General features: G+C 61.6%; 49 protein-coding genes and 1 tRNA gene (1 of these 50 only partly in view). 38 read left to right on the forward strand and 12 right to left on the reverse strand.

The annotated features are described in order from the left end of the window. Positions 1-5 precede the first annotated feature (5 nt). The 8 genes from exbB to exoR all read left to right on the forward strand — a co-directional run bounded on the left by exbB (position 6) and on the right by exoR (position 11,071). A complete protein-coding gene (gene exbB / locus BLU35_RS06195; RefSeq protein ID WP_058320609.1) occupies positions 6-1,079 on the forward strand; it encodes a tonB-system energizer ExbB in 1,074 nt (357 codons plus the stop codon). Between the two features lie 3 nt (positions 1,080-1,082). Next, the gene (exbD, locus tag BLU35_RS06200) at positions 1,083-1,508 is read left to right on the forward strand and encodes a TonB system transport protein ExbD (RefSeq protein ID WP_057255784.1); all 426 of its coding nucleotides are present in this window, start codon (positions 1,083-1,085) and stop codon (positions 1,506-1,508) included. 237 nt (positions 1,509-1,745) lie between these two features. Then, the gene (locus BLU35_RS06205) at positions 1,746-2,411 is read left to right on the forward strand and encodes a protein-L-isoaspartate O-methyltransferase family protein (RefSeq protein ID WP_057255786.1); all 666 of its coding nucleotides are present in this window, start codon (positions 1,746-1,748) and stop codon (positions 2,409-2,411) included. Positions 2,412-2,697: 286 nt separating this feature from the next. After that, the gene (locus tag BLU35_RS06210) at positions 2,698-4,068 is read left to right on the forward strand and encodes a TolC family outer membrane protein (protein WP_057255789.1); all 1,371 of its coding nucleotides are present in this window, start codon (positions 2,698-2,700) and stop codon (positions 4,066-4,068) included. 180 nt (positions 4,069-4,248) lie between these two features. Continuing rightward, the gene (locus BLU35_RS06215) at positions 4,249-5,058 is read left to right on the forward strand and encodes a PopZ family protein (protein ID WP_093232414.1); all 810 of its coding nucleotides are present in this window, start codon (positions 4,249-4,251) and stop codon (positions 5,056-5,058) included. Between the two features lie 122 nt (positions 5,059-5,180). Continuing rightward, positions 5,181-8,021, forward strand: a complete 2,841-nt coding sequence (locus tag BLU35_RS06220) for a valine--tRNA ligase (RefSeq protein ID WP_093232415.1) — start codon at positions 5,181-5,183, stop codon at positions 8,019-8,021. Between the two features lie 488 nt (positions 8,022-8,509). After that, positions 8,510-9,790, forward strand: coding sequence for an OmpP1/FadL family transporter (locus BLU35_RS06225; RefSeq protein WP_058320612.1), 1,281 nt, complete (start codon positions 8,510-8,512; stop codon positions 9,788-9,790). 474 nt (positions 9,791-10,264) lie between these two features. After that, complete coding sequence (gene exoR / locus BLU35_RS06230; protein ID WP_058320613.1) at positions 10,265-11,071, forward strand: exopolysaccharide production regulator ExoR; 807 nt, start codon at positions 10,265-10,267, stop codon at positions 11,069-11,071. Between the two features lie 58 nt (positions 11,072-11,129). On the opposite strand, the gene xth is transcribed toward exoR, so the two are convergent. Beyond that, positions 11,130-11,921 (reverse strand): exodeoxyribonuclease III, encoded by a 792-nt coding sequence (gene xth / locus BLU35_RS06235; protein WP_057255799.1) that lies wholly within the window; start codon positions 11,919-11,921, stop codon positions 11,130-11,132. A gap of 206 nt (positions 11,922-12,127) precedes the next feature. Here xth and BLU35_RS06240 point away from each other — a divergent pair, with 206 nt between their 5' ends. Beyond that, a complete protein-coding gene (locus BLU35_RS06240) occupies positions 12,128-13,591 on the forward strand; it encodes a phospholipase D-like domain-containing protein (RefSeq protein WP_058320614.1) in 1,464 nt (487 codons plus the stop codon). A gap of 33 nt (positions 13,592-13,624) precedes the next feature. Here the strand turns inward: BLU35_RS06240 and erpA are convergent, their stop codons facing one another. Beyond that, positions 13,625-13,957, reverse strand: a complete 333-nt coding sequence (gene erpA / locus BLU35_RS06245) for an iron-sulfur cluster insertion protein ErpA (protein WP_057255803.1) — start codon at positions 13,955-13,957, stop codon at positions 13,625-13,627. A 213-nt stretch (positions 13,958-14,170) separates the two neighbouring features. Between erpA and BLU35_RS06250 the strand changes: the two genes are divergently transcribed. The 15 genes from BLU35_RS06250 to BLU35_RS06320 all read left to right on the forward strand — a co-directional run bounded on the left by BLU35_RS06250 (position 14,171) and on the right by BLU35_RS06320 (position 31,477). Further along, positions 14,171-15,388 (forward strand): deoxyguanosinetriphosphate triphosphohydrolase, encoded by a 1,218-nt coding sequence (locus BLU35_RS06250; protein ID WP_093232416.1) that lies wholly within the window; start codon positions 14,171-14,173, stop codon positions 15,386-15,388. 96 nt (positions 15,389-15,484) lie between these two features. After that, a complete protein-coding gene (gene argS, locus BLU35_RS06255) occupies positions 15,485-17,245 on the forward strand; it encodes an arginine--tRNA ligase (RefSeq protein WP_093232417.1) in 1,761 nt (586 codons plus the stop codon). 63 nt (positions 17,246-17,308) lie between these two features. Continuing rightward, positions 17,309-20,221, forward strand: a complete 2,913-nt coding sequence (locus BLU35_RS06260) for an SPOR domain-containing protein (RefSeq protein ID WP_093232418.1) — start codon at positions 17,309-17,311, stop codon at positions 20,219-20,221. Positions 20,222-20,375: 154 nt separating this feature from the next. After that, a complete protein-coding gene (nagZ, locus tag BLU35_RS06265; protein ID WP_057255810.1) occupies positions 20,376-21,392 on the forward strand; it encodes a beta-N-acetylhexosaminidase in 1,017 nt (338 codons plus the stop codon). Positions 21,393-21,428: 36 nt separating this feature from the next. Further along, on the forward strand, positions 21,429-22,295 hold the full coding sequence (locus BLU35_RS06270) for a segregation and condensation protein A (RefSeq protein WP_373419810.1): 867 nt from the start codon (positions 21,429-21,431) through the stop codon (positions 22,293-22,295). After that, positions 22,288-23,019, forward strand: a complete 732-nt coding sequence (gene scpB / locus BLU35_RS06275; RefSeq protein ID WP_093232419.1) for an SMC-Scp complex subunit ScpB — start codon at positions 22,288-22,290, stop codon at positions 23,017-23,019. The genes BLU35_RS06270 and scpB overlap by 8 nt, the downstream gene beginning before the upstream one ends. Positions 23,020-23,095: 76 nt before the next feature. Then, complete coding sequence (locus BLU35_RS06280) at positions 23,096-24,208, forward strand: ABC transporter ATP-binding protein (protein WP_093232420.1); 1,113 nt, start codon at positions 23,096-23,098, stop codon at positions 24,206-24,208. A 93-nt stretch (positions 24,209-24,301) separates the two neighbouring features. Continuing rightward, the gene (locus BLU35_RS06285; protein ID WP_057255816.1) at positions 24,302-24,508 is read left to right on the forward strand and encodes a twin-arginine translocase TatA/TatE family subunit; all 207 of its coding nucleotides are present in this window, start codon (positions 24,302-24,304) and stop codon (positions 24,506-24,508) included. A gap of 74 nt (positions 24,509-24,582) precedes the next feature. Continuing rightward, positions 24,583-25,260: a Sec-independent protein translocase protein TatB gene (gene tatB / locus BLU35_RS06290; RefSeq protein WP_093232421.1), complete on the forward strand. Its 678-nt coding sequence runs from the start codon at positions 24,583-24,585 to the stop codon at positions 25,258-25,260. Then, positions 25,257-26,099, forward strand: a complete 843-nt coding sequence (gene tatC / locus BLU35_RS06295; protein ID WP_057255820.1) for a twin-arginine translocase subunit TatC — start codon at positions 25,257-25,259, stop codon at positions 26,097-26,099. Before tatB ends, tatC begins: the two co-directional genes overlap by 4 nt. Positions 26,100-26,145: 46 nt before the next feature. Beyond that, positions 26,146-27,429 (forward strand): serine--tRNA ligase, encoded by a 1,284-nt coding sequence (serS, locus tag BLU35_RS06300; protein WP_093232422.1) that lies wholly within the window; start codon positions 26,146-26,148, stop codon positions 27,427-27,429. 27 nt (positions 27,430-27,456) lie between these two features. Beyond that, complete coding sequence (gene surE / locus BLU35_RS06305) at positions 27,457-28,224, forward strand: 5'/3'-nucleotidase SurE (protein WP_057255825.1); 768 nt, start codon at positions 27,457-27,459, stop codon at positions 28,222-28,224. Next, positions 28,225-28,878, forward strand: a complete 654-nt coding sequence (locus tag BLU35_RS06310) for a protein-L-isoaspartate(D-aspartate) O-methyltransferase (RefSeq protein ID WP_093232423.1) — start codon at positions 28,225-28,227, stop codon at positions 28,876-28,878. A gap of 181 nt (positions 28,879-29,059) precedes the next feature. Further along, positions 29,060-29,704 carry a biotin biosynthesis protein BioC gene (locus BLU35_RS06315; RefSeq protein WP_093232424.1) on the forward strand — a complete coding sequence of 215 codons (645 nt, stop codon included), beginning with the start codon at positions 29,060-29,062 and terminating at the stop codon, positions 29,702-29,704. A gap of 219 nt (positions 29,705-29,923) precedes the next feature. Further along, the gene (locus tag BLU35_RS06320; protein ID WP_093232425.1) at positions 29,924-31,477 is read left to right on the forward strand and encodes a peptidoglycan DD-metalloendopeptidase family protein; all 1,554 of its coding nucleotides are present in this window, start codon (positions 29,924-29,926) and stop codon (positions 31,475-31,477) included. A gap of 227 nt (positions 31,478-31,704) precedes the next feature. Here BLU35_RS06320 and BLU35_RS06325 read toward each other — a convergent pair whose 3' ends face one another. Then, positions 31,705-32,574, reverse strand: coding sequence for an ATP-binding protein (locus tag BLU35_RS06325; RefSeq protein ID WP_093232426.1), 870 nt, complete (start codon positions 32,572-32,574; stop codon positions 31,705-31,707). A 302-nt stretch (positions 32,575-32,876) separates the two neighbouring features. On the opposite strand from BLU35_RS06325, the gene yajC reads away from it, so the two are divergent. The 5 genes from yajC to BLU35_RS06350 all read left to right on the forward strand — a co-directional run bounded on the left by yajC (position 32,877) and on the right by BLU35_RS06350 (position 37,707). Further along, positions 32,877-33,212 (forward strand): preprotein translocase subunit YajC, encoded by a 336-nt coding sequence (gene yajC / locus BLU35_RS06330; protein WP_093232427.1) that lies wholly within the window; start codon positions 32,877-32,879, stop codon positions 33,210-33,212. 47 nt (positions 33,213-33,259) lie between these two features. Next, positions 33,260-35,830 (forward strand): protein translocase subunit SecDF, encoded by a 2,571-nt coding sequence (gene secDF, locus BLU35_RS06335; protein ID WP_093232428.1) that lies wholly within the window; start codon positions 33,260-33,262, stop codon positions 35,828-35,830. A 1-nt stretch (position 35,831) separates the two neighbouring features. Further along, positions 35,832-36,218, forward strand: coding sequence for an Mth938-like domain-containing protein (locus BLU35_RS06340; RefSeq protein WP_093232429.1), 387 nt, complete (start codon positions 35,832-35,834; stop codon positions 36,216-36,218). Between the two features lie 22 nt (positions 36,219-36,240). Further along, complete coding sequence (locus BLU35_RS06345) at positions 36,241-37,083, forward strand: phytoene/squalene synthase family protein (RefSeq protein WP_093232430.1); 843 nt, start codon at positions 36,241-36,243, stop codon at positions 37,081-37,083. Positions 37,084-37,239: 156 nt separating this feature from the next. Then, positions 37,240-37,707, forward strand: a complete 468-nt coding sequence (locus BLU35_RS06350; protein WP_058326614.1) for a hypothetical protein — start codon at positions 37,240-37,242, stop codon at positions 37,705-37,707. 87 nt (positions 37,708-37,794) lie between these two features. Here the strand turns inward: BLU35_RS06350 and trmFO are convergent, their stop codons facing one another. From trmFO to BLU35_RS06365, 3 genes are all read right to left on the reverse strand, one after another. Next, on the reverse strand, positions 37,795-39,213 hold the full coding sequence (trmFO, locus tag BLU35_RS06355; protein WP_093232431.1) for a methylenetetrahydrofolate--tRNA-(uracil(54)-C(5))-methyltransferase (FADH(2)-oxidizing) TrmFO: 1,419 nt from the start codon (positions 39,211-39,213) through the stop codon (positions 37,795-37,797). A 98-nt stretch (positions 39,214-39,311) separates the two neighbouring features. Continuing rightward, positions 39,312-39,455, reverse strand: a complete 144-nt coding sequence (locus tag BLU35_RS36615) for a DUF1127 domain-containing protein (protein ID WP_082616298.1) — start codon at positions 39,453-39,455, stop codon at positions 39,312-39,314. A gap of 420 nt (positions 39,456-39,875) precedes the next feature. Next, positions 39,876-40,019, reverse strand: coding sequence for a DUF1127 domain-containing protein (locus BLU35_RS06365; RefSeq protein ID WP_065376908.1), 144 nt, complete (start codon positions 40,017-40,019; stop codon positions 39,876-39,878). A gap of 939 nt (positions 40,020-40,958) precedes the next feature. Between BLU35_RS06365 and BLU35_RS06370 the strand changes: the two genes are divergently transcribed. From BLU35_RS06370 to tig, 4 genes are all read left to right on the forward strand, one after another. Beyond that, complete coding sequence (locus BLU35_RS06370) at positions 40,959-42,068, forward strand: DUF2157 domain-containing protein (RefSeq protein WP_057255845.1); 1,110 nt, start codon at positions 40,959-40,961, stop codon at positions 42,066-42,068. Continuing rightward, positions 42,065-42,652 (forward strand): GDYXXLXY domain-containing protein, encoded by a 588-nt coding sequence (locus BLU35_RS06375; protein ID WP_093232432.1) that lies wholly within the window; start codon positions 42,065-42,067, stop codon positions 42,650-42,652. Before BLU35_RS06370 ends, BLU35_RS06375 begins: the two co-directional genes overlap by 4 nt. Before the next feature lie 183 nt (positions 42,653-42,835). Next, a tRNA-Leu gene (locus BLU35_RS06380) sits at positions 42,836-42,920 on the forward strand. A 178-nt stretch (positions 42,921-43,098) separates the two neighbouring features. Next, a complete protein-coding gene (gene tig, locus BLU35_RS06385) occupies positions 43,099-44,577 on the forward strand; it encodes a trigger factor (protein ID WP_057255849.1) in 1,479 nt (492 codons plus the stop codon). An 85-nt stretch (positions 44,578-44,662) separates the two neighbouring features. Here the strand turns inward: tig and BLU35_RS06390 are convergent, their stop codons facing one another. Both BLU35_RS06390 and sthA read right to left on the reverse strand, forming a co-directional pair. Then, positions 44,663-45,487 carry an endonuclease/exonuclease/phosphatase family protein gene (locus tag BLU35_RS06390; RefSeq protein WP_093232482.1) on the reverse strand — a complete coding sequence of 275 codons (825 nt, stop codon included), beginning with the start codon at positions 45,485-45,487 and terminating at the stop codon, positions 44,663-44,665. Between the two features lie 187 nt (positions 45,488-45,674). Next, the gene (gene sthA, locus BLU35_RS06395; RefSeq protein ID WP_093232433.1) at positions 45,675-47,090 is read right to left on the reverse strand and encodes a Si-specific NAD(P)(+) transhydrogenase; all 1,416 of its coding nucleotides are present in this window, start codon (positions 47,088-47,090) and stop codon (positions 45,675-45,677) included. Between the two features lie 213 nt (positions 47,091-47,303). Between sthA and BLU35_RS06400 the strand changes: the two genes are divergently transcribed. After that, positions 47,304-48,335, forward strand: a complete 1,032-nt coding sequence (locus BLU35_RS06400) for a magnesium and cobalt transport protein CorA (RefSeq protein WP_286161446.1) — start codon at positions 47,304-47,306, stop codon at positions 48,333-48,335. 14 nt (positions 48,336-48,349) lie between these two features. Here the strand turns inward: BLU35_RS06400 and radC are convergent, their stop codons facing one another. Genes radC through phaC form a run of 4 tightly spaced genes read right to left on the reverse strand, consistent with a single transcriptional unit; the run spans position 48,350 to position 52,595 of the window. Beyond that, entirely contained in the window at positions 48,350-49,138 is a 789-nt protein-coding gene (radC, locus tag BLU35_RS06405) for a RadC family protein (RefSeq protein WP_093232435.1), read from the reverse strand. After that, a complete protein-coding gene (gene map / locus BLU35_RS06410) occupies positions 49,135-49,974 on the reverse strand; it encodes a type I methionyl aminopeptidase (protein ID WP_093232436.1) in 840 nt (279 codons plus the stop codon). Before map ends, radC begins: the two co-directional genes overlap by 4 nt. A 31-nt stretch (positions 49,975-50,005) precedes the next feature. Continuing rightward, positions 50,006-50,725 (reverse strand): DNA/RNA nuclease SfsA, encoded by a 720-nt coding sequence (gene sfsA, locus BLU35_RS06415; protein ID WP_093232437.1) that lies wholly within the window; start codon positions 50,723-50,725, stop codon positions 50,006-50,008. A 19-nt stretch (positions 50,726-50,744) separates the two neighbouring features. Beyond that, positions 50,745-52,595 (reverse strand): poly(3-hydroxyalkanoate) polymerase subunit PhaC, encoded by a 1,851-nt coding sequence (gene phaC, locus BLU35_RS06420; RefSeq protein ID WP_093232438.1) that lies wholly within the window; start codon positions 52,593-52,595, stop codon positions 50,745-50,747. Positions 52,596-52,703: 108 nt separating this feature from the next. Between phaC and BLU35_RS06425 the strand changes: the two genes are divergently transcribed. The 4 genes from BLU35_RS06425 to recJ form a co-directional block, all read left to right on the forward strand. Then, entirely contained in the window at positions 52,704-53,012 is a 309-nt protein-coding gene (locus tag BLU35_RS06425; RefSeq protein ID WP_058329923.1) for a hypothetical protein, read from the forward strand. A 125-nt stretch (positions 53,013-53,137) separates the two neighbouring features. Continuing rightward, positions 53,138-54,355 (forward strand): LL-diaminopimelate aminotransferase, encoded by a 1,218-nt coding sequence (locus BLU35_RS06430; RefSeq protein ID WP_089044643.1) that lies wholly within the window; start codon positions 53,138-53,140, stop codon positions 54,353-54,355. A gap of 89 nt (positions 54,356-54,444) precedes the next feature. Further along, entirely contained in the window at positions 54,445-55,767 is a 1,323-nt protein-coding gene (locus tag BLU35_RS06435) for a homoserine dehydrogenase (RefSeq protein ID WP_058329925.1), read from the forward strand. A gap of 237 nt (positions 55,768-56,004) precedes the next feature. After that, positions 56,005-57,671: the 5' portion of a single-stranded-DNA-specific exonuclease RecJ gene (gene recJ / locus BLU35_RS06440; RefSeq protein ID WP_093232439.1), read on the forward strand. It continues 136 nt past the right edge of the window; only the first 1,667 of its 1,803 coding nucleotides appear in the window; it begins with the start codon at positions 56,005-56,007; its stop codon lies beyond the right edge, outside the window.

A 57,671-nucleotide genomic window follows, 5' to 3' on the forward strand; every position in this document is an offset into this window, starting at 1 on the left:
ACAAGATGCCGAACCGAGCCCGATCGACGATCAATCTGCTGGCAGCCGCAATGCTGGGTCTGTCATCGGCTGCTATGCCCGTGGTTGCGTTCGCTCAGTCAGCGAGTGAAGGGGCATCGTCAGCCCCGGCTACGAACGGCACTCAGGGCACTGTCGCACAATCTCCCACGCCGACGCCGGTCGTAGAGGGCCAGACGGCAACCGGCAGCGCACCGGTAAACCAGGCGACGCCGATCACTCAGGTGCAGCCCGCACCACAAGCCGCGTCGCCGGAGACTGCCCCCCTTGCTGTCGAGGGCACTGCCGTTGCGACCGAAGGTGCGGCGAACCCGGTGCTGCCGCACGATCTGTCGCCGATCGGTATGTTCATGGCGGCGGACCTTGTCGTCAAAAGCGTTATGGTCGGCCTGGCAGTGGCGTCCATTGCCACCTGGGCGATCTTCCTGGTCAAGGCACTCGAGCTTTTCAGCGCCAAGGCGCGCCTCAAGCGGGCGGTGCGTCTCCTGTCAGCCGCTAACGGTCTGGCTGATGTCAATACTGCATTCGACGGGAAGTCGGGCCCAGCACCTGAGATGGTGGCTGCGGCGATCGACGAGATGGTGCGTTCGGAAGCGGTTGTCGACCATGCGCCTGCGAGCGGTATCAAGGAACGCGTCTCTTCGCTGCTGACCCGCATCGAGGTTCGCGCCGGCAAGCGCATGACGAGCGGCACCGGTATTCTGGCCTCGATCGGCTCGGTCGGACCGTTCGTAGGCCTCTTCGGCACGGTTTGGGGGATCATGAATTCCTTCATCGGCATCAGCAAGGCGCAGACGACCAATCTCGCGATCGTCGCACCCGGCATTGCCGAAGCGCTGCTCGCCACTGCTATCGGCCTTGTTGCGGCAATTCCAGCGGTGGTGATCTACAACTATTTCGCACGTGCAGTGGGTGGCTACAAGGTGATCCTTGCCGATGCTGCGGCCGCCGTTGAACGGCTCGTCAGCCGCGACCTCGACCACCGCATGGTCCGCAAGGCGCAGCCCCGCCGGCAGGAAGGCTTCGTCCATGCCGAAACGACCATCGCACGGATCGGGTGACCCATGGCCGGAAAAGTAAGCCAGGACGGCGGCGATCTGGACGAGAACAGCGAAATCAACGTCACGCCCTTCATCGACGTCATGCTCGTGCTGCTGATCATCTTCATGGTGGCGGCGCCGCTTGCCACGGTGGATATGAAGGTGGATCTGCCTCAATCGGCGGCAAAGCCAGCGCCGCGCGACGACAAGCCGGTCTTCGTGACCTTGAAGGCCGATCTGGCGCTGGCCATCGGCAACGAGGAAACGGCGCGTGAGACCTTCGCCGACGAGCTGAAGCGCCTGACGGAGGGCAACACCGAGACGCGTGTCCTGCTCCGGGCCGACAAGGCCGTGGACTACGGCGAGCTGATGACGGTCATGAACCTCATCCAGAACGCCGGCTACACCAAGATCGCCCTCGTGGGCCTGGAAGGCGCACCCGGGCGCTGAGTTTGCCCGCGGTCCACGTGCCAGCAATGCGTCGCGCCCATGTCCGCGCGTCGCCGCCATGATCGATCAGGGCTCTTCTTCCCCGTTTTTCCGGCGCAATTCGCCGCTGTCGCTTGAATCCCGCGGGGCGGCGATTTAAGAGCTTACGTCAAAGGCTTTCCGTTGAGAGCCACAAGACGATCGCGCGGGCTTCTCCGAAAAGCGGCGCCGCGCCTATCCGGATACGAGGGCACCAGCATGAATTTCGAAGCAGCGCGCACCAAGATGGTGGACAACCAGATCCGGACCACGGATGTGACGTCTCACTCGGTCTTGTCCGCCTTCCTCACCGTGCCGCGCGAGGAGTTCGTGCCCGCGAAGATGAAGGAGCTCGCGTATATCGACACCGACATCGCGCTTGACGCCGCCAACGGCGGAGGGCCGCGCTTCCTGATGGAGCCGTCGCCGCTTGCCAAGCTTCTGCAGCTCGCCGAGATCGCCAAGTCCGACGTCGTGCTCGAGATCGGTTGCGGTACCGGCTATGCCTCGGCACTGCTTTCCCTGATTGCTGGTTCCGTCGTCGCGCTCGAAAGCGATCAGGGTCTTGCCGCCACCGCGACCGAAACGCTGGCACGTCTCGGCTATGACAATATCGCCGTCGTCACCGGCGAACTCGAGAAGGGCTACGCTGCCGAAGCGCCTTACGATGTCATCTTCGTTCACGGTGCGGTGGAAGTGTTGCCTGCGGCTCTGTTCGAGCAGTTGCGTGATGGCGGCCGACTCGTGGTGGTCGAAGGATTTGGCAACGCTTCGCGCGCTAAACTCTATGTGCACGAGCACGGAAAAACCTCCGAGCGTGCCGACTTCAACACTGCGGTGAAGCCGCTTCCCGGCTTCCGCCGCGAGCAGGAATTTGTTTTTTGAGGTCCCGCTTATTGAGGGATATCAACATTTGAATGTACTGCTAAAATAACAATGTTGCCAATTCGCAACGCGGTACTTGTTTCTTTTTGAAATGCCTGCGCAGAGTAGGGCTGCGCAGTTGTCGGAATTTGGAATCCGGGTTTCAAAGAGTGCAGTGGTAGTGATTTGCTCACCAGTGGGCGGTGTGAGCGCTCATCGCCGTGTCTAGACAGCGCCGTTTTGTAACGAGGACAGCGCTGCGGGAAATGAGGGCAGGCTTTGCCGCCCCCGATCGGAGAGAGAAGTAATGGTGTCGATTGTCCGCAAAGCGGCCCTGTGGGCCGCCGTCTCGACGAGTGTGCTGCTTGCCCCGCACGCAGTACTGGCCGAGACGATCTTCGGCGCAATGGCCAAAGCCTACGCAAACAACCCGGATCTGAACGCTGCGCGGGCGGGGCTGCGCGCCACCGACGAGAGCGTACCGATCGCCAAGTCCGGCTTTCGCCCCCAGGTGGCTGGTTTCGCCAGCGGGACGCTTTCGACCATCGACAGGGAGAGTTCCGGAACTCAGGACGTTCACCAGGGGCAGGTCGGCATCTCCATAACGCAGATGGTCTTTGATGGCTTTCAGACGCTGAACAATGTTCGCGCGGCCGAATCGAATGTGTTTGCCACCCGCGAATCGCTGCTCGCCAACGAGATGCAGATCCTGCTTTCGGCGGCGACCATCTATTCCAATATCGCCCGCGATCAGCAGCTTGTGTCGATCCGCAAGCAGAACATCGCGTTCCTTCAGGAACAGGTGAACGCCGCGAAGGCGCGGCTTGATGTGGGTGAGGGCACCCGTACGGACGTGAGCCTGGCAGAGGCTTCGCTCGCCAACGCGCAGTCGCAGCTTATCGTCGCTGTTGCGCAGCTGAAGCAGAGCGAAGCGACCTATGTGCGGATCGTCGGCGACTTGCCGAAGAACATCAAGCAGGCGTCTCCCGCATCGAAGAGCCTGCCGCGCTCGCTCGACCAGGCGGTCGCAAGCGGCCTGCGCGACCACCCGACCATTCTGGCGGCGCAGTACTCGGTTGATTCGGCCGGTTACCAGGTGAAGTCGGCTGAGGGCACGATGCTGCCCGGCGTGACGCTTCAGGGACAGGTCGGCCGCACCACTGGCAATGTCGGTGATGGCATCGACAGCAACACATCGAGCATCACTGCTCGCCTCGAAGTCCCGATCTATCAGGGCGGCCTCGAATACGGCCAGATCCGGCAGGCGAAGGAACGCCTGGGGCAGCAGCGCATTCTGGTTGATTCGGCGCGAGCATCGATTCAGGAAACGATTGTTTCGGCCTACGCGCAGCTCGAAGCGGCGATCGCGCGTATTTCCGCCAACAAGGCGCAGATCTCTGCCGCCAAGCTGGCACTGGATGGCGTCATTGAAGAGCGCAAAGTCGGCCAGCGCACGACCCTCGACGTTCTCGATTCGCAGCAGGACGTGCTGCAGGCGCAGGAACTCCTGGCGCTTGCGCAGCGCGATGCGGTCGTCGCGAGCTATACCTTGCTTGCAGCCTCCGCGAGGCTGACCGTGAAGAGCCAGGGTCTGCAGGTGGCCGAATATCGCGCCGAAGAACATTACGAGGCGGTCAAGGATAAATGGTTCGGTCTTCGAACCGTCGACGGTCGCTAAAGAAAACGCCCCGGTCTCCCCGGGGCGTTTCTATTTTTCCCCCTGAAAACAAATCTGTGCAAGGATCTGAGTGGCTGATTCGCGGCGTATGTTTCGTCCGCGAACTCACATAAGGTTTGTCGGAAATCGGCGCATGTCCTGTTTTGAAACACATGCCGGCCGCGTCAAACGGGGATAGAAATGGCACAGCTCAATGTCGCGCGTGAACCTTCGATGGATGAGATCCTGGCATCCATTCGCAAGATCATCGAGAGCAATGAGCCTGGGCAGGCCGGGCTTTCGCCGCAGGAGCATTTCGAGGACGAGGCGGGTGACGAGATCGAGCTGACGATCGACAGCGAGATCGAGACCGTAGCCTTCGGGCGGCGCGAGGAATCTGCCGAAACATCGAGGCCCGCCCCCGCGGCTCCTGCCGTAGAGCTTTCCATCGTCTCGTCCGAGGCCAACGCGTCGGTTGCACAGCCGCCGCTTTCGCTGGCTGATGTCGCAGCACGCGTTCGTGCGGCTTCGGAGCGTCACGCAACGGGGTTTGCCCCGCGCGAAACGCAGCCAGTCGCGCCAGCGCCGGCGATCCAGGACAGCCCCGTCGTAACGTCGCGCATGGCCGCGGTATCAGCGCCCAAGGCTCCGGCCGTTCAGCCGATCGTGGCCCCAGAAACACACGAGGATGCGGAAGCCGTCGCTGCCCCAGCGCCATCGGAGCGTCGCGACGGCGTCGAATCGCCAGCGCCGGCGCCGGTGATCGACACGGTGGCCCCCGAGAAGGCGATCGCAGCCATCGTCTCTCCGGAAGTCGGCCGGAAGGTCGCGCAATCCTTTGACAATCTCGCTCTCGCGGTCGATCAGGGCGCAAGGCGCTCGTTCGACGAAATTGCCCAGGAAATGCTGCGGCCGATGCTACAGGAATGGCTGGACGACAATCTGCCGACACTCGTCGAACGGCTGGTTCGCGAGGAAATCGAGCGTGTTGCCCGCGGGCCGCGTCGCTGAAATTCAGATCTTTTGATGCGTGGGGCCGCGGCGACCGTCGCGGCTTTTTGCGTTCGTGTTGACTTGCACCGGCCGTTCCGGTTTACAAGACACAGACATCACTCTCCAAAATTGGCTCCAAAATGCTTGATAAGACCTACGATTCCGCATCCGTCGACCCACGTATCGCCAAGAAGTGGGACGAAGAAAACGCGTTTCGTGCAGGCGCGGGTGCCAAGCCCGGCGCCGATAGCTTCTGCATCGTGATCCCGCCGCCGAACGTAACCGGTTCGCTGCACATGGGCCACGCGCTCAACAACACGCTTCAGGACGTCATGGTTCGCTTCGAGCGCATGCGCGGCAAGGACGTGCTGTGGCAGCCGGGCATGGACCATGCCGGTATTGCGACCCAGATGGTCGTCGAGCGCAAGCTGATGGAAACCCAGCAGCACCGTCGGCAGATGGGGCGCGAGGCCTTCATTGAGAAGGTCTGGGAGTGGAAGGCCGAATCCGGCGGCTTGATCTTCAATCAGTTGAAGCGGCTCGGCGCATCCTGCGACTGGTCGCGTGAACGCTTCACCATGGACGACGGCCTCTCGGAAGCCGTTCTGGAGGTCTTCGTCTCGCTCTACAAGGAAGGGCTGATCTACAAGGACAAGCGCCTGGTCAACTGGGACCCGAAGCTTCTGACGGCGATTTCCGATCTGGAGGTCGAGCAGCACGAGATCAACGGCAATCTCTGGTATCTGCGCTATCCGCTCGAACCGGGTGTCACCTATGAACATCCGATTGCCTTCAATGAGGAAGGCAAGGCGACCGAATGGGAGAAACGCGACTATCTGGTCGTCGCGACCACCCGCCCGGAAACGATGCTCGGGGACAGCGGCATTGCCGTCAACCCGGACGACGAGCGCTATAAACCGCTCCTCGGCAAGCATGTCATCCTGCCGATCGTCGGCCGGCGCATTCCGGTTGTCGCCGACAGCTATGCGGATCCGACGGCCGGCACCGGCGCGGTGAAGATCACGCCTGCGCACGACTTCAACGACTTCGACGTCGGCAAGCGCGCAGGCCTCAGCGCGATCAACGTCATGACGATCGAAGGTCGCATCACCATCAAGGACAACGAGGAGTTCCTCGAAGGGCTTTCCGATCCGGCAGCCCTGCATGGTGCGTGGGACGAACTCGAAGGCAAGGACCGCTTCGAGGCGCGCAAGATCATCGTCCGCATCTTCGAAGAGGCTGGCCTGCTCGACAAGATCGAGCCGCACAAGCACATGGTCCCCCATGGCGACCGTGGCGGCGTGCCGATCGAGCCGCGCCTGACGGAACAATGGTACGTCGACGCCAAGACGCTCGCGAAGCCTGCGATTGCCGCCGTCAAGGAAGGCCGGACGAACTTCGTTCCGAAGAACTGGGAAAAGACCTACTTCGAGTGGATGGAAAACATCCAGCCCTGGTGCGTCTCGCGCCAGCTCTGGTGGGGGCATCAGATCCCGGCCTGGTACGGCCCGGATGGTCAGGTCTTCGTCGAGAAGACCGAGGAAGAGGCGCTGCACGCCGCGATCCAGCACTATCTCGCGCATGAAGGCCCGATGAAGGCCTATGTCGAGGACCTGCTCGAAAACTTCAAGCCGGGCGAAATCCTGACTCGCGACGAAGACGTGCTCGACACCTGGTTCTCGTCGGCGCTCTGGCCGTTCTCCACGCTCGGCTGGCCGAACGAGACGCCGGAACTGGAGAAGTACTATCAGACCGACGTCCTGGTGACAGGCTTCGACATCATCTTCTTCTGGGTCGCCCGCATGATGATGATGGGCCTGCACTTCATGAAGGATGCCGACGGCACCCCGGTCGAGCCGTTCCATACGGTCTACGTCCATGCGCTCGTTCGCGACAAGAACGGCCAGAAGATGTCGAAGTCGAAGGGCAACGTCATCGACCCGCTCGAACTTATCGACGAATATGGGGCCGACGCACTGCGCTTCACGCTGGCGATCATGGCTGCCCAGGGCCGCGACGTGAAGCTCGATCCCGCCCGCATCGCCGGTTATCGCAACTTCGGCACGAAGCTCTGGAACGCGACGCGTTTTGCCCAGATGAACGGCGTGGTCGACAGCGACGGTTTCATCCCCGAAGCCGCGTCGCTTACCATCAACCGCTGGATCCTGACGGAGCTTTCGCGCACCATCCGCGACGTCACCGAGGCGATCGAGGCCTATCGTTTCAACGAAGCCGCCGGCAGTCTCTATCGTTTCGTCTGGAACCAGTTCTGCGATTGGTATCTCGAACTGCTGAAGCCGGTCTTCAACGGCGAGGACGAGGCGGCCAAGCGCGAGTCGCAGGCCTGCGTCGCCTATGTTCTCGATGAGATCTACAAGCTGCTGCACCCGTTCATGCCGTTCATGACCGAGGAGCTCTGGGGGCAGACGGCAGGCGAGGGCCGTGAACGCGAGACGCTGCTCTGCCACGCCGAATGGCCGGCGGCTTCCTATGCCGATGATGCGGCCGCCGACGAGATCAACTGGCTGATCGACCTCGTTTCGGGCATCCGCTCCGTCCGCTCGGAGATGAATGTTCCCCCGGCAGCAACCGCGCCGCTGATTGTCGTCGGTGCGAACAATCTGACGCGCGAACGCCTGCAGCAGCATGCTCCGGCAATCGCGCGCCTGGCGCGTGTCGAACACATCGACTATGCGACTGTCGCCCCGCGCGGCAGTGCCCAGATCGTTGTGGGTGAGGCGACCGCGTGCCTCCCGCTTGGCAACCTGATCGATCTCTCCGCCGAGAAGTCGCGCCTGGAGAAGGCGATCGCCAAGGTGGATGCGGAGCGCGAGCGTATTCTTGGCAAATTGGCCAATGAAAAGTTCGTCGCGAACGCAAAACCGGAACTGGTGGAAGCGGAGCGTGAGCGCCTGGTGGAACTCGATCTTCAGAAAGATTCGCTTGGCGTCGCGCTCACGCGCGTGGCGGAAGCCGGTTAGGAAGCACGCTAAGGGTGCAACCGCCCACAGGGTTGATCGGCCAAGGAAGTCAAAATCCGCGACAGGTCCGTCGCGGATTTTTTATTTTAGTATGATTTTATATACTTGCCGGGGCGCGCTTCGCGATCGAATCGCTGAGCTGAATACTGTCGGCCGTTCACGAAATCGCTCGGCATGGGCAGGCGGAGTTTCAACGGCCATTTTTGTTGATCTTCAGCAAAAACCAATATTGTTGTCTCCACGACACAGCTTTCGCGAGTGTTGGAAGTTTTTCCTATTTTATTGGGTTATTTACCTATTTTCCGGAATATCATTTCGGAAATGCGCGAATGTGTCTAAATCATGAGAATCTTACGTAAATTATGTGACGCATAGTGCCGCACCGCCTCTGCATCTGGCATTTGCGATTTCACATGTTCGTGAGAATACTTCCGCCATACGCGGCATGAGGTGGAATGTCGCAGATTGCAGTGCAGGGGAGGAGCTTGATGGCTCACATGAATTTTAAGCGTGGCGTCCTGACGGTGGCGGCTGGTTTGCTGGTTGCGTCGGCGGCCCACGCCGGCGGTCTTGAGCGCGGTGGTTACAACATCGATCTGCTGTTCGACCCGTCGGACTACGCCGGCGAAGCTTCGGCGACCTACGTCAATCCGCAGCGCGAACTGAAGAATGTCAGAGACACGGATACGACGTCTGCGGTTTTCCCGTTTAATGGAACGGGGCCGGGTGCTGGCGGTGGTAACTTGAATTCCCGACCGAATACCGCCGACGATACCGAGAGCTATTGGGTTCCGCGCGTTGGGGTCAAGGCGCGCTTTGCTGACGATATCGACTGTATGGCCGACTATTCGCAGCCCTGGGGTGCGCATACCAACCCGGGCCTCAACTGGGCCGGTGCAAACAACAACGTCGAGACGAAGGTCGAAAGCGACAACTACGCCGCAACCTGCTCCTATAAATGGGACGTCGGCCAAGGTCAGTTCCGCATCATCGGCGGCGTCTTCTACCAAGAGGTCAGCGGCTTCAAGGAGCGGTTGGTTCAGGATTTCACGGGCGTGCCACCGGTATTGGCCGCCGGGCGTACCGGCATCGGTCGGCTGGATCTCGAGGGGGATGGTTGGGGCTGGCGCGCTGGCGTCGGCTACGAAATTCCTGAATACGCAGTGCGGGCGAGCCTCGTCTACAACAGTGCCGTGGACCTCGACAACCTTGCGGGAACGATCGACCTGCGTGACGTTCGCGGGCCGGCTCCGGTTAACTTCTATGGGGTCTCCGGCTTTGCATCGATGCCGGATTCACTCGAATTGAAGATTCAGTCCGGTATTGCGCCCGACTGGGTCGCCTTCGGCTCTGTCAAATGGACGGATTGGAGCCAACTCCAGGTTCTCAAGTTTTGCCCTTCGTCGGGCGGAACCCTGGCTCAGCCCTGCACCTCGCTTGACCTGCTTTATCGAGACGGCTGGACGATTTCAGGCGGCTTTGGTCACAAGTTCAACGATCAGTGGAACGGCGCTGTTAGCCTGACCTGGGACCGCGGTACCAGCCACGGCTATGGCACTCAGTCCGATACTTGGTCGCTTGGCTCGGGTGTATCCTATTCGCCAAACAAGAATATCGAGCTTCGACTGGCTGGTGCAGTGGGCATCCTGACGAGCGGCAGTTCGGGCCCCGTTAACTTCGACGGGCAGGTTATCGGCGGCGATGTGTCCTACGACTACGGTAACGATTTCTTCGGCGCCATATCGACGTCCCTTAAGGTCAAGTTCTGATCCTTCGCCAATCTGAGTGTTTGGGCCCGGTTTCGACCGGGCCTTTCTTTTTGATGTGGAACTGTTCGCTGTTGCCTTTGCACCGTTCGCTAATGTGACGATTCAGCAACACATTTAATGCTAGAGTTTGCTAGCATCGGACTCGTCCCGGCTATGTCCATTTCCCGCCACAAACAGGGAGCAGCGATAGTAGGGACAAACCTGCAACCGTGAAAACGAAACCTGCGGCGTTTGGTGTGAAGTGAAACTTGGACCGTCGATGTTCATGTCAGATGTGGCCTTCGGCACTTTTGCGCAAGTGGTCGACTGAAATGGTCTTTTCGGTGCATGTGTCGAAGTTTCGTTCTGGAATGGTGCGTCGATGTTCTCGGCGGAATTGGTGAAGTTTTGGGCGGCGGCGGGTCGTCCGGGCGTTTGTGTTTGCAGCGGTGATGAGTTCGGCGTGGCCGGCTGGAACGGAAGAATTAGACTGTGATGCTTGCGGGTGAACTGAAGTCACTGAAGGTTGCGATACTCGGCGTGTCGCTGGCGGTCTGCGGGACCAGCACCATGCCGGCCCTTGCCTTTGATCCGGGGGCAGGCGTCACGAAGGAATCCGGTCCCTTCGCGCTCTTCAAGTTCGGTTTCTCCGCTTACAAGAACGGCCGCAAGGACGAGGCCGTCGAGGCCTACAAATACGCTGCGGAGAAGGGGCATACCGGCTCCCGCTGGGCTCTGGCCAACATGTATGCCTATGGCGACGGTGTCGCCGAAAACGACCTCGAGGCCTTCAAGATCTACAGCGAGATCGCCCAGCAGGGTGTGGAGCCGGGTTCTGAGGATACCGGCTATTTCGTCAACGCGTTGATCTCTCTTGCCGGCTACTACCGACGCGGCATTCCCGACAGCCCGATCCAGTCGGATATGGCCCAGGCGCGGCAGCTCTATTTCCAGGCGGCGTCGACCTTTGGTGTCGCTGAAGCGCAGTTCCAGCTTGCGCGCATGCTGCTGTCGGGCGAGGGCGGTAGCGTCAACGTTCAGCAAGCCAAGAAGTGGCTCAACCGTGCCCGCAAGAGCGGCCATGCCGGTGCCATGGGTGTCTTCGGCAACGTAATCTTCCAGGAAGGCCAGACCATTCGCGGTCTCGCCTATATGACCGCCGCGCTCGACCAGTGTTCGCCGAAGGATCGGCCCTGGCTCCAGTCGATGCAGGAGCAGGCATTCTCGCTTGCCACCGAAGATGATCGCCGTACGGCAATCTCGCTTTCGCAGAATCTACATATGCAGGGCGACGACGACTGAGGTCGCCGCGCGGCTACCCCTCAGCCAGCACCGAATAGCCGAACGGCAGATCCGCACCTCAGGCGGCCGCGAAAGCAAACTCGCCGATAACAGGAACGTGGTCCGAGGGCTTTTCCCAGGCGCGAACATGTTTGTCGATCGACGTCGAAACCAGTCGATCGGCTGCCTCCGGCGACAGCATCAGATGGTCGATGCGAATGCCGAAATTCTTCGGCCAGCAGCCGGCCTGATAATCCCAGAAGGTATAGAGCGGCACCGCGTCTGAGGTGGCCCGCACCGCGTCGGTGAAACCGAGATTGCGCAGGCGCCGATAGGCCGCGCGCGTCTCCGGCAGGAAAAGTGCGTCGTTCTGCCAGACTTTGATGTCCCAGCAGTCGTGCTCCTCCGGGATGACGTTGTAGTCGCCTGCCAGGATGAAGGGCTCTTCGAGCAGAAGGCGCTGCTCGGCATAGGCGGTCAGCCGGCGCATCCAGGCGAGCTTATAGGGGTACTTCTCACTATCGACGGGATTGCCGTTCGGCAGGTAGAGCGAGCAGACACGGATCACGCCGCCGGCAACCGAGAACACGCCTTCGATGAAACGCGACTGCTCATCGGAGTCGTCGCCCGGCAGGCCGCGGTTGACTTCGTCCGGACGCAGCTTGGAGAGCAGGGCGACGCCGTTGAAGCCCTTCTGGCCGTGGGTCTCGACATGATAGCCGAGGGCTTCGATCTCCAGACGAGGAAAGCCGTCGTCGACAGACTTGATCTCCTGCAGGCAGACGATGTCCGGATTGGCTTCCTTCAGCCATGCCAACAGGCTGTCGATTCGCGCCTTGACGCCATTGATGTTCCAGGTGGCAATCTTCATGGCTCGAAACGCCCTTCCATACAGGTGAGTCCTTGCGGCGGGACTCTTCTAGCCGCTCCGGATTCTTTTGACAAATCCGATACCTGCGGACTTTCAGCGCTGGGCAGAGCTGCAACGACGACGGGCGACGCCGCGCGCAGTTTATATACGGTATAGGTGCGGCTGCTTGAATTGATTCCGATCCATGGCCGGCTATAGTCCGGCGCATGATCGATCTCGTGCAGAACTACTGGCCGCATATCCTGGCGCTGCTGTCCTTCGCGCTTGGCATCCCGGCTGCCATTCACGCCGCCATGACCAAGGACGACGTTCGCGCCGCCGCAGGTTGGGTCGGTGTCGTTCTGCTCTCGCCGATCGTCGGGGCATTGCTCTATGCCGTTGCCGGCATCAACCGTATCCGCCGCTCCTCGATCGGCTCGCAACGCGCACTACTGCGCGGGCAAGGCCCCGATCAGTTCGGCAGGTTCGATATCTCTGAAACAGATATTGCCGGAAGTTTCGGGAATCGTTTTGCCGCGATGAAAATCCTCGGCGACCGTGTTTCCCGGCACCGCATGTGTTCCGGCAACGGCATCGAGGTGCTGGCCGGCGGGGATGCTGCCTATGAGGCCATGCTGGTGGCCATTGCCGGTGCGCAGCGCAGCATCCTGATAGAGAGCTATATCTTCGATCGCGACGTGGTCGGCCTTCGCTTTGCCGACGCCTTGATCGCCGCGATCGCGCGTGGCGTCCAGGTGCGCGTACTGATCGACGCAGTCGGCGCGCGCTACTCCGTCCCCAGCATTGTCGGTCATCTGAAGACGGCCGGCGTTCCGACGGCCGTCTTCAACGGCAATATCATCATGGGGCTGAGGTTGCCCTATGCCAATCTGCGCACGCACCGAAAGATTCTCGTGGTCGACGGCCGCGTCGCCTTTGCCGGCGGCATGAACATCCGGGCGGGCTTTAGCAGCGAGATTGCCGGCGAGGAGCCGGCCCTCGACACGCACTTTCGGGTAACGGGCCCGGTGGTCGCCGACATCTTTCAGGTCGCCGCCGAGGACTGGCAGTTTTCCAGCGGGGAGATGCTGACGGGCGGTGCCTGGGCGCTCGAAGAAATGCCTTTGCCGGCAGAAACGTCTTCTGTGCTGATGCGCGCCATACCCTCAGGGCCGGACGCCACGAACGAAACCAATCACAAGATGCTGATGGGGGCGTTCTCGGTGGCGCGCAAGAACATCCGCCTGATGTCGCCCTATTTCCTTCCGGACCGCGAACTGATCAGCGCCTTGGTGACCGCGGCGCGCCGGGGCGTCGAGGTCGACATCATCGTGCCGGCGGTCAACAATCTGCTTCTGGTCGATCGCGCAATGACCGCCCAGTTCGATCAGGTATTGAAAGGTCATTGTCGGGTCTGGCGCGCCGAGGGCGCCTTCAACCATTCGAAGCTTCTGATCGTGGACGAGCGCTGGGCCTATGTTGGGTCGACCAATCTCGATCCGCGTTCCCTGCGTCTCAACTTCGAGTTCGATCTCGAAGTGCTGGACGATGGTTTCGCCCATACGATCGGCGGCATGATATCGGATGTGCTGGCTTCGGCCGAACCGGTCACGCTCGAGGCCTTGCGCGCCAAGCCACTTATCGACCGGCTGGCGAACCGTGTGCTTTGGCTGGGGTCGCCGTATCTCTGACGGCGACCGCAGGCAGGCCAGGTGGCCGTTGGCTCAGATGGAAAAACTCGTTCCGCATCCGCAGCTTGCGACCGCATTCGGATTCTTGATCTGAAACGACTGGCCGAGCAGGTTGTCGACGAAGTCGATCTCTGAGCCGCCCATATAGACGAGCGACAGGCTGTCGATCAGCACCTTGGCGTCGTTCTTCTCCAGCACCAGATCGTCGTCGTTGGCGCTGTCGACCAGGTCGAACTTATAGGAGAATCCCGAGCAGCCGCCGCCTTCGACGGACACCCGCATCGCGTTGTTGTGACTGTCCGAACGAAGGATCGTGGCGATCCGCTTTGCAGCAGCGTCCGAAAGGGTCACGGTTTCTTGCGTCATATCTGCCTCCTGCCGGGGTCAAGAACCGGAGAGATTTGATTGTCGTTTGCAGCACCGCCTCGGCCAACGCCGGAGGTCGTTTCAACCCCCGCGGCCAAGCCGTTGCTTTCGCTTGCGGAATCGGTCGATGCTTGCGCGACGCGTTTCCGTGGCTTTCACTATAGGTATGAAGGCTTCAATGTCCCGTCAATGGGATGACGATTTGGGTGGAAAATGACATTCGACAAAAATGCGCTGGGCTTCGGTTATGGTGAACACGCGCCGTTCGCGTCGAACCCCTGGGCGACGCGCGGCAGGCTCTATCCGGAAGCGTCGAGCGCGACACGTTCGGATTTCCAGCGCGATCGCGATCGCATCGTCCACACGACGGCCTTTCGCCGGCTGAAGCACAAGACACAGGTCTTCATCGCTGCCGACGGCGACCACTATCGGACGCGGCTGACGCACACGATCGAAGTGGCGCAGATCGCCCGCGCCCTGGCGCGTGCCCTCAAGCTCGACGAGGACCTCGCCGAAGGCGTCGCCCTCGTTCACGATTTCGGTCACACGCCGTTCGGCCATACGGGCGAGGACGCCCTGCACGAGATGCTGAAGCCCCATGGCGGCTTCGACCACAATGCCCAGTCGCTGCGCATCGTCACCAAACTCGAGCGGCGCTACGCCGAGTTCGACGGGCTGAACCTGACCTGGGAGAGTCTTGAGGGGCTGGTCAAGCACAATGGGCCGTTACTCACGCCCGACGGCCAGGGTACGCGCGGACCGGTGCCTCAGCCGATCCTGGACTACTGTGCGCTTCACGATCTGGAACTGGCGAGTTATGCGAGCTTGGAGGCGCAGGTCGCGGCCATCGCCGACGATATCGCCTACAACACCCATGATATCGATGATGGCCTGCGGGCCGGCTACCTGACGTTCGAGATGCTGGAAGACGTGCCGTTCCTTGCCCGTCTGATGCGCGAGGTTCACGATCGTTATCCCGGTCTTGAAAGCAGCCGCTTCACGCACGAAATCATGCGCCGTCAGATCACGGCAATGGTCGAGGACGTGATCGGCGTCGCCCAGCAGCGTATCGCGGACATTCGCCCCGAGAGCGCAGCCGAGGTACGTCAGGCGGGTACGGTCATGGCGACGTTCTCCGAGGAGATGAGCGAGACGGACAAGCAGATCAAGCGTCTGCTGATGACCCGGATCTATCGCCACCCGGAAGTGATGCGGGTGCGGGAAGGTGCGGCGTCGATCGTCTGCGATCTCTATCATGCCTTCATGGACGACCCACAATTGATGCGGGAGCACTATTGGATCGATCAGATCTCGGGCATGGCCGAACCGGCGAGGGCCCGTCATGTCGGCGACTATCTGGCCGGCATGACCGATACCTTCGCGATCAGCGTGCACAAGCGCTTGTTTGACCACACGCCGGATTTGCGGTAGGGACGCCCCGCCCGGAGGCTTACGGTTCAAGCGAACCGAGCCTCCTTTTTGAGTTTTGCGCCGGCCACATGTGGTCGGGAAAAGCGGACGGATCAGATGAATCTCTTCACGGACTTCGAATCAAGAATTAAGGACATTCTCGAAACGCTTGACAGCGTTCGAGAAAAGCGATCCGAGCTTGACTTCGGCCGTGTCAATGTCGAGCCGCCGCGCGATCCAAGCCACGGTGATGTCGCGACCAATGCCGCCATGGTGCTGGCCAAGCCCCTCGGCCTGAACCCGCGGGCGCTCGCTGAGCTCATCGTTGAGAAGCTCAAGCAGGATCCGGAAGTCACCGAAGTGACCGTTGCCGGCCCGGGCTTCATCAACGTCCGGCTTTCGGTTTCCTATTGGCAGAAGCTGCTGTCGAACATGGTGCGCACCGGCCCCGACTATGGCCGCAGCACTGTCGGTTCGGGCCGCAAGGTTAACGTCGAGTATGTCTCGGCCAACCCGACGGGACCGATGCATGTCGGCCATTGCCGCGGCGCCGTGGTCGGCGACGCGCTTGCCAACCTTTTGGCCTTTGCCGGTTATGCGGTGACCAAGGAATACTACATCAACGACGCCGGGTCGCAGATCGACGTTCTCGCACGTTCTGCCTTCATGCGGTATCGCCAGGCGCTTGGTGAAGACATCGGTGAAATCCCGCCGGGTCTTTATCCGGGTGATTATCTCGTTCCGGTTGGCGAAGCGCTCGCCGATGAATTCGGCACGAGCCTGCGCCTGATGCCCGAAGACAAGTGGATGCCGCTCGTCAAGGACCGGACGATCGATGCCATGATGGTGATGATCCGAGAGGATCTCGCGGCGTTGAACGTCACTCACGACGTCTTCTTCTCCGAACGCACGCTTCACGCCAATGGGGCGGCTGCGATTCGTACGGCAATCAACGACCTGACCTTCAAGGGGCACGTCTACAAGGGTACGTTGCCGCCGCCGAAGGGGCAGCTCCCGGAGGATTGGGAAGATCGCGAGCAGACGCTGTTCCGCTCGACGGAGGTCGGTGACGATATCGACCGGCCGCTGATCAAGTCGGACGGAAGCTACACCTACTTCGCCGCTGACGTCGCCTACTTCAAGGACAAGTTCGACCGCGGCTTTGACGAGATGATCTATGTGCTGGGCGCCGACCATGGCGGTTACGTCAAGCGGCTCGAGGCGCTGGCGCGCGCCGTGTCTGGCGGTTCGTCGAAACTTACGGTTCTGCTCTGCCAATTGGTCAAGCTCTTCCGCGACGGTGAGCCGGTGAAGATGTCGAAGCGCTCCGGCGATTTCGTCACGCTGCGCGAAGTCGTCGATGAAGTCGGCCGTGATCCGGTTCGTTTCATGATGATCTACCGGAAGAATTCCGAGCCGCTCGACTTCGACTTTGCCAAGGTTACAGAACAGTCCAAGGATAATCCGGTCTTTTACGTGCAATATGCGCATGCGCGTTGCCGGTCTGTGTTCCGCCAGGCGGTGGACGCGTTCCCGGATCTGGACATCGAATCGCTTGATTTCGCCGGTGCGGTTCAGGGGCAGATCGAGGATCCGACGGAGCTTCAGCTCGTTGCCAAGCTCGCAGAATATCCGCGCGTGATCGAGGCCGCGGCACTGGCTCAGGAGCCGCATCGTATCGCGTTTTACCTGTACGATCTTGCCGCTGCCTTCCACGGACACTGGAACAAAGGTAAAGAGAATCCGGAATTACGTTTTGTTAACGATAAAAATAGACAATTAAGTACTGCCAGACTCGGGCTGGTGCATGCTGTCGCTTCGGTATTGAAGTCCGGCCTGTCTATTACAGGCACCTCCGCACCGGAGGAAATGCGATAAGTATTGTCACCATTTTCCCACAATGCACTGGCACATAAATACAGGCAATTGTGAGTGGAGAGCATGGCAGACAAACAATTCGCACGAAGCGGGCCGGCTGAATTCGATGTATTGGCAGACGATGATCCGTTGGCCGAACTCGCCCGGATCGTCGGTTACGATGCCCGTCCGGCCGTACAGCAATTGCAAGAGTTGCAGCGACATCAGGAGGCGGTCCGTCAGGAACCCGCCTTCGATCTCGAAGACGAACTCCTTCGCGCTTTCGACAGCTACGATGCACCCCGTGCTGGGCAGCAGCCTGTTGTGGAGCCGGCTTCGGCGCCGCAGCCGGTCGAAGAGGCCCGGATCGAGCCGGTAGCCGAATTCGCGGAAGAGTACGAGGCGCCGATATTCCGTCAGCCCGAGCCGGTCGCAGCACCGGCCGCTGTCGCCGAAGAGGAACCGGAGCAGGTTGTCGAAGTGCAGTCGTTCTCGGCCGCCCCTCAGGGTGCCGAAGTCGATAGCACGGAATTTGTCGCCGATGAGCCGGCGTTCGATCTGGAGCGCGAGCTCGAACTGTCGCTCGGCGAAGCCGATCTGTTGCCGTTCGAAGAAGAGCCGGTATCTGAGGCGAAGGAACAGGTAGTCGACGACTGGCAGGCACCGGCCGCAGAATTGTCGACGGCTTGGTCCGAGCCCGCTGCTGTCCCCGAGCCGTTCCCGATTTACGACGAGCCGAGCCTTGAGGTTGCCAACCTTGACGTTGCCAACCTCGACGTCGCTCCGGAGGAGCGCGTGGACGAGGCCGTATACGTGAGCGAGACAATCCCGGAAGAGCCCGCGGGCCATGACATTGCCCGGGACGATCTCCTTGCGGATATCGAGCGCTTCCCGGTTCCGCCGGTGACCGCCGTGGTTGCCGCTGCCGTGCAGTCTCATCCTGCCCTTCACGCCACGCAACAGCCGGTCGTTGCTCCCGCAGCCGCCCCGGTAAACACGGTTGCGCCGCCGGCGAAGAAGAGCCCCTATCCCTTTACGCCGACCTTCAGCCGGGCGACGCCTGTTGCTTCGCCCTCGGGCGCCAGCCAGCAGCGCGCCTTCGCCGGTCCGCTCGTGACGCAGGCAGCGCCTGTTGCGGCACCCGCAGCTGCCGCAGTCGCCACGCCTGCCGTTACGCCGGTTGTCGAGGCTGCCCAGCCGGTCCAGCCCGTTGCAGAACCGGAGAACGAGCCGGGCTTCGACATCGAGAACTTCGAAATGGAGCTCTCCGATGCCGCACTGAAGCTCGATCTTGCGGACCTCGGACCGACCGAACCGATTGCCGTCGCACCTGCGGTCGTGCCGCAGGCTGCTGCGCAGCCGGTCATCGAGGCGGTTGCTCCGCAGCGTGAACCGGAACGTTCCGTCGAAACCTTCGTGGCTCCGGCCCCGGTGGAGCAGCAGGACGTGCAGCCTGAAAGCACGCTGCCCTTCGATCCCTCGATGATCGCCGAAGCCGAGAATGGCGTTGCGCCGATCGCCGACATGGATGTGCCGCAGCTGCCGGTTATCGAAACGGAAAAGCCGGTCGCCTATCCGGCAGACTACGATCTCGATATCGATGCGGAAATGGCGCAGCTGTTCGGCACGCCGGCTCCGGCCGCCAAGGATCCCCGTCCGGCCGCGGTTGAAAAGGCCGAAGTGGCTCGTCCGACCCCGGCAGCAAATGCAAATCCGTCGTTCGGAGGCGGCGCGCTCGACGATTTCGACGAATTCGAAAAGGCGATGGAAGAGGACTTCCGCCGCTCCATAACCGAACGGAAGTCGCCGACGCGTGATGCCGAGCGGGTTTCCCCGGTGCAGAGCCAGGACGATGCGGGCGACTATCGCGACTACGGCTCGGGTCGGCGGTCGCAGCGCACGATGCTGCTCGCGGCAAGCGTTGCTGGCGTCATCATTCTCGGTGGTGCGGCTGTCTACGCCTGGATGGGCGGCAGTGGTGCGGTAACCTCTGCCGAGGGTCCCAAGATCATTCTCGCCGACAAGGGACCGGTTAAGGTCGTGCCGGAAGAAAAGGGCGGCAAGACCGTACCGAACCAGGACAAGGCCGTTTACGATCGCGTCGCTGGAGCCCAAGCCGGAGCGCCGCAGCAGGAAGCATTGGTTTCTTCGACCGAAGAGCCGATGGACGTCGTTCAGAAGACGCTGACGCCGGAAACGCTGCCGCTCGAAGGCAGCGACGACTCGGACGGCCTGCAGGCCAACCTGCCGGCGGATGACGAGGACGGCGCTCGCTTGCTGCCGGATGGCGGCGCCCAGACTGCCGCTCAGGAAGAAGACAAGGCACCGGCCGTCGCACCGCGCAAGGTGCGCACGATGATCGTCAAGCCGGATGGCACGCTGGTTGCTCGTGAAGAGCCGGTTGCCGCACCCGCGACCGATGTCGCCGGCGCGACGCAGCCGCTGCCGGAAGCGCCCTCGAAGGAAGTCGCTTCGGCTGACGTCACTGCTGCCGGTCAGGCATCGGCCAATGTCGATCAGGTAGCGCTTGCCGCAACGGGCAATGCCGATATCGAACAGGTTCCGGTTCGCAGCGTGACGACGACGGCAACAGGCGACAAGGCGCCAACGCCGCAGGCGCGTCCGGTCGAGCAGCCGGCTAATGTTGCCGGCACTGCTACCGAGCGCAGCAACGTGCGTCCGGCCGAAGAGCCGGCGGCTGCCACTGCAGAAGCCCAGCCGGCGCAGCAGGTTGCAACCGCATCGGTTCCGACCGGCGGATACTTCATCCAGGTCGCATCCCTGCCGTCCGAAGCCGAAGCACAGAAGTCCTACAACAGCCTTTCCAGCAAGTTCGGCAGCGTCATTGGCGGCCGTGGCGTCGATATCCGCAAGGCGGAGATCGCCGGCAAGGGCACCTACTATCGTGTCCGCATCCCGGCCGGCTCCAAGGAAGAGGCAATTGCCCTGTGCTCCAAGTACAAGGGCGCTGGCGGAAGCTGCCTGGTGACCAAGTAAGCCGGGCACAACGGATAGAGTTGAGAAGGGCGCGGCTCATAGGCCGCGCCCTTCGCATTTCAGGGTTTTCGTTTGCCCCATGGCCTTGTGCATGAACGACGGGGCTTCGTCTTTGTGGCTTCGCGCCGGGCGGCGCCCGCTCTATGCTTTCTCAATGAGCGAATCAAAAGCATTTATCTCGGGCTGCAAGGGCCTTTCTCTTAACGAAGACGAACGCCAGTTCTTTGCCGGCGAGCGGCCATGGGGCTTCATCCTGTTCGGGCGCAATATCGGCGAGGAGCAGCAGATTTCCGATCTGGTGGCGTCACTTCGCGACAGCATCGGCAATCCGAACGCGCCTGTGCTCATCGACCAGGAAGGCGGGCGCGTGCAGCGCATTCGGCCACCGCTCGTCCAGCAATACCCGAATGGCGCGGCGATCGGCGAAATCTATCGCCGCGACCGGGAGCTCGGTCTGCGTGCTGCCTGGCTGATGGGACGCCTCCACGCCTTCGACCTGATGCGCTTCGGCATCACGGTCGATTGTCTGCCGGTGCTCGATGTGCCGGTGCCCGGCAGCCACGACGTCATCGGCAATCGCGCTTATGGTCACGCCCCTGAGGCCGTAACGGCGATCGGCCGCGCGATGGGCGAGGGGTTGAAGGCCGGCGGCATGCTGCCTGTCATGAAGCACATGCCCGGTCACGGCCGCACCTTCGTCGACTCGCACCACAATCTGCCTGTGGTCAGGGCTACTTTCGAAGAGCTTGCCGCCAGCGACTTCCTGCCCTTCGTTGCGATGAAGGACGAGGTGATGGCGATGTCGGCGCACATGGTCTTCACTACGATCGACCCGGACAATCCGGCGACAACCTCGGCGAAGGTGGTGCGCGAGATCATTCGCGGTCACATCGGTTTCGACGGTCTTTTGATGTCGGACGACGTCTCGATGAACGCGCTGGCCGGCGACATGACCACTCGCGCGCGCAACATCATCGCCGCGGGGCTTGATCTCGTCTTGCATTGTCATGGCATAATGGAAGAAATGAAGGCCGTCGCCGACGTGGTGCCGGTTCTCGCCGGCGAGAGCCTGCGTCGGGCGAAGGCTGTCGAAGCGGCGTTCCGGGCGCCTGACGATGCGAGCGAAAGCGATCTACGGACAGAGTTTAACGGCCAGTTCGCGACGGTGTAAGGTAGGCGCGGCCGGCAGGAAAGGATTGGACTGTCAGTGAGCAATGCGGGCGAAAGACAAGGCAAGCCTGCGTCGAAGGCGCCGATGGAGCCCCTGTGGCAGGAAGAGACTTCAGAGCGCGGGCTGCATGAAGAAGCGCTGGTGGTTGATCTTGCCGGTTTCGAAGGCCCGCTCGATCTCTTGCTTCATCTTGCCCGCAGCCAGCGTGTCGATCTTTCGCGCATCTCCGTACTTGCACTCGCCGAGCAATATATCGCCTTCATCGAGCGGGCGCGCAGCATCCGCATCGAGCTTGCCGCCGACTATCTCGTCATGGCGGCATGGCTTGCCTATCTGAAATCGCGCCTGCTGATCCCACAACAGGCGAAGGACGACGGTCCAACGGGCGAGGAAATGGCCTCGGCCCTGGCTTTCCGGCTGAAACGCCTGGAGGCGATGCGTGAGGCGGCAACAAGGCTCATCAATAGAAACCGGCTCGGCCGGGATGTCTTCGTTCGCGGTGCCCCGGAACATATCGTCACCGAGAAGAAGTCCGGCTTCGATGCCTCGCTCTATGATCTCCTGAGCGCCTATGCGAGCCTGCGTCAGCGTCAGGCGATCACGCAGGTGACGATCGAGAAGCGCCATGTGTGGTCGCTTGCCGACGCGCGCCTGATACTGGCGCGCATGATCGGCGGTCTCGACGATTGGACAGCGCTCGATCATTTTCTCATCCGCTACATGACGACGCCGAAGGAGCGGGCAACGGCGATCGCCAGTTCCTTCGCAGCTTCGCTCGAGATGGTTCGCGAGGGCCGGCTGGAGATCCGCCAGGAAGAGGCCTTTGCGCCCATCTATCTTCGGCGCGGACCGAACCCGATCGATGCGGAGACGCTTGCCGAAATGGAGGCAGCCCGTGGCTGAAGCCCAAAAGTACGTGCCCGAAGCTTCCGACGAGGACGATGAGATCGGAGCGACGCCGACCTTCGATCCTCGGATGGAGCAGGAAGCCGAGCGGATCGCGGAAGCCCTGGTGTTTGCTTCGGCGCAGCCGGTGTCGGAGACCTATATCGAAAGTCGCCTGCCGCTTGGTGCCGATGTCGGTCGCATCATGATGCGGCTGAAGGCGCTCTACGCGACGCGCGGCGTCAACCTGGTTCAGGTCGCCGACCATTGGGCTTTCCGCACGGCAGCCGATCTCTCCTTCGTCGTGCAGACCGACGAACAGGGGGTCCGCAAGCTCTCGCGCGCTGCGCTCGAAGTTCTTTCCATCATTGCCTACCACCAGCCGGTGACCCGCGCGGAGATCGAGGATATCCGCGGGGTTCAGACGTCGAAGGGCACGCTCGACGTGCTGATGGAAGCGGGCTGGGTCCGCTTCAGGGGACGCCGGCGCACGCCGGGCCGGCCAGTCACCTTCGGCACCACCCGCGATTTTCTCGATCACTTCGGTCTCGAAGAACTGCGCGACCTGCCGGGTATCGAGGAGCTGAAGGGGGCGGGGCTGCTTTCCGGCCGCGTGCCGTCCAATCTCAATATTCCCGTTCCGGTAGGCGAAGACGAACTTGCCGAGAACGAAGACCCCATCACCCAGCTGGACCTTGAAGAACTGGGGCTCTTGACACCGAAGGGCGAAGAAGCTGATTAAAACCTGAATGGGGATATCGGCTTTCCCTGGCGCCCGGCCGTTTCAGCGGGCGCGACTGGTGTCAAGGAATGCAAGCATGGTTTCAGATCCGCAGGACGCTCCCGTCATGACAACGCGACGGACGGCGGGTGTATCCTTCGCGGCGAGCCTGGCCTTCGAAGATATTCATCACAGCTATCACGCCAAGGAAACGATCAAGGGCGTCAGCCTGGCGGCCAAGGCCGGCGAGGTCCTTTGCCTGCTCGGTCCGTCTGGGTCCGGCAAGACGACCTTGCTGCGTATCGCCGCAGGGATCGAGAAGCAGAGCACGGGACGCCTTCTGCTCAATGGCCAGGAGATTTCCGGCCCCACGGTTTTCCTGCCGCCCGAAAAACGCGGTGTCGGGCTGATGTTCCAGGATTTCGCGCTCTTCCCGCACATGTCCATTCGCGACAACGTCCGCTTTGGCCTGACGGCGATTCCAAAGAAGGAAGCCCTGAACCAGGCGGACGCGGCACTCGAGCGTGTGGGGCTCTCCCACTACGCTAACCAGTACCCGCACGTGCTTTCCGGCGGCGAGCAGCAGCGTGTGGCGCTTGCGCGCGCGCTTGCGCCGCGTCCTGCCGTGCTTCTGATGGATGAACCGTTTTCCGGCCTCGACTCGCGTCTGAAGGATTCGATCCGCGCCGATACGCTCGCTATCCTCAGAGAGACCCGGGCGACGGCGATCGTCGTCACCCACGATGCGGAAGAAGCGATGCGCATGGCCGATCGAATTGCGCTGCTGCAAGATGGGCGACTTGTCCAGGTTGGTACGGCAGATGAGCTTTACCGCCATCCGAGAAACCTCTTTGCGGCCGGTTTCTTCTCGGAAATCAACGTGTTCAATGCGCAGGTTCACAATGGCCGCGTCGATACGCCGGTCGGCACCGTAGCGGCCGGGCGCCACGGCGAAGGGGAGCGCGTTTCGGTCGCGGTGCGGCTTTCCGGGGTGCGCGTCGGCGAGGAGAATGGCGACACGCCTGCGCGCATCGTTTCCCGCCGGTTCATCGGTGTGGTGGAGTTGTTGGAACTGGCCGTGCCGGGCTGCGAGGACATTGTGCGCGCCCGTATCCGCGCGGACCAATTGCCGCAAGGATTGCGTGACGTAATGCTTTCGGTTAACGAGCGGGATATATTGCTGTTTGAAAAAGACGCATCAACGTCTTAGGGTCGATCGCAAGGCGCGATTGTCCGTGGCACGCCTGAAATTTGACATGTGGCAGGCTCTTAATTTTGATGAGAGCCTCAAGGGAGTAAGAGCATGGGGTCCTTAAGCATCTGGCACTGGCTAATCTTTTTGGCGGTGGTCCTGCTATTGTTCGGTCGTGGCAAGATTCCGGAATTGATGGGCGACGTTGCCAAAGGCATCAAGAACTTCAAGAAGGGCATGAGCGAGGACGACGCCGGTTCGGCTGACAAGACGATCGACAACAAGACGGTCGACCACAAGTCAGACGAAGTTCGCTAACGATCAAGCGTCCGTAGGGCCCGGCTGGCATTGATGCCAGGCGGGCTGGATCATGGATTTGCAGGACATATCAAATGCTTGATATCGGCTGGACCGAGCTTGTCGTCATTGCAATCGTTCTCATTGTCGTTGTTGGGCCGAAGGATCTGCCGCCGATGCTGCGGGCATTCGGGCGCATGACCACGAAATTGCGTGGCATGGCCTCCGAGTTCCGTCAGCAGTTCGATGAAGCGTTGCGCGAAGCGGATCTGGACGACGTCCGAAAAACGATCAGCGATGCGCAAAGTCTCAACCCGGCCAATGCGCTCAGGGATGCGATGAATCCGCTTCGCCAGATCGGCAACGATATCAAATCGGACCTGCAGAAGGCTGCGACGCCTGACAAGCCCGCCACAACGGGTACCACCGAGCCCGCGACTGCGGGGCCGGTCATGGCCGCTCCGGTAGCTGTCGCGGAAGCGAAGCCCGCAGATGCGGTCGCCGCTGCGGCCGTAGGCTCTGCCACTCGTCAGCTCGAGCGCGCCGAGGTTGCCGTCCCGGCTGAAAAGCCCAAGCGGATGCCAAAGGCGAAGGCCGATCCGGCACCGGTGGCAAAGAAATCTGCAACGCCAAAGGCGGCTGCGCCCAAAACTCCGGCAAAGGCACCCGCAAAGGCGGTGGCCGAGAAGAAGTCGTCGAAGCCCGCAACAGCCGAGCCGGCTACCAAGACGTCCAAGCCGCGCGCCAGCACGCGCAAGAAAGGTGAAGCATGAGCGGCGATATCGAGGACCGGCCGCAGCCGCTGATCGAGCATCTGATCGAATTGCGCAGACGCCTGATGTGGGCCGTCGGCGCGTTCTTCATGGCGTTCCTCGTCTGCTTCTACTTTGCCAAGGGCCTCTTCAACCTTTTGGTGCTGCCGTTCAAATGGGCAGTGGGCTGGGCCGGCCTGAACCATCGCAATGTCGAGCTGATTTATACGGCCCCGCAGGAATTCTTCTTTACCCAGATCAAGGTGGCGATGTTCGGCGCTATGGTCATCGCCTTTCCCGTGATCGCCGCGCAGATCTACAAGTTTGTCGCCCCAGGCCTCTACAAGAACGAACGCGCTGCCTTCCTGCCATTCCTGGTCGCGTCGCCGATACTGTTCCTCATGGGGGGCGCCCTGGTCTATTTCTTCTTCACGCCCATGGTTATGTGGTTTTTTCTGGCCATGGAGCAGGGCGGCGGCGAAGGGCAGGTGGCAATCCAGCTCCTGCCAAAGGTATCGGAATACCTGAGTCTGATCATGTCGCTGGTCTTCGCTTTCGGCCTCGTCTTCCAGTTGCCGGTGGTGACGACGTTGCTTGCGCGCGTCGGGCTCGTCACTTCCCAGGGCCTCAAGGATAAGCGAAAGTACGCGATCGTCATTGCGTTCTTCGTCGCAGCCATCTTGACGCCGCCCGATCCCGTTTCCCAGATCGGCCTTGCACTGCCAGCCATCCTTCTCTACGAAATTTCGATCTATACGGCGCGACTCATCGAAAGACAGCGGGCAGCGGACGCGCTCAAGAGCGAAGTTGCCGAGTCGCAGGAAGGATCTTCCGGAGAGGTCGGCCCCGCCAAGGGCTGAGCATTCGAGATTTCGCGCCGTGAGTTGACCAACGCGTGGAACGACAATGCTTGATATTAAATGGATCCGTGAAAATGCCGAGATGCTGGACGCCGCCCTGGCGAAGCGGGGCGCGGAGCCTTTGTCGGCGTCGCTGATCGCCCTCGACGAACGCCGCCGCACGATCCTTCAGTCGCTGCAGGACATGCAGTCGCGCCGCAACGCTGCGTCCAAGGACATCGGCGCCGCTATGGCGCAGAAGAACGCCGAGCTTGCCGAAAAACTGAAGGCCGAGGTGGCCGAACTCAAGAACGCCATGCCGGCGCTTGAGGAAGACAGCCGCAAGGTGGAAACAGAGCTCAACGACGCGCTCTCCCGCATTCCGAACATCCCGCTCGAGGACGTTCCGGTCGGCGAAGATGAGACCGGCAACGTCGTCAAGCGCGTGGTCGGCAACAAGCCCACCTGGAATCACCAGCCGCGCGAGCATTTCGAGATCGGCGAGGCGCTCGGCCTCATGGATTTCGAAGGGGCTGCCCGCATTTCCGGCTCGCGCTTCACGATCCTGAAAGGCCAGCTGGCCCGGTTCGAGCGTGCGCTCGGCCAGTTCATGCTCGACCTGCACACCCAGGAACACGGCTACACCGAAGTGCAGCCGCCGCTCCTCGTGCGCGACGATGCGATGTACGGTACGGGACAGCTGCCGAAATTTGCCGAAGACCTGTTCCGCACGACGGACGGACGCTGGCTGATCCCGACTGCAGAAGTGCCGCTCACCAACATCGTTCGCGAGCAGATCCTCGAAGGCGAAAAGCTGCCGCTGCGCTTCACCGCGCTGACGCCGTCCTTCCGCTCGGAGGCGGGTTCGGCCGGTCGCGACACCCGCGGCATGCTGCGCCAGCACCAGTTCAACAAGGTCGAATTGGTTTCGATCACCGATGCCGAAACTTCGGTGGATGAGCACGAGCGCATGACGGCGTGTGCGGAAGAGGTGCTGAAGCGCTTGGGTCTGCACTACCGTGTCATGACGCTCTGCACCGGCGACATGGGCTTCGGTGCACGCAAGACCTATGATCTGGAGGTCTGGCTGCCGGGACAGGATACCTACCGCGAGATTTCGTCCTGCTCGGTCTGCGGCGATTTCCAGGCCCGCCGGATGAATGCCCGCTACCGCACCAAGGAAGACAAGGGCACGCGCTTCGTTCATTCGTTGAACGGATCCGGTGTCGCCGTCGGGCGCGCGCTGATCGCCGTCATCGAAAACTATCTGAACGAAGACGGTTCGGTATCGGTGCCGGATGTGCTGGTGCCCTATATGGGCGGCCAGACGCGCATCGAGAAGGCCGTCTGAGCGGACGTCAAGGGAAGGACGGCAACCATGCGGATCCTGCTGACAAACGATGACGGCATTCATGCTGAAGGTCTCGCTGTGCTCGAAAGGGTCGCCAGGACGATCTCGGACGATGTCTGGGTCGTGGCACCCGAAGCGGACCAGAGCGGTTTGGCGCATTCGCTGACCCTGTCGGAGCCGCTGCGGCTCCGGCAGATCGCCGAGAAGCGCTTTGCCCTCCGGGGCACGCCGACGGATTGCGTCATCATGGCGGTTCGCAAGGTGCTGGATCGCAAGCCTGATCTCGTGCTCTCCGGCGTCAACATCGGTGCCAACATGGCCGATGACGTGACCTATTCCGGCACGGTTGCGGGCGCTATCGAGGGCACGTTGCAGGGTATTCGCGCGATCGCGCTCAGCCAGGCCTATCACCACGCCGTCGGCAAGGCTGTGCCTTGGGATGTGGTGGAGACACACGCGCCGGGCCTGATCCGCAAAATGATGGCCGTGGACCTGCCCGATGGCACGTTTCTCAACGTCAATTTCCCGAACTGCTCGGCTGACACCGTTGCCGGGATCGAGGTAACGTCGCAAGGCAAGCTCGACTTTGGCCTGTCGATCGATGAGCGGACGGACGGCCGTGGTTTTCCCTACTTCTGGCTGCGCTTCGGCGAGCGGTTCGGCGATTTTCGCGCCGGAACCGACATTCACGCTCTGCGCGAGAATCACATCTCGGTGACGCCGCTCAAGCTCGACTTGACGGACTATAGCGTCCAGGACCGTCTGATGCGGGCTTTGAACGAAGGGGCTCATTGATTGAGCGCGCGCGTTTCGGAACAGGAAGGCTTTGCCAAGATGGTGCTACGGCTGCGCGCCGCCGGCATCATCAATCATGACCTCCTCAAGGCGGTCGAGCAGACCGCGCGCGGCCAGTTCGCGCCGCCGCAATATCAGGCCGAGGCCTACTCGCAGCGGACGATTCCGCTCGAGTGCGGCTCGTTCATGGAAGGCTATGATTTTGCGGTGCGGTTGCTGCATTGTCTGAACCTGAAGACAGGACAGCGCATCCTCGAGGTCGGTACCGGCAGCGGCTTTACCGGAGCTGTGATGGGGCGTGTGGCTGAACGCGTCCTGACGATCGACCGCTATCAGACACTCGTCGGTACGGCCCAGAAAAACCTTGAGAAATCAGGCGTTCGCAACGTGATCGTTCGCCATGCCGATGGCAGCGCCGGGGTGCCGGGCGAGGGTACGTTCGACCGCATCCTGATCACCGCTGCCTTCAATAGCCTGCCGCGCATGTTTTCCGATCATCTCGTCTCAGGCGGAACCTTGGTGGTGCCGATCATGATGAGTGAGACTCATTGCCGGGTCGTTCGGGTCAACCGAACGGGAAGCCGCTTCGATCGCGAGGATCTGTTTGATGCGCCTTACCTTCCGATCGTGCCGCAGCTCGCGTCGTTCCTGTGATACGGCCGCTGCCGAACATCTCCGCCGGCACTTTGGTGCGTTAAGGAATTCTTAACCGCGTCCAGCCTCGCGCAAGCTTCGCGCCATACCCCTCCAGTGCACGATAGGTTCCGCCCGCGAGTCGTCGCTCTTGCACGACTGGGATGTTGTTGCCGGATCGTGAGATTGACGGAGACGGCAAATGCAGATCGCGAACAGGCTGACGGCCGCAGCATCGGGCGACGGGCTGAATAATCTTGCAGGGCGCAACGCCGGCCAGGCGAATTCCGCCGGCAAGGACGAACAGTCCGCACAGGCGCTCGCGGCGAGTCTCTTCGACCCCACTCCGCGCATCTCGCTTTCCGCCGATGCTCTGCTCTATCTCAGCCAGACGAAGAAGGCATCGGACGGACAGCCGGCGCTCAGCCGCGACGAGTGGAACAACCGCCTGTCTTCGCAGCTGGCGTTGCGCGAATACCAGGCCTTCGGCAAATTTCTCGATGCCGGGGATCATGAGGGCTACTACAAGAACTTCATCGACTACTACGACAGCCTTCGTCCCGAAGATCAGGACAGCCTGCGCTATTTTGGGACGCGTGAAGCCGCCGTCGCCGGTCTGCGGTCGCTTGAATATGAACAGGCGAGCGGCGCCGACGGCGATACCACGTTCCAGACGCTGGTGAGTGTCCTGCTTGAAGAAGACAAGACCGCTCAGTCCGAAACCCCCGTCCGTCCCGAGGGGCGTCCGATTTTTGCCTGGGATCTGACAAGCATCAGCTATGAAGATGAACCAACGGAGCGGCATTCCGTTTCGGAAATCGAGCGTCTCTATTCCGAACTGAGCTAGGTTCTCGCGATTGCCGCACGCGGGGCTTCTGCGCCCGCGAAGCGTGGCGGGACGCTCACGGCGTGCGGCCAGGCCGATCGGCATTCTCAGATGGCCGGCCTGGCCTATGGTTAGCGTTTCGTCAAATTAGTCCTTTGGTGGTGCTGACCTTAACCGGGCGGTAACTCTAATACGCTTTAATCATCCCACATCGAGTTGCGTTCGGAGTGGGTAAGCGTCATGCGTCAGTTTGTATCTCCCGGGGTTGGAAAGTCCACGATCCGCCTGTGCGTGGCGGTCCTGCTAGCAGGCGCCGCAACGGGCTGCAGTTCGGATGCCAGCCGATTTGACGGCCTGTTCTCCCGGTCGGACAACATCACCACAAATTCAATTCCGCGCGATGCGACGCCGGTTCCGCGTGGCGACGTGGCTGTCGGCCAGATGGCGGCAGCTTCTCCGGCGGATAACGGTGCTCTCGGCCAACCCTATCCGACTGCAAGCGCGCAGGGTGGCTATGATCCAGTGAATACCGCTTCCACTCCGGTATCGGCTGCCCGTGGTGCGTCAACGCCGATCTCCGTCCAGCGCACGACCCTGGCCGATCCGAGCGCGACGACGCGTCAGCGTCCAGAAGCGCAGCCGTTCCCCGCTGCTCGTCAGCAGGCGGCAATCGCGACGCAGCAGACGCTCCCGGCGGCCGTCAACGAAACCGCAAGCAAGAGCGGCTGGACGACGCAGAATGCGCCGACGATCATGGTTCGGCCCGGCGACAACGTCGCAGTTCTCTCCAAGCGCTTCGGCGTTCCCGAGAAGGAAATTCTGAAGGCCAACGGTCTGCAATCGGCTGCTCAGGTCGAAACCGGCCAGCGCCTGGTCATCCCGACCTTTGGTTCCGTCGGTAGCCCTGCGAAGGGGGCTGCGACCAACTCGATCGCTGGTCTCGATGGTAGCAAGCGCCAGCCTTCGCCCTTGCCCAACGATCAGCGCGACGTTGCAATCCTGCCGGGCTCCGCCCAGTCTCGCGACAAGAACGCTGGCAAGACGGATGTCGTTGCGGGCAAGCCGGCAACGAACGGCGAAGGCAGTGGCGGCGGCACCTACACCGTGAAGCCCGGCGACTCGCTCAATCGCATTGCCAAGACGACGGGCGTGTCTGTCGCAGCCCTCAAGCAGGCGAACGGTCTGAGCGCAGAATCGATCCGCGTCGGCCAGACGCTGCAGCTGCCGGGCGCGGCGGGTGCCGCGCGGGACCAGGTCAAAACCGCATCGGTTCCGAGCAAGAAGACTGAGCAGCCGCAGGTTGCTTCACTCGAAAAAGGTAAGCCGGCAGAATACCAGCCGCCGGCCGCCAAGCAGAGCGTTACGGACGTTGCTGCGCTCAAGGCGGATGTCGATGAGGACTCGCCGAAGTCGACCGGGATCAGCAAATATCGCTGGCCTGTTCGCGGCGCAGTGGTCGCCGGCTACGGCGCCAACGTCGACGGCAACCGCAACGACGGCATCAACATCTCGGTGCCTGAGGGCACGCCGATCAAGGCGGCGGAGAACGGCGTCGTCATCTACTCGGGCAGCAGCCTGAAGGAGCTCGGCAACGCTGTCCTGGTCCGCCATGACGACGGCACGGTCACGGTCTACGGCAACGCTTCCGAGCTCAAGGTTCAGCGCGGCCAGAAGGTACAGCGCGGCCAGACGCTCGCGGCTTCCGGCATGACCGGTCGCGCCAGCCAGCCGCAGGTGCACTTCGAGGTGCGCAAGAATGCGACCGCGGTGAACCCTTCGACCTTCCTCGAATAGTCCGGCCTCCGGGTCTGACTGGATCTACTGCATGTCTCCTTAAATCGACCTCGATCTAAGGACAAAGACATGCAGAAAATCAAAGTGCTACAGCGACCTTTGCGCGTCTGAGAAGACGCGCGGCGCTGTAGGAAGCCTAAGAATCAGATACCGCCCGCCGGATTTCGGCGGGCGGTATTTTTTGTCCATGGTCGAGCAGATTTGGCCAGCGATCCGATCGCTAAGGCCTATGCGTCCAGTCGATGGCGCATGCGTCCGGCAAGGTCCTGAATGAATTGCCAGGCGACGCGGCCGGACCTTGCGCCGCGGGTCGTCGCCCATTCGAGCGCTTCCGCATGCAGGGTCTCGGCCTCGACGGCGAAGCTATAGTGCTTTGCATAACCATCGACCATGGCAAGGTAGTCTTCCTGGCTGCACTTGTGGAAGCCGAGCCACAGCCCGAAGCGGTCGGACAGCGACACCTTTTCCTCGACCGCTTCGGAAGGATTGATGGCGGTCGACTGCTCGTTTTCCATCATGTGGCGCGGCAGCAGATGGCGCCGGTTCGATGTCGCGTAGAGCAGCACGTTCGACGGCCGACCTTCGACGCCACCATCGAGTACGGCCTTCAGCGATTTGTAGGACGTGTCGTCATGATCGAAGGACAGGTCGTCGCAGAAGACGATCACGGGCACCGGTGCGGTCTTGAGGATGTCCATCAGCGCGGGCAGGGTGGCGATGTCTTCCCGATGCACCTCGACGAGCTTGACCGCGACGCCGGTATCGCGGGCGACCTGCGCATGCACGGATTTCACCAGCGAAGACTTGCCCATGCCACGGGCGCCCCACAGGAGAACGTTGTTGGCAGGAAAACCTTCGGCGAAGCGCAGCGTGTTGTCGAGCAGGATGTCACGGACGTGATCCACTCCTGATATCAGCGACAACTCGATACGGTTGGGCTTGGCAACCGGTTGCAGGTGATGTGTGGCTGGAGCCCAGACGAAGCATTCGGCGCCGTCCCAGTCATTGCTTGCTGCGGCTGGACCGGCCATGCGCTCGATCGCCGCGGAAAGCTTCTGCATTTCCCTGATGAGAACGTCGATCTTTGCATCCGGCATATGTCTATCTCCAACAACTGAATCAATCATTTGGTCGCACTGCAATGAAAACGGGGCGCCTGAAACGGCACGCGATTGCCCCGCAATTGCGACGCTACCGTCAACAGACACCCGGTAGCACGCAGGTTTGCGCTGGAAAAGGCCGCAGAGCCCCGTGCGGGGGGTTCTCCTCTTGTGCAAATTGTGTCAGAGGCACAGGAACGGGTAAGGGTGCCGCCGCTTTGCAGAGCGGCCGCGCGCCCCTATATTCCGGCCGATTTGGTGCGGAGGAACCGCCGATATTTGAACTCAAGGAGTGATCGATGTTCATTACCGAAGCTTTTGCGCAGACAGCCGGTGCCCCTTCCACCGGCGGCGCGGACATTCTCATGTCCATCCTGCCGTTCCTGCTGATCTTTGTTGTCATGTATTTCCTGATCATCCGTCCGCAGCGCGCCCAGATGAAGCGCCGCGAGGAGCTGTTGAAGAACATCCGTCGCGGTGATCAGGTGGTGACCGGCGGCGGCATCGTCGGCAAGGTTACGAAGGTCGTCGATGACAACGAACTCGAAGTCGAAATTGCCGAAGGCGTGAAGATCCGCGTCGTTCGCGGCGGCGTATCTGAAGTTCGCGTCAAAGGCGAACCTGTGAAAGAATAAGGGACGCGGACAGCCACCATCCGACGAACAACTGGAGCGTTTGACGCATGCGCAGATTTCCGCCGTTGAAACGTATCCTCGTCTGGTTGGTGGCACTCGCCGGCATCGCCTTCGCGTTGCCGAATGTTCTGAGCCGTGAAGAGGCAGCCGGATTACCGTCCTGGATGCCGCATCGCCAGGTGGCGCTCGGCCTTGATCTCCAGGGAGGCTCGCACTTCATGCTGCGGGCCGCGCGCAGCGACATCGTCGCCGAGAGGCTCGAAGCGGTCGCCAGCGAAGTCGGCAAATCCCTGCGCGATGCCGATATCGCCTATATCGGCCTATCGGGCGAAGGTCAGTCAATTTCGTTCCGGGTTCGGGACCGTGCGCAACTCCCCGCCGCTCGCGATAAGCTGAAGACACTGACGGCGCCGGTCGATGCCGGCGGATTTGGCTCCGGGTCGATTTCCGAAGTTGTGTTTGACAGCGCCGACGAGGATGAACTCGTCCGCCTGCGCCTTACCGACGAAGGCATCGACTACCGGCTGTCACTGGCCCTTACGCAGTCTATCGATGTGGTGCGTCGCCGCGTCGCTGAAGTTGGCGTTCTGGAGCCGCTGATCCAGCGCCGTGGCGAAGATCGGCTCATCGTCCAGGTGCCGGGGCTCGACGACCCGCAACGACTGAAAGATCTGCTCAGCCAAAGCGCACATCTGACTTTCAGATTGCTGGATACGTCCGTGCCGGTTGAGCGAGCCGTCGATGGCCAGGTGCCAGCGGGCGCAGAAGTCCTCTATTCCTATGACGATCCGCCGGTTCCCTATCTGGTCCAGAAGGAACCATTGCTGGCAGCGGCCAGTTTTGTCGCCGCGCAGCCGGAAGCAGATGCCGGCGCCGATACGGCGTCGGTCGCGGTCAAGCTCGAGGCGGCCGCGCAGCAGCGGGTTGCCGCCGTCGCGGAGCAGCAGCCCGAGGCGAAGATTGCGATCGTTCTTGATGGCCAGGTTGCCGCAACGCCCAAGCTTTCGGATGCCGTCAAAGGCGACACGGCGCGTATTTCCGCCGAGCTTCCGGCCGACTCTGCTGCGGATCTTGCCGCCCTCATCAGGACCGGACCGCTCCCGACACCGCTGACTTTCGTCGAGGAGCGGACGGTCGGCCCTGGTGTCGGCGATGACGCGATCGCCGATGGGCTCAAGGCAGGGCTTGTCGCGGCGATCGCCGTCGCCGCCTCGATGATCGTCTTCTACGGCGTTTTCGGTGTCTTTGCCGTCATCGCGCTCGCTTTGAATATCGTCTTGATCCTCGCGGCGCTTTCCGTGTCAGGGGCGACGCTGACCTTGCCGGGGATTGCCGGCATCATCCTGACGATCGGCGTCGCGGTCGATTCGAACGTGTTGATCTACGAGCGCCTTCGCGAGGAGGTTCGTGGTGGCGAGCCGTTGCTCCGCACGATCAACAACGCCTTCTCTCGCGTGTTCAGCAGCATTTTCGACGCGAACCTGACGATGTTGATCGCCAGCGCCATCCTGTTCTATCTCGGTTCCGGGCCAGTGCGCGGTTTCGCCGTCACTCTCGCGATCGGCAGCGTCACGACGCTTTTCACCGCCTATACGGTGACCCGTCTGATTGTGAAGCGTTGGCTCCGGCAGTGGAAGTCGGAACGCCTGCCGAAGGGCATTCGAACCGGGCGCTTCAGCGATCTGGACATCCGTTTTATGCGGATCCGCAATCCGGTGTTCATCCTGATGGCCGCCTTGTCGGCCGCCTCGGTGCTCCTGCTTGCGGGTATCGGGCTCAATCTGGGTGTGGACTTCAAGGGCGGCTCGATCATCGAGCTGCACTCCAAGGGCGGTCCCGTCGACGTCGCCGACCTCCGCACCCGCCTCGACGAGCTGAACTTTGGCGAGGTCCAGGTCCAGCAACTGGGCTCGGGCGAGGACGTGCTGGTGCGGGTTCCGTCTCAAGAAGCGGGCGACAATGCCGAGCAGACCGCAGCCAGCGTCATCAGGGCGGAGCTGGCCGAGGAATACGACTTCCGCCGCGTCGAAGTGGTTGGCCCGGTTGTTTCGGGCGAGCTGACGCGCGCGGGAACGCTTGGGCTCGCAATCTCCTTCGTGGCGATCCTGCTCTATGTCTGGCTGCGTTTCGAGTGGCGCTTTGCCGTCGGTGCGATTATCGCAACCGTGCACGACGTGCTGCTGACGATCGGGTTCCTGGTGCTGACGGGCATCGAGTTCAATCTCGGCAGTATCGCCGCCGTGCTCACCATCGTTGGCTATTCGTTGAACGATACAGTTGTGATCTACGATCGCATTCGCGAGAATCTCGGCCGCTATCGGCGCATGCCGCTTTCGGTGCTGATCGATACGTCGATCAACCAGACACTCTCGCGCACGATCCTGACGGCGCTGACGACCATTCTGGCGCTTGCTGCACTCTATCTCTTCGGCGGCGGCCTCATTCGCTCATTCAGCATCACCATGCTGTTTGGTGTCGTCGCCGGGACGATCTCCTCTATCTATATCGCCGGCCCGATCCTCATCCTCTTCGGGAAGCGGACGGACCACATTCCGGGGGACGAAAACGCGTCCGGCGCGGATACGGGTGCTGCCGGCGCGGCAAAGGGTACAGTTTGAAATGCCCAAGGGTATTGAAATTCGCGAAGCGCATTTTCCGGGCCGCGCACCGATCGATGCCTATGGCAACGGCGGCTTTCGCTTTGCGGACATGTCGCATCGCGGCTCGATCCTGATGCTGCCCTCGGGCGTCTATGCGTGGGACGCGGCCGAAGGCGATCCCCTGGCCGTCGAGAAATTCCTCAGGGTCATCGATGAGGCGAAAGACATCGAAGTGCTGCTGGTCGGCACCGGTAAAGACATCCGCCCGCTGCCCGCCGACCTGAAGGCCGCGCTGCGTGCCGTCAATGTATCGTCGGATCCGATGAGCACCGGGGCTGCGGTTCGCACCTACAATGTGATGCTGGCCGAATCGCGTGCTGTCGCCGTCGCGCTGATTGCTGTCTGATCGGGCATTCGGGGAAGACCACGTGCAAGATATTTCCGCTCAGATCCTGGCCGACCTCAGGGATACGGACCGCGACCGCTATCTTGCCTGCCTGCTTGCCCCCGCCGACAAGCAGCGCTCGCTCGCAGCACTCTATGCCTTCAACGCGGAGATCGCGCGAATTCGCGATCTCGTGCATGAGCCGATTCCAGGCGAAATCCGCATGCAGTGGTGGCGCGATCTCATCGGCAACGACGCAGCCTCCGGTGAGGGGCATCCGCTTGCTGAAGCGCTGCTGCAGTGCATTCGCGAGCACAGGCTGCCGGTCTCGGTCTTGCAGAACATGATCGATGCCCGCATCTTCGATCTCTATGACGACCCCATGGAAGACCGCTCGGCGCTCGAAGGTTATGCCGGCGAGACCGCTTCGGCCTTGATCCAGCTCTCGTCGCTGGTGCTCGACCCACAGAATGCGGCCAAATCCGCGGAAGCCGCCGGTCACGCCGGTGTGGCGCAGACTGTCGCCGGACTCCTGATGCTGCTGCCGCTGCATCTGAGACGCGGCCAGGTGTTCCTGCCGGCAGAGCTGCTGCGCGCGACTGGCCTTGATCGGGAAACGCTTGTCGCCGGCAAAGATAGCGACGGTATCGGCCGGGCGATCAGGGCATTTTCTGGGTTCGGGCGGGATCATCTGGCCAAGGCACGGGCTCAGATGGCGGCGATCTCGCCGCCGAATTTTGCCGCCTTCGTGCCGCTTGCGTTGGCCGAGCCGATCTTCGATCGCGCCGAGGCGGCTGGCGCCGGACTTTTGAAGGCGCCCATTCGCCCGGCGCAATGGCTACGGCAATGGTGGATGTGGCGTGCCGCTCGGCGTCGTCGCTTCTAGCGCGGCAAGGCAGACGGCTGTAGCGGAGCGGCTGCCCGGTAAAAACCCGATGCGTTCCGCGTCGGCGCGCCCGACGGGACGCCAAATTGGCACAAGCCTCGTAGTCTATAGAAGCGGTTTATCGGCGTCATGCCGAGCGAAGGGGAGCGCCCGCGGATGCTTTGGTTATTGCTCATCGCCGTCATTGTTCTGGCCGGCGCATTCTACATGTGGATGAACGCTCGTGCGGAGCGGGATTGGGACAATCCCGATGCAGGTTCTGCGATGGTGGAATTCGGGCGCGCATTTCCGGATGAAGCGATCCGGGCGCTGCATTCCACCGCGGACCGGAAGGCGATCTTCCTGAGGCTGCACGACGGCAAGGCGGGCTTCATCCAATCGCATGGCACGCACTATGTCTGCCACGTCATCCAGCCTGGAAAGGTCCGGGTGAACAGCTCGGAGACCGGCCGTGGGCTGATCGTGCATTTCCCCGACTTTGCCTATCTGGACAATGCCTTCGAGTTCCAGAACGCCGGCGAGGCGGCGGAAGTTTCTCTCTGGCTGCTCGGCAGCTTCAACCCGAAATCGGAATTCACGCAGCCCGACTCGGAACCGTCCCCTACAGCGCAGGCGAGCGAGTAGCGACTTCACAGATCCACCATTCAAAAGAAACGGCCCGCCGGCGTCATCGCGAGCGGGCCGTTTCGTGTTCTGGTATGATATTCGCCGTCAGGCGGACTTGCCGAGCCATGCGGAGCAATCTGCGAGCGCACGCGACGCCGTTGCCTGCTTCTTTGCAGCGGCCTTTTCCTTGCCACGGAAGCGCTTGGCGCCCTCCGGCTTGGTGATTGCTCCCGGATCGAGCGGCGGGAACAGGCCGAAATTGACGTTCATCGGCTGGAACGAACGTTTGCCCGGCTCATCGTCGGAAACGATGTGCCCCCCGGTGATATGGTTCAGCAGCGCGCCGAATGCGGTGGTCGCTGGCGGTGCGGCCAAAGTCGCGCCCTTGCGCTCAGCGGCGGCGAAGCGCCCGGCGAGCAGGCCGATGCTGGCGCTCTCCACGTATCCTTCGCAGCCGGTGATCTGACCGGCAAAGCGCAGGCCCGGGCGCGACTTCAGCGTCAGCGTTCGGTCGAGCAGCGTTGGCGAATTGATGTAGGTGTTGCGGTGCAGGCCGCCGAGGCGTGCAAATTCGGCATTCTCCAGGCCCGGGATCATCCGGAAGACTTCCGCCTGGGCGCCGTATTTCAGCTTCGTCTGAAAGCCGACCATATTGTAGAGCGTGCCAAGCGCGTTGTCCTGGCGCAGCTGCACGACGGCATAGGGCTTGACCGTAGGGTTATGGGCGTTGGTGAGGCCCATCGGCTTCATGGGTCCGTAACGTAGAGTCTCGCGGCCGCGTTCGGCCATGACCTCGATCGGCAGACAGCCATCGAAATAGGGCGTACCTTCCCACTCCTTGAAGCCGGTCTTGTCGCCGGCGACCAGCGCGTCAACGAAGGCGTTGTACTGCTCCTCGGTCATCGGGCAGTTGATGTAGTCCTTGCCGGTGCCGCCGGGGCCGACCTTGTCGTAACGCGACTGGTACCAGCAGACGTCCATGTCGATCGTCTCGGTGTAGACGATCGGCGCGATGGCATCGAAGAACGCGAGCGCATCGGCGCCCGTTTCCGTGCGGATGGCTTCTGCAAGATCGGGTGCCGTCAACGGGCCGGTCGCGATGACCGCGAGGTCCCATTCCCTCGGCGGCAGGCCGGTGATTTCTTCGCGCACGACCGTGATCAGCGGATGGGCGGCAATCGCCGCGCTGACGGCATCTGAGAAGCCGTGACGATCGACGGCGAGCGCGCCGCCGGCCGGAACCTGGTTGGCATCGGCGGACTTCATGATCAGCGAGCCGGCAAGGCGCATTTCCGCATGCAGAACGCCGACCGCATTGCTGGTCGCATCATCCGAGCGGAACGAATTGGAACAGACGAGTTCGGCAAGGCCGTCGGTCTTGTGCGCGTCGGTGCCGCGCACGCCGCGCATCTCGTGCAGAATGACCGGGACGCCGGCCTCGGCAATCTGCCAGGCAGCCTCCGAACCGGCAAGGCCGCCGCCGACGACATGGATGGGGGAGTGGGGAGAGGTGTCTTTGCTCATGGCCGGCTTCCTATCACGGCTCGCCCCTCGGTTCCAACGCGAATAAACGAAAACGGCGCCCTGAAGGCGCCGTTTTGGAAGTCGGTTCGAGCCGTTGATTAACGGAAGGAACGGGCCGCAATGTTGCGGATATCGTAGCGGGTGATGCCGATATCACTGAGAGCGTGGTTCGACAGGTTGCCGAGCTCGCTGACGGTGCGGCGGTAGTTGATCCAGCTTTTTGCGATGCGAATCGGGTTCATGACTTTTTCCTCAAGATCGGTTTGTCGCGACAGCCATCTGTCTGCGTCGTTGAGGTTCTTATACGCTTGTCTAATTAGAAGGTGGAGTGCAAAGAAAATGCAGCTGCTATGCATTTGTGCAGTGCATCGCCGCATAGATGGGCACCGCTTCAAAAGGCGGCATCAATTAACGATTGATTAAAATGCGGATCACTACGCTCTAGTGTTTTGTTTTTCATATCTTTTTGGAATTGGAGCGCGAGCGGTTGCAATGCGTGCCACGAGGGTGGTGCTCGCTGATCGCCGGCGAGCAGCGCAACAGCATTTCGCAGGTGCGAAAGGGCGGCGGTGACGCCAGAGCAAGAGGCAAAAGAAAACGCCCCCCGGAATGAACCGGAGGGCGTTTACTGGAGGTCGGTCGCGCTTGAAGCGCAGCCTGAATTACTTGATCGCCTGGCGAGCAACGTAGGGGATGTCGCCGCGGCCGATGCCGAGGTCGCTCAGCTCACGGTCGCTCATGCGGCCGAGTTCGTTGCAGGTCTGACGATACTTGCGCCAATTGTTGAAAGAACGTGCGAGGTTCATGATCCTATCCTTTCTAGGGTCGTGTGCCAGCGCTCATCTCTCTTGCTGGCCGTCATCTGATGGTCTGGAATATAATCGTTTTGAGCAGAAGTTACAGAGATATTGCTGCATCGCACCCATGCAGCACGTGCAAGCCTGAGCACGGCGGACAGATGTCGGATGGCGTTCGAAACGCATCTGCAATCAGGTTTTGATGATTGAAGCTTTCGACCCAAATCGAGGGCCGGAAAACAAACAACGCCCGCTGGGGGAGGAGATCCAGCGAGCGTCGCTTTGTTCTGATCGGCAACCGGGAGGAGGAGTGTCGCCGATCCAAATCGAGGGGCGCTGGGAGGAGGAGTGCGCCGCCCCGATCGATGAGTTGAAGATAGTATGGAGCCGGGCGGAAGGGTAGCGCTGATCCAGAATGGCACCTATGCACCGAGCGCATGGCTGCGAGCGAATACAGAGAAAGTGTGCACGAATATTGTGCAATTGCGCAAAGTCGGAGATTTTCTTGCTGGGGGAGGGCTGAAAACAATAACGCCCGCTGGGGGAGGAGGTCCAGCGAGCGTCATTTGAAGTGATTGGCAACTGGGAGGAGGAGTGTTGCCAATCTGATCGGAGGAGCGTTGGGAGGAGGAGTACGCTCGACCGAATTCTCTCGGGTTTTGCCCGGGCCTTTCTCAGTAAACTGAGGCGGTTGGCCGCTTCCGCCGGCGACCGTCTGGCTTCATGCCGTCGTTCGCCTTTGATGATTTGAATATAGGCGCTTTAAATCGATTTGTGCAGTGCAATATCCGCATGGAAGATATGCGCATCGCGCAAGCCGTTCATCAGTGCCTTTCGGCTCTGGGGCCTCAGTCGCGACAGAGCGATTGTGTTTCCGAGCCGATACGTGGTTAGTTGGTGACGCAACTGGATCATTTCAAGCATTGGATTCTTAGGGCTGGGGGCAGGATGTATCGCGCGCGTCTCGAGCGAGACTTCAAACACTGGATCGACAAGGGGCTGCTGCAGGAAGATGCCGCGCGCGCCATGCTTGCCGAGTATGACGGACGCGAGTCGACGTTCCGGGCAGGGCGCGTCCTGCTTATGCTGGCGGCCCTTCTGTTATCCGCATCGATCCTGTTGCTTGTTGCCGCCAATTGGGAGGAACTGCCGCGCCTCGCGCGCGTCGCCGGCATCGTCGCCTTGATCTGGGGCTTCCACTTCGCCGCTGCCTGGCTGATTCAGAATGGCAGGACGACATTTGCCGCCGCGGCGCTGGTTCTGGGCGCGGCGGCCTTTGGCGGCGGCATCGCGCTCATCGGGCAGATGTATCATTTGTCGGGCGATGCGGCGGATGCAGCGCTGCTCTGGTTCGTTGGCGCCTGCCTTTCGGCGCTCGCGTTTCGCTCTGCAGCGATGGCAACGGCCGCCGGCGGGCTCGCTTGGTTCTATTTCGGTACCATGTTGACGGAAAATGGTTTCAGCACGGCTTCTGACTGGCACTTGTGGTCCGTGCCGGTTCTGGCCGTGATCGTCGTTCTTCTGGTCCGCTTCACGGAGGCGGGCAGGGCCCGGCATCTGGCCTATCTGCTCGTCCTTTCCTGGCTCGGCTGGCTTTATCTGGATAGTCCGTCACTTGCTTTCGCGGTCGGCCTCGCAGTCCTCGGCCTTGCGGCCTTTCTGGCGGCGACCCTGCCGGGTTCGCCCGTGCGCCAACTTGCGCTCGAGGCGGGTTCGGCGCCCGCTTTCTATTCCTTCGCGCTCGCCCTGCTTGGTTTCACCGGACTTCAATACGAGGCGGTTGGGGTGACGACGGAGGTCGCGACCGGAACAGGCACGCTGTTGGTTGCGCTCCTGGGCATTGCGCTTGCCGGTGCGCAGAACGGGGCGGTGCGTTATCTCGGTTACATCGCCTTTGCCGGCGAGCTTCTCTATCTCGCCTTCGAAACCTTGGGATCGATGCTTGGCACATCGGGCTTCTTCCTGATTTCGGGCCTGGTCGTCGCGTGCATCGCCTGGCTGGTCATTCGGATCGAGGGGCATATGGCGCGAACGCGCCAGGCGGAGGTTTCTCAATGAACAGTGGTGCATCGACCAGACGTTGGCTGAACCCGCTGCTCGCCGCCCTGCTTGTGGCCGGCGTCCAGACGGCGGCGCTCGGTTACATGATCGAAAGCAGGGCTTCGATCCTCAGAAGCGGGCGGGATGTCCTTCTGAAGACCGTGCCCGTCGATCCGCGCGACCTGCTCAGAGGCGACTACGTGATACTGAGCTATGATATTTCAATGTTGCAGCCGGAACTGTTCAAAGGTGGACTTCCGACACAATCGGGCGAGGTGATGCTCTATGTTCGGCTGGCGAAGCAGCCAGACGGTTTCTGGACGGCGACAGAAGCGTCGTTCCAGCCGCTGCCGGTGACCGGCGACAGCGTCGTGCTCCGCTCGCTTCCATTCTCCTACTATCCGTCGCCGTCGCCGCTACCCTTGACCGTGGACTATGGCATCGAGCGCTTCTACGTGCCGGAGGGCGAAGGGCGCACATTGGAAGAGGCGCGCAATGCCGAGGCGCTCTCCGTCAACATCCGCGTAGATGGCAAGGGCAGAGCACAGATCCGCGAGATCGCGGTCAACGGAAGTCCGGTCTATGAAGAGCCCCTTTATTGAGGCTCCGCGAACGCGCTCCGATCCGTCGTGGAATTCCGCATTTTCCCTTTGATCCCGTGAAAACGAGTGATATAGAGACGCCGCGCTCGGGAAAGCCCTGAACTTTCAGCATGCCCATTGTATCCGCGGTATTCCGCTGGTTGGACTTGCGGAAATACGGTCAGGCGGTGCGATTGTCTGAACGCGGGTATGGTGAAATTGGTAGACACGCCAGATTTAGGTTCTGGTGCCGCAAGGCGTGGGAGTTCAAGTCTCTCTACCCGCACCAGACAGCGATCGCGCCTAAAGTCCGGATTCTGCGAGGATGAAGGGGGCTGGAGTGCCATTTTGCTTGCAAAACGGTTGCAGAACTGCGTAAAGCCACTCCCGGCAAATGGATCGGCTCACGTGCTCGCCAGACCTTTCGAAGGGGAAGAGCACAGTCAACGTGAAATGAAGGTTTGAACATGCAGGTTATCGAAACGCTCGCTCAAGGGCTGAAGCGCGAACTCAAGGTCGTTATCCCGGCCAAGGACATGGAAGCTCGGATGAACGAGCGCCTGGCCGAAGTGAAGGACCGTGTGAAGATCAACGGCTTCCGTCCGGGCAAGGTGCCGGTTGCGCACCTGAAGAAGGTCTATGGCAAGTCGATCATGGCTGACCTCGTCAATGAGATCGTCCGCGAGAAGCCGACCGAGATCCTGTCGGGCCGCGGCGAGAAGTCGGCGACCCAGCCGGAAGTCGCGATGACCGAGGACGAGGCCGAAGCCGACAAGATCCTCAACGCGGAAGCTGACCTCGAGTTCACCGTTGCCTACGAAATCATCCCGGCGATCGAACTCAAGGACGTGAGCGGCATCAAGGTGACCCGCGAAGTCGTCGAGATCGCTGACGAGGAAGTCAACGAGCAGATCCTGAAGATCGCCGAAAGCGCCCGCAGCTACGAATCGAAGAAGGGCAAGGCCGCCAACGGCGACCGCGTCACGATCGATTACCTCGGCAAGGTCGACGGTGTTGCCTTCGACGGCGGCAAGGACGAAGACGCTGAGCTGGTTCTCGGCTCCAACCGCTTCATCCCGGGCTTCGAAGAGCAGCTCGTTGGCCTGAAGGCCGGCGACGAAAAGACCATCACTGTCAACTTCCCGGCTGACTATCCGGCTGCAAACCTCGCCGGCAAGGAAGCGACCTTCGACATCACCGTCAAGGACGTCGCTGCCGCCCAGGACATCGAAATCAACGACGAACTGGCCACCAAGCTCGGCCTCGAATCGGCTGACAAGCTGAAGGAAATCGTCCGCGGCCAGATCGAAAGCCAGTACGGCAACCTGACCCGTCAGAAGGTCAAGCGTCAGATCCTCGACCAGCTCGACGAACTCTACCAGTTCGAAACGCCGGAGCGCCTCGTCGAAGCCGAATTCGAAAACATCTGGCGCCAGATCAACACCGACCTGCAGCAGGCCGGCAAGACCTTCGCTGACGAAGAAACCACCGAAGAAGAAGCCCGCGCCGAATACCGCAAGCTCGCCGAGCGTCGCGTTCGCCTCGGCCTGGTTCTCTCGGAAATCGGCGAAAAGGCCGGCGTCCAGGTCAGCGACGACGAACTGCAGCGTTCGCTGTTCGAACAGCTCCGCCAGTTCCCGGGGCAGGAAAAGCAGATCCTCGACTACTTCAAGAACACCCCCGGTGCTGCTGCTTCGCTGCGCGCTCCGCTGTTCGAAGAAAAGGTCGTCGACCACTTGCTCGGCGAAATCTCGGTAACCGACAAGACGGTTTCCAAGGAAGAGCTGACGGCTGACGACGAAGAGGGCGAAGGCAAGGCTGCCAAGAAGGCTCCGGCCAAGAAGAAGGCCGCTGCCAAGGCTGAAGCCGCCGAAGGCGAAGAAGCTGCCGCTCCGAAGAAGAAGGCTCCGGCCAAGAAGAAGGCCGCTGACGACAGCGCCGAGTAATCGGACCGAAGCCTTAGGAATCGAAAAGCCCTGCCGCTTGCGGCAGGGCTTTTTTCGTTTGAGGGGCGTCGGTGACGTCGCCGTCTCAGCGGCGTGGCGAAATGGCCCAGCCGATGTCCAGGAGGAGGGCGCGATGGTCGGAGACTTCCGGCCGTTCGACGACATCGAACCGGGCGACATCAACCTCGCCACTCACCAGCATGTAATCGGCAAAGCGGCCGCCCTTTAGATAGTGCGACGTCCGAGTATCCGTGTGGCCACGGGAAGCGACCAGGTCAGTCAGCCCTAGCTCTGCGAGCACCGGAAAGGTCACGCTGTCCGGGAGCACGTTGAAGTCACCGCACACGACAAGCCGCTCATCGCCCGGCCAGACCTGACGGATGAGGTTTACCAGCGCGTCTGCCTGCGCGTGCCGTGCCGGTGTGTCGTTCTTGCCGCCGATCTCCCGTAGGCCATGCATCTGGGCGATGGTGATTGCCGTGCCGGCATCATGGTCGAACAGGCGGATGCAATGGGCATTGCGGGCACGTGGATGTGGCCCCCAGCCCTCGGATGAAAAGCTGCCATGCACGAAGCCGAGCGCCTGACCGATGACGGAATGGGAGCGTCGGACGAAGGTCGCGAGCCCAAATTCCGAGGCCACCGGCCTGTCGCCGTCAAAGAGCGTGCCGCGCGCCGTCGGGCAGAAGCAGCCATCATGCCAAGGAAGTGCTGCCGCGATCTCATCGAAGAGGTTGGCGCGCTGCGGCAGTTCGACATCTGTATCGCGATAGGTGAGCCATTCGGCGTCGGTCGTCGGCGACCGCGCGATCTCCTGCAGACACAGGACATCGGCGTCGACTTCCGCCAGATATCTCATCAATGGGGAATGGAGCTTGCCGCCCCAGGCATTGAGGGAAAGGATGCGCATGGCGTTCATGTCTCTTCATCAGGAGCGGCAAGGCTACCCGATTTGCCGGCATGGTGGCGTGCACGCAATCTTGAACGGCGCTCTGGGCGATAGGTGACAAAGCGCTATTGCTCGTCACCTATCGAATTGGATTCCTTTGACTGCCGTTGTCGTCGTTTGATGCGTGCTCAGCTATGTCGCTGGCGGCTTACGCTTTCGGTAGTTCCTGCTTGATCTCGCCCATGCGGTTCCAGGCGTCGAGACCGGCAATCTTGTAGGCTTCGGCAAGCGTCGGGTAGTTGAAGGTGTTCTCGACGAAATATTCGACCGTGCCTTTGAGGTTCAACACGGCCTGGCCGATGTGCACCAGCTCGGTCGCGCCTTCGCCGATGATGTGCACGCCGAGAAGACGGCGGGTCTTCATCGAGAAGATCATCTTCAGAAGACCGGATTCGAGACCCATGATGTGACCGCGCGAGGTCTCGCGAAAACGGGCAATGCCGCATTCGTAAGGGATGCCGCGTTCCTTCACCTCTTCTTCCGAAAGGCCGCAGGTGGAGATTTCCGGCACCGCGTAGATGCCGTAGGGGAAATACTTCTGCGGTTCCATGGCAATCGCGCCGACAGCAACGCGAGCCGCAATGCGGCCCTGTTCCATAGAGGTCGAGGCAAGGCTCGGGAATCCGACGACGTCGCCGGCGGCATAGATGTTCGGGATCGATGTCTGGAACGTCTCCGGATTGACCTTGAGCCGCCCGCGGCTGTCTGCCTCGAGCCCGGCGGCCGGCAGGTTGAGCGTATCGGTTGCCCCCATGCGTCCGGCGGCGAAAAGCACCATGTCGGTGACGATCTTGCGGCCATTGTCGAGCGTCAGCAGCACCTTACCATCGTCGAGCCGCTCGACCCTCTCGGCCTTCTGTCCGAGATGCAGCTTCATGTTGCGATCGCGCAGCTGGTAGATGAAATCCTCGACGATCTCCTTGTCGATGAAGTCGAGCATCGTTGTCTTCGGGTCGATGACCGTCACGTGCGTGTCGAGCGCGCTGAAGATCGTCGCATATTCGATGCCGACGACGCCGGCGCCGATGACGACGAGCGAACGCGGCAGTTCTGCGATATCGAGCAATTCGTCACTGTCGAGCACGCTCTTGCCGTCGAAGGGCATGTAGTCCGGACGGAAAGGCTTGGTGCCGACGGCAAGCATGATGCTGGTGCCTGAAACAAGCAGGGTCTCGCCGTCGTCCTTGACGACCTCGAGCGTGGTCGGATCGACGAAGCTTGCCTTGCCGCGCATCTGCTGCACGCGGTTACGGGCAAACTGGTGTTCGAGGACCTCGACCTCGTGATTGAGCGTGATGATCAGCCGTTGCCGGAGATCGTCGGCGCTGATCTCCTGCTTGACGCGATAGGCCCGCCCGTAGAAGCCCCGCTCGCGCCAGCCGGAAAGATTGAGCGCCGTCTCGCGCAGCGTCTTGGAGGGGATGGTGCCCGTGTGCACCGAAACGCCGCCGACGCGCTTTCCCTGTTCGATGACGAGGACCTTCTTGCCGAGCTTGGCGGCCTGGATGGCGCCGCGGCGGCCGGCGGGCCCGCTTCCGACGACGATGAGATCGAACTGAGTCATGGGCATTTCCGTTTGAAGGGAAGAATCGTTGTGCATCGCAAAAACTCTCGCTTGCAAGCGTCTATACCGTCAATGGCACGGTTTAATGAAGTGGTTTTCATAGCCGAAACAGCTGGATGAGAATATAAGGGAACGTGCGTATGCTTGGCTTCGTTACGACATGCCGGGCCCATCGGTGTCGTATTTGCCTGGGAGGGGGCGATGGGATTGGAGTTGACGAACAGAGCGGTGCCGCAGCCTGACGACGAGGGCGTCATCCGGCAACCGGACCATCGGCCGGGTGTCGTTGCGGCGGCGGTCTATGAAAACGGCGTAAGGGTACGCGATATCGGCATCGAAGATGCCGGCAAATGGTGCTCGCGGCCGGGCGCGGTGGTCTGGATTGGGCTGCATGAGCCTGATGCGGAACTGCTGCGCCAGATACAGCAGGAGTTCGACCTGCACGACCTGGCGATTGAGGACGCCTGCAAGGCGCACCAGCGGCCAAAACTAGAGATCTATGGCGACTCGATCTTCGTCGTGGCGCGCACCGCCCACATGGTTGGTGACGAGATCGCCTTCGGGGAGACCCATCTCTTCGTCGGGCGAGGTTATGTCGTCTCGGTCAGGCACGGTGCGTCCACGTCCTACATGGCGGTGCGTCAGCGCTGCGAATCTTCCCCGGCAGCACTCGCCCATGGCGAAAACTATATCCTCTATTCTATCCTCGATTTCATCGTCGACAACTATATGCCGGTCATCGAGGCGATCCATGAGGAGGTGGAGGAACTGGAAGATCGGCTGTTGCGGGAGCGACTGGTCAAGGGTGACATCGAACGGCTCTACTTGATGCGCCGCAATCTTCTCAGGTTGCGCAATGCCGTGGTGCCACTCGTCGATGTCTGCCGCCGGCACGAGCACATCGATCTGCCAGGCATGGATGCGGCGCTACAGCCGCTGTTCCGCGACGTGACGGACCACGTGCGCCGGGTGCAGGAGGATATCGATGCGTTGCGCGAGGTGCTTGCCTTTACCTTCGAGGCGAGCCTGATGGTCGGGCAATCCGAACAGACGGAAATTTCGCGCAAGCTGGCGTCCTGGGCCGCGATCCTTGCCGTGCCGACGGCGATAGCCGGTATCTACGGCATGAACTTCGACGATATGCCGGAGTTGAAGTTCCGCTACGGCTATTTCGTCGTGCTGGCGGTGATTATCGGTTTGTGCCTGACGCTCTTTCGCTTCTTCCGACGCGCGAAGTGGCTGTGAGAGCTGGTGCGCCGTCAGAACAGGCGTAGGCCCTTCAGGCTGACATGCCCATCCTTGCCGATGATGATGTGATCGTGCACGGCGATCCCCAGCGGTTTCGCCGTTTCGACGATCAGCTTGGTCATGTCGATATCGGCGCGCGACGGTGTCGGGTCCCCGGACGGATGATTGTGGACGAGAATGATCGCGGTGGCGGAGAGTTCGAGTGCGCGTTTGACCACCTCGCGCGGATAGACAGGCGTGTGGTCGATCGTGCCGGTCTGCTGCACCTCGTCGGCGATCAACGTGTTGCGCTTGTCGAGGAACAGGATCCGGAACTGTTCCTTGGTTTCGTAGGCCATTGCCGCGTGGCAATAATCGATGACGGCGCTCCAGGAAGAGAGAAGGTGCTTCTGGCGAAGCTCGCTTTTCAGGGTGCGATGGCCGATGGTGGAGATCAGCTTTAGGTCGAGGGCAACAGCCTCACCGATGCCGTTCACCTCCTGCAAAAGCGCAATCGGCGCGCCGAAGACGCCGGCAAGCGTCCCGAAACGGCTGATGAGCGCCTTGGCGATCGGCTTGGTATCCTTGCGCGGGAGCAGCCGGAACAAGAGCATTTCCAGGATCTCGTAGTCGGCCAGCGCCGCGTCGCCGTGCTCGCGGTAACGCGCCCGCAGCCGATCGCGATGGCCGTGATAATGCGCTTCGGGCGCCGGCGCCTTCTTGGCCGCCTGTCCGCCGTCCAACTGCAATCGCGGAAAAAACGTCCTCTCGTCCGCCGATGGCGTTTCGTCGCCTTCAGGGGAGATCGGACGCTTCTTCATGCAGCGCCGACGTTGTTGAGGCCCGGCTTGAACAGGCCGGCCGGCGACAGTGTGAAGATCTCGCACCCGGCGGCGGTCACGCCGACCGTGTGCTCGTACTGCGCCGAAAGCGACCGGTCGCGGGTAACAGCGGTCCAGCCATCCGAGAGCACCTTCACATGCGGGCGGCCGAGATTGATCATCGGCTCTATGGTGAAGATCATGCCCTCGCGCAGTTCGGGGCCCTCGTTGGCGCGGCCGTAGTGCAGGATGTTCGGCGCGTCGTGGAAAAGCTTGCCGACGCCGTGGCCGCAGAAATCGCGCACGACCGAGCAGCGTTCCGCTTCGGCATAGGTCTGGATCGCCTCGCCGATGGCACCGGTGCGAGCACCCGGGCGTACGGCGGCAATGCCGCGCATCAGGCTTTCATGGGTGACATCGAGCAGCCGCTCGGCCGCGCGCTTGATCTCGCCGACCGGATACATGCGGCTCGAGTCGCCATGCCAGCCATCGACGACATAGGTAACGTCGATATTGACGATGTCGCCCTCGCGCAGCGGCTTGTCGTTGGGGATGCCGTGACAGACGACGTGATTGATCGAGGTACAAGAGGACTTCGTGTAGCCGCGGTAGTTCAGCGTCGCGGGCAGGGCGCCATTGTCCATGCCGAACTCGAAGACGAAGCGGTCGATCTCGTCGGTCGTGACGCCCGGCTGAACGCGCGAAACGAGTTCGTCGAGGCAGCGCGCTGTCACCTGGCAGGCCTTGCGCATGCCCTCAAAATCTTCCGGCCCGTAGAGCCGGATAACGCCGGTGTTTTTGTAGGGGGCAGACCCTGCCTCGATGTAAGTCACCATTCCAAAGCTTTCATTTGTTCCAAGTCGGATTTCATAGAGCAGCGAGGGCGCCTTCGTCCACTGCCATCAATCCGGTCGGACGGATTTGCGTCGGCGATACCTGACATTTGATCGCATAGGCCTCGACCCCACGCGCCATGGCGCGATCGAAAGCTTGCGCATAGGCCGGATCGAAATCGCGGCAGATTCTCAAACGGTCGCAGTCGCCGCGCTGCACAAGATAGATCATGACGGCGCGGTGACCGGCTGCGACCATCTCGCCGAGTTCGTCGAGATGTTTGGCGCCGCGTGCCGTCGGGCTATCTGGAAACTCGGCGAGATTGGCCGTGCGACTGAAATGCACGTTCTTTACCTCGACATAGGCAAGGCCTCGATCGGGGTCGCTGAGCAGGATATCGATCCGCGAATTGCGGCCGTATCTCTGTTCCCGCGCGAAGCCTTGATATGTATGCAGATCGGAAACGAGGCCCAGTCGAATGGCTTCTTCAGCGAGTCGGTTCGGCAAGCCGGTATTGATCCCGACCAGTGTGCCGTCGGCTTCGACGATTTCGAGCATGTGACGGTATTTCCGCGTCGGGCTGTCATGTTCCGACATCCAGATGCGCGAGCCCGGCGTCGTCAGGCCTCGCATCGAGCCTGTGTTCGGGCAGGAGCCGGTCATGGCGGTACCGTCGGGCTGGATCGCATCGAAGAGAAAGCGCTTATAGCGCTGCACGAGGGTTGCCTGTGCGAGCGGCGGGTCGAAGATCAAGACATGTCCTGCAACTGTTTCATGCCCGGGCGCGAACGTACGAGCCCGGCGCTTCCTCGAGGGAATTCAGCGGGCCGCCGGGCTTGCGAGCCGGAACGCGTCTCTTGTCGAGCTTCTCGATCCATTGGTGCCAATGCGGCCACCAGGATCCCGGCGTTTCCTTCGCAGCCTTGAACCAATCGTCAAACTCGCCCTTGGGCGCGCCTCCGGTCCAGAACTGATACTTGCCCTTGTCCGGTGGGTTGACGACACCGGCAATGTGGCCGGAACCGGAAAGCACGTAGGTGACCTTGCCGCCAAAGGAAGAGCTGCCGAGGAAAACCGACCGCGGCGGGGCGATGTGGTCTTCCTTGGTGGCGAGATTGTAGATCGGGATTTTCACGTCGCCGAGCGACACCTGCCGGCCCGCCAGCATCATCTCGCCCTTCGAGAGTTTGTTCTCGAGGTAGCAATTGCGCAGATAGAAGGAGTGGTTGGCGGCCGGCATCCTTGTCGAATCGGAATTCCAGTAGAGCAGGTCGAAGGGCAGGGGATCCTGCCCCTTGAGGTAGTTGTTGACGAAGTAAGGCCAGATCAACTCGGAGGCGCGCAGCATGTTGAAGGCGGTCGCCATCTTCGAGCCGTCGAGATAGCCCGTCACGCTCATGTTCTGTTCGATCTGGCGAATCTGCTCCTCGTCGACGAAGACCTTGAGGTCGCCCGCATGGGTGAAATCGACTTGCGTGGTAAAGAGGGTCGCGGAGCGAATGCGATCGTCGCCTTCGGCGGCATGCAGCGCGAGGGTCGCCGCAAGCAAAGTGCCGCCGACGCAATAGCCGATGGCATCGACTTCGCGCTCGCCGGTCGCCTGCTCGACGATATCGAGCGCAAAGCCGATGCCTTCGCGCGCATAGGCTTCCCAGTCCTTGGTTGCGTGTCGTTCATCCGGGTTCACCCAGGAGATCACGAACACCGTGTGCCCTTGGTCGACGGCCCATTTGATGAAGGATTTCTGCGGGTTGAGATCGAGAACGTAGAACTTGTTGATCCACGGCGGGCAGATCAGCAACGGACGCTTCAACACCGTCTCCGTCGTTGCTTCATACTGCAGCACCTGGCAGACGTCGCTTTGGGCGATGACCTTGCCTGGCGTGATCGCGATATTCTCGCCGATCGCGAACTTGCTGGTATCCGTCTGCCGCAGTTTGAGGTCGCCGCGGCCGGCGGCGACGTCCTCGGCGAACATCTGCATGCCCTTGACGAGGTTGGCGCCGTTCGATGCGACGGTTTCGCGATAGAGTTGCGGATTGGTGGTGACGAAGTTCGTGGGCGAGAGCGCGCTCGAAACCTGGCGTACGTAGAAAGCCGCCTTGTGCTTGGTGTGATCGTCGAGCCCTTCGGCGTCCTCGACCATGCGCTCGGCCCAATCCGACGTGACGAAATAGGCCTGCCGGATGAAATCGAAGAACGGGTTCTTCACCCAATCCTCGTCGGTAAAGCGCTTGTCAGTGCGCTGGAGAGCGGCAGGCTCCGGCATTCCGACGTCGCCGGACATGCGATGGAGCGTCCGCGACCAGATCTCGAAGAAGCTGCCCATCAGGTGCGTCTGCGCTTCAAGCGTGCGCCGGGGATCGGAAAGCCAGTACTCGGAGACCTTGGAGAGCGTTTTCACCATGTCGGTGACGGGTTCGGAGAAGACGTCCGATTTCTGTCCCGATTCACGCGGCGCCAGCCAGGCGGAGGCCGCCTTGCCGAGTTGCTCCATGGCGCGGGCGAGGTTGACGGCGAGGCTTTCCGGGTCCTTGACGATATAAGGTTCGACGGATTTGGGGTCGAATCCCGTGAAACCGTCCTTGCCAGCGGTGCCTTCCGTTTTCCTCTCTGCTGTCACCCGGCGTCCTCCACAGCATCTTGTTTGTTTTGTATTTTTACATTCTGCCCGAAAATGATTACAAGGGCTAGCGCATCGTCGCGTGTCAAAACAGAGGTCGTCTTCAGTATGCTTGCCGTCGGAAAACAGCGTTCCATCACCTGGCTTGCCGGGATCGTTCTGCTAGGCACGCTTGCAGGCTGCAACAGTCAGACGACCAACTTCGAGAACTATCCTTCGGTCTATGGCCAGAAGCCGGCCGCAACGACGCAGATGACCAATGAGGAGGCGGCCGACATGCAGGCGCGCCTGACGTCGCTTGGCGCTGCGCGCAAGTCCGGTGCGATCTCGGAAGCCGAATATCAGCGGCGTCTGAAGGAAATGCGTGCACTCGCCGAACAGCACGGTACCGACACGCTGAAAGAGATCCAGAATTAGCGCTTGCCTTTCCGGTGATTTGGACGCAAAGCGTTCAATGGCCGCATGGACGGCCGTTCACCACAGCGCACGGTTTCCCAAGGCTTGAGCCGCTGGCGGGAGCGTGCGCCAAATGAGGTTTGGAGATGGAAGAGTTTCACAAAGTCCGGCGTTTGCCGCCCTATGTTTTCGAACAGGTCAACCGTTTGAAAGCAAGCGCGCGAGCGGCCGGTGCTGACATCATCGACCTCGGCATGGGCAATCCGGATCTTCCCACTCCGCAGTCGATTGTCGACAAGCTCTGCGAGGCCGTTCAGGACCCGCGCACGCATCGTTATTCGTCGTCGAAGGGCATTCCCGGGCTGCGTCGTGCCCAGGCCGCCTATTACGCCCGTCGCTTCGGCGTCAAACTGAACCCGGATACGCAGGTCGTCGCCACCCTTGGCTCCAAGGAAGGCTTCGCCAACATGGCGCAGGCGATCACAGCGCCCGGCGACGTGATCCTGTGCCCCAACCCGACCTATCCGATCCATGCCTTCGGCTTCCTGATGGCGGGCGGCGTTATCCGTTCGATCTCGGTCGAACCCGACGAAACGTTCTTCGGGCCGCTGGAACGCGCCGTGCGGCACTCGATCCCGAAGCCGCTGGCGCTGATCCTCAACTATCCGTCGAACCCGACGGCGCAGGTGGCAACGCTCGACTTCTACAAGGACGTAATCGCGTTCGCGAAGAAGCACGACATTATCGTGCTTTCCGATCTCGCCTATTCGGAAATCTACTTCAACGACGCGCCGCCGCCGTCGGTCCTGGAAGTTCCGGGTGCGATCGACTGCACGGTCGAATTCACCTCGATGTCGAAGACATTTTCGATGCCCGGCTGGCGCATGGGCTTTGCCGTCGGCAACGAGCGGCTGATCGCGGCACTTACGCGGGTGAAGTCCTACCTCGACTATGGTGCGTTCACGCCGATCCAGGTTGCCGCCACACAGGCGCTCAACGGTGACGGCAGCGACATCGCCGAAGTCCGCAACATCTACAAGCGCCGTCGCGATGTGATGGTCGAAAGCTTCGGCAAGGCCGGTTTCGAAGTGCCGCCGCCGGCAGCGACCATGTTTGCCTGGGCGAAGATCCCGGAAAAGTTCCGTCATCTCGGTTCGCTCGAGTTCTCGAAGCTCCTGGTCGAGAAGGCTGATGTGGCAGTTGCTCCAGGCATCGGCTTTGGCGAGCAGGGCGACGACTACGTGCGTCTCGCTCTCGTCGAGAACGAACACCGCATTCGCCAGGCGGCGCGCAACATCAAGAAATTCCTGTCGACTGCCGACGAGACGATGCACAACGTCATCTCGCTCAACGCGCACAGGTGATTAAGACGGGAGGCGCGCTACGTGTGCGCCTCCTTCCACACCGGCACCGCAGTTCTCGCGGCTCGCCCTCTACATGTTAGGAAATGGCTATGGCAGATGCCCTCAAAATCGGCATTGCGGGCTTGGGTACCGTCGGTGCCTCGCTCGTGCGAATCCTCCAGGATCGTCACGAGATGCTTGCGACAACGTGCGGGCGGGCAATCGAGACCACGGCCGTAACCGCGCGCGACCGCAACAGGGATCGCGGCGTCGATCTTTCGAAGGCCACCTGGTTCGAAGATGCCGTTTCGCTGGCGCGGGACGCCGATATCGACGTCTTCGTCGAGCTGATGGGCGGCTCGGGCGATCCGGCCTATTCGGCCGTCAAGGCGGCGCTTGAGCGCGGCATTCATGTCGTGACCGCCAACAAGGCGCTGCTTGCTGCCCATGGCATCGAGCTCGCCAAGATCGCCGAGGAGAAGGGCGCGCTGCTCAATTACGAAGCGGCGGTTGCCGGCGGTATCCCGGTCATCAAGGCTCTGCGCGAGTCCATGACCGGCAACACGATCTCGCGCGTTTACGGGATCATGAACGGTACCTGCAACTACATTCTGACAAAGATGGAGAAGGAAGAGCTTTCCTTCGAAGCCTGCCTCAAGGAAGCGCAGCGCCTCGGCTATGCCGAAGCCGATCCCGCCTTCGACATCGAGGGCAACGACACGGCGCACAAGCTGTCGATCCTCACGAGCCTTGCCTTCGGAACAGCGATTGCGGCCGACGACATCTACCTCGAAGGCATCACCAACATCTCGATCGACGACATCCATGCGGCAGCCGATCTCGGTTACCGGATCAAGCTTCTGGGCGTCGCACAGCGCACCGACAGCGGCATCGAGCAGCGCGTCCACCCGACGATGGTGCCCTATGATTCCGTCATCGCGCAGGTCGACGGCGTGACCAATGCGGTCGCGATCGAATCCGACATTCTCGGCGAATTGCTGATGGTCGGCCCCGGTGCCGGCGGCAATGCAACCGCCTCGGCGGTTCTCGGCGATATCGCCGACATTGCGAAGAGCCGTCCCGGCGCCCAGCACGTTCCGGCCTTCGGCCGTCCGACCAATGCGCTGCTTCCCTACAAGCGCGCACAGATCCAGAGCCACGAGGGCGGCTATTTCATCCGCCTGAAGGTCGTCGACCGCACCGGCGTTTTCGCCAGCATCGCCACCCGCATGGCGGACAACGGCATCTCGCTGGAATCGATCATGCAGCATTCCAAGCAACTCATGGAAGGCGGCGAGCCGCAGACGATCATCCTGGTCACGCATGCGACCTCGGAGCATTCCGTTCGCGATGCCATCAAGGCGATCAAGGGCGAGGGCTATCTCGTCGGCGAACCGCAGGTCATCCGCATCGAACGCCCGAAGGCGAACTGAGGACCGCATAGCCCTCAGGCCGCAAGGCACGACGGTGCGTAGCGCTGGATTGCCACCGATAGAATGGAAGCCTCGCCGTGCAAGCATGCCGGCGAGGCTTTCCTATTTGGGTATTTCAGGCGGTCGGTGCCGAAAAGGGACCGCGGAACGTGGATCTCTGTGTATGCCGTTCCAAAAACGGTCACGATTTGCGGGGTTATGCGCTAAGAAACGTTAAGCGCAGGCGGGTGGACGAGCATGGAAGAATTGGTGGATCCGGTACAGCGGGCCTTTCTCGGCGTCGAGCAGTCGATCAGCGGTCAGCGCTGGGTGTCGCGGCTTGATCAGGCCGGCCAGAACCGGGCGCTCGCCATCAGCCAGGTCCACGGCTATTCCGATCTGCTCGGTCGCGTGCTTGCCGGCCGCGGTGTCGTGCTTGACGACGCGGCGAGCTTCCTCGATCCGACGCTGCGGTCGCTGATGCCGGATCCCGATACGCTCACTGATTGCCGCAAGGCCGCCGATCGCCTGGCAGTGGCCATCAAGCGGCGTGAAAAGGTCGTGGCCTTCGGCGATTACGACGTCGACGGTGCCGCCTCGTCCGCACTGATGGCGCGCTTCCTCCGTCATTTCGGCATCGATGCGGAGATCTATATTCCCGATCGGATATTCGAGGGCTACGGGCCGAATCCTGCGGCCATCGAACAACTGATCGACAACGGCGCCGAACTTATCGTGACCGTCGACTGCGGCTCGACGAGCCATGAAGCGCTCGCGGTGGCGGCGAAACGCGGCATCGATGTGGTCGTCATCGACCACCACCAGGTTGGCTCAGCGCTGCCTGCCTGTCATGCGCTCGTCAATCCCAACCGGGAGGACGATCTTTCCGGACAAGGACATCTCTGCGCCGCCGGCGTCGTCTATCTCGTTCTCGTCAACACGCTGCGCGTTCTGCGCAATGCCGGCGATGGCCGTGTTGCATCCTTCGATCTGCTGGCCCAGCTCGATCTGGTGGCACTGGCGACCGTCTGCGATGTCGTGCCGCTCAAGGGGCTGAATCGGGCCTATGTCGTCAAGGGACTGATTGCCGCGCGGCACATGGGAAATGTCGGGCTCGCGGCGCTGCTGAGGAAGGCGGCGATCGGCGGTCCGGTCACGCCCTATCACCTGGGGTTTCTGGTGGGGCCAAGAATCAATGCCGGTGGCCGCATCGGCGACGCTGCGCTCGGCAGTCGCCTTCTGGCGATGGATGATGCCGGAGCGGCGGAAAAGATCGCGGCACAGCTTGATGAACTCAACCGCGAACGCCAGGCCATGGAAGCCGCCATGCTGGCCGAGGCCGAGGCCGAGGTTCTTGCGGAGTACGGCACGGGCGAGGGCGCCTCGGTAATCGTTACGGCGCGCGAAAACTGGCACCCCGGCATCGTCGGGCTGCTCGCCGCCCGCATCAAGGAAAAATTCCGCCGGCCGACCTTTGCCATCGCCTTCGATCCGAATGGGCGCGGCACTGGCTCTGGCCGTTCGATCAATGGCTTTGACATGGGCAAGATGGTCCGGGCGGCCGTCGATGGGGCCCTGCTGGTCAAAGGCGGCGGTCACGCGATGGCCGCCGGCCTCACGGTGGAGCGTGCGAAGCTCGGCAAACTCCGGCAATTCTTCGAGGAGCGTGCGGAGGCGGCGGTGCGTGATCTCGTCGCCATCCAGACGCTCAAGGTTGATGGCGCGCTCGCCGCCTCCGGCGCGACGCTGGAGCTTATCGATCTCCTGGAACAGGCCGGCCCCTATGGCTCGGCGCACCCGCAACCGGTCTTTGCCTTCCCGCAGCATCGGCTGCGCGATAGCCGACAGGTGGGCGCCAACCACATCAAGGTGACGCTGGAGGGCCAGGACGGCAGCCGGCTCGACGGGATTGCGTTCCGGGCAAC

The organism is Sinorhizobium sp. NFACC03, assembly GCF_900103435.1.
GTDB lineage: Bacteria > Pseudomonadota > Alphaproteobacteria > Rhizobiales > Rhizobiaceae > Ensifer.

Coding starts and splice junctions, on each gene's coding strand:
- BLU35_RS06220 (WP_093232415.1), top strand. CDS start 5,181: ATGCTTGATAAGACCTACGATTCCGCATCCGTCGACCCACGTATCGCC.
- surE (WP_057255825.1), top strand. CDS start 27,457: ATGCGGATCCTGCTGACAAACGATGACGGCATTCATGCTGAAGGTCTC.
- BLU35_RS36615 (WP_082616298.1), bottom strand. CDS start 39,455: ATGAACCCGATTCGCATCGCAAAAAGCTGGATCAACTACCGCCGCACC.
- map (WP_093232436.1), bottom strand. CDS start 49,974: ATGGTGACTTACATCGAGGCAGGGTCTGCCCCCTACAAAAACACCGGC.
- BLU35_RS06425 (WP_058329923.1), top strand. CDS start 52,704: ATGCTTGCCGTCGGAAAACAGCGTTCCATCACCTGGCTTGCCGGGATC.
- BLU35_RS06435 (WP_058329925.1), top strand. CDS start 54,445: ATGGCAGATGCCCTCAAAATCGGCATTGCGGGCTTGGGTACCGTCGGT.
- BLU35_RS06365 (WP_065376908.1), bottom strand. CDS start 40,019: ATGAACCTCGCACGTTCTTTCAACAATTGGCGCAAGTATCGTCAGACC.
- BLU35_RS06215 (WP_093232414.1), top strand. CDS start 4,249: ATGGCACAGCTCAATGTCGCGCGTGAACCTTCGATGGATGAGATCCTG.
- serS (WP_093232422.1), top strand. CDS start 26,146: ATGCTTGATATTAAATGGATCCGTGAAAATGCCGAGATGCTGGACGCC.
- sthA (WP_093232433.1), bottom strand. CDS start 47,090: ATGACTCAGTTCGATCTCATCGTCGTCGGAAGCGGGCCCGCCGGCCGC.
- exoR (WP_058320613.1), top strand. CDS start 10,265: ATGCTTGCGGGTGAACTGAAGTCACTGAAGGTTGCGATACTCGGCGTG.
- BLU35_RS06350 (WP_058326614.1), top strand. CDS start 37,240: ATGCTTTGGTTATTGCTCATCGCCGTCATTGTTCTGGCCGGCGCATTC.
- exbB (WP_058320609.1), top strand. CDS start 6: ATGCCGAACCGAGCCCGATCGACGATCAATCTGCTGGCAGCCGCAATG.
- BLU35_RS06370 (WP_057255845.1), top strand. CDS start 40,959: ATGTATCGCGCGCGTCTCGAGCGAGACTTCAAACACTGGATCGACAAG.
- BLU35_RS06430 (WP_089044643.1), top strand. CDS start 53,138: ATGGAAGAGTTTCACAAAGTCCGGCGTTTGCCGCCCTATGTTTTCGAA.
- BLU35_RS06390 (WP_093232482.1), bottom strand. CDS start 45,487: ATGCGCATCCTTTCCCTCAATGCCTGGGGCGGCAAGCTCCATTCCCCA.
- BLU35_RS06340 (WP_093232429.1), top strand. CDS start 35,832: ATGCCCAAGGGTATTGAAATTCGCGAAGCGCATTTTCCGGGCCGCGCA.
- BLU35_RS06320 (WP_093232425.1), top strand. CDS start 29,924: ATGCGTCAGTTTGTATCTCCCGGGGTTGGAAAGTCCACGATCCGCCTG.
- tatB (WP_093232421.1), top strand. CDS start 24,583: ATGCTTGATATCGGCTGGACCGAGCTTGTCGTCATTGCAATCGTTCTC.
- radC (WP_093232435.1), bottom strand. CDS start 49,138: ATGAAGAAGCGTCCGATCTCCCCTGAAGGCGACGAAACGCCATCGGCG.
- tig (WP_057255849.1), top strand. CDS start 43,099: ATGCAGGTTATCGAAACGCTCGCTCAAGGGCTGAAGCGCGAACTCAAG.
- BLU35_RS06250 (WP_093232416.1), top strand. CDS start 14,171: ATGACATTCGACAAAAATGCGCTGGGCTTCGGTTATGGTGAACACGCG.
- BLU35_RS06225 (WP_058320612.1), top strand. CDS start 8,510: ATGGCTCACATGAATTTTAAGCGTGGCGTCCTGACGGTGGCGGCTGGT.
- BLU35_RS06240 (WP_058320614.1), top strand. CDS start 12,128: ATGATCGATCTCGTGCAGAACTACTGGCCGCATATCCTGGCGCTGCTG.
- BLU35_RS06315 (WP_093232424.1), top strand. CDS start 29,060: ATGCAGATCGCGAACAGGCTGACGGCCGCAGCATCGGGCGACGGGCTG.
- BLU35_RS06285 (WP_057255816.1), top strand. CDS start 24,302: ATGGGGTCCTTAAGCATCTGGCACTGGCTAATCTTTTTGGCGGTGGTC.
- xth (WP_057255799.1), bottom strand. CDS start 11,921: ATGAAGATTGCCACCTGGAACATCAATGGCGTCAAGGCGCGAATCGAC.
- BLU35_RS06205 (WP_057255786.1), top strand. CDS start 1,746: ATGAATTTCGAAGCAGCGCGCACCAAGATGGTGGACAACCAGATCCGG.
- trmFO (WP_093232431.1), bottom strand. CDS start 39,213: ATGAGCAAAGACACCTCTCCCCACTCCCCCATCCATGTCGTCGGCGGC.
- secDF (WP_093232428.1), top strand. CDS start 33,260: ATGCGCAGATTTCCGCCGTTGAAACGTATCCTCGTCTGGTTGGTGGCA.
- BLU35_RS06260 (WP_093232418.1), top strand. CDS start 17,309: ATGGCAGACAAACAATTCGCACGAAGCGGGCCGGCTGAATTCGATGTA.
- BLU35_RS06280 (WP_093232420.1), top strand. CDS start 23,096: ATGGTTTCAGATCCGCAGGACGCTCCCGTCATGACAACGCGACGGACG.
- BLU35_RS06325 (WP_093232426.1), bottom strand. CDS start 32,574: ATGCCGGATGCAAAGATCGACGTTCTCATCAGGGAAATGCAGAAGCTT.
- nagZ (WP_057255810.1), top strand. CDS start 20,376: ATGAGCGAATCAAAAGCATTTATCTCGGGCTGCAAGGGCCTTTCTCTT.
- BLU35_RS06210 (WP_057255789.1), top strand. CDS start 2,698: ATGGTGTCGATTGTCCGCAAAGCGGCCCTGTGGGCCGCCGTCTCGACG.
- BLU35_RS06375 (WP_093232432.1), top strand. CDS start 42,065: ATGAACAGTGGTGCATCGACCAGACGTTGGCTGAACCCGCTGCTCGCC.
- tatC (WP_057255820.1), top strand. CDS start 25,257: ATGAGCGGCGATATCGAGGACCGGCCGCAGCCGCTGATCGAGCATCTG.
- exbD (WP_057255784.1), top strand. CDS start 1,083: ATGGCCGGAAAAGTAAGCCAGGACGGCGGCGATCTGGACGAGAACAGC.
- yajC (WP_093232427.1), top strand. CDS start 32,877: ATGTTCATTACCGAAGCTTTTGCGCAGACAGCCGGTGCCCCTTCCACC.
- argS (WP_093232417.1), top strand. CDS start 15,485: ATGAATCTCTTCACGGACTTCGAATCAAGAATTAAGGACATTCTCGAA.
- erpA (WP_057255803.1), bottom strand. CDS start 13,957: ATGACGCAAGAAACCGTGACCCTTTCGGACGCTGCTGCAAAGCGGATC.